Raw genomic sequence first — 55,030 nt, forward strand, 5'->3', positions numbered from 1 at the left:
GCATGGCTGGATCAGGCTTGCGCCCATTGTCCAAAATTCCCCACTGCTGCCTCCCGTAGGAGTCTGGGCCGTGTCTCAGTCCCAGTGTGGCTGGTCGTCCTCTCAGACCAGCTACGGATCGTTGCCTTGGTAAGCCTTTACCCCACCAACTAGCTAATCCGACATCGGCCGCTCCATCAGCGCGAGGCCTTGCGGTCCCCCGCTTTCACCCTCAGGTCGTATGCGGTATTAATCCGGCTTTCGCCGGGCTATCCCCCACTGATGGGCACGTTCCGATGCATTACTCACCCGTTCGCCACTCGTCGCCAGGTTGCCCCGCGTTACCGTTCGACTTGCATGTGTAAGGCATGCCGCCAGCGTTCAATCTGAGCCAGGATCAAACTCTTCAGTTCGATCTTGAATCACTCACTCGGAATTGAAGTGAACTTCTCTTCCGTGGAGCGTTTGTGAGTCTTGCGACTCGTTTCGGCATTACACCTTCAAACGCCCACGCTTATCGGCTGTTGTTTGTTAAAGAGCGGTTGCCTTGCGGCGCCTGCTTTTCAGCAGAAGAGTCGAATTATTGTTCGCTTTGATGACCGTGTCAAGCACTTGGTCTTCGCTACTTTCTTCGCCCCTCGCTTGGTCGGTGCGACTTGCGCCGCCGCCGTCATCAGCGAAGCCCGCTACTCTAGCAGACTTTTCGCACCTAGCAATAGCAGGTAGCGCTTTCTTGCTGAGGTCGGGCGTGATGCGCCTCCCGCCCTCAGTCGCGACCGCTACGCTGGGGCCGCTTGATGACACAGCGGCGCGTGTCGCTGCGCAGGACCTTCTGCTTGAGGGCAGGGATCTGACTTGGGTGCATGGAGAAGCTGCGCAGCCCCATGGCAAGCAACACCTCGGTGAAGTCACTGTCGCCTGCGATCTCTCCGCAGACACAGACCGACTTGCCACGTGCCCGTGCTGCCTGAATGGTGTGCTGCAGGAGGTGCAGCACCGCAGGGTGCCAGGGATCGTAGAGGTGGGCCACCGCCTCGTCCGCACGGTCGATGGCCAGGGTGTACTGGACGAGGTCGTTGGTCCCGATGGCGAGGAAGTCGAAGCGGTCGAGGAAGGCGTCGACCATCAGTGCAGCAGCCGGCACTTCGATCATGGCCCCGACCTGCACCGGGCCGAAGGCTTGGCCCGAGTCGCCAAGCTGCTGCCTGGCGCGATCGATCATCTCGAAGGTCAGGCGGATCTCCGACGCGTGGGCCAGCATCGGGATGAGCAGCCGCACCGGGCCGTGCGCAGCCGCCCGAAGAATCGCCCGGAGCTGCTGGCGAAACATGCTCGGCTCCGACAGGCTCCAGCGGATGGCCCGTAGGCCCAGTGCCGGGTTGAGGCCCTGCTCGTGCCGCAGCTCATGGATGGAGAGCCGGTCCAGCGGCTTGTCGGCACCGACGTCGACGGTGCGAATGGTCACTGGAAGGCCGCGCATTGCGGCGACCACGCCGCGGTAGGCCTCGAACTGCTCCTCTTCGCCCGGCAGTTCGCCGTTGCGGTTCATGAACAGGAACTCGGTTCGGAACAAGCCCACGCCCTGGGCGCCGGCGGCGATCGCAGCCGCCGCGTCCGACTGCAACTCGATGTTGGCCAGCAACTCGACCGGCTCGCCATCCAGGGTGACGGCCGGCGTGTGGCGCAGGCGCCCGAGCCGTTCGCGCTCAAGCTCGCCGCTGCGTTGGCGGAAGCGGTACTCCTCCAGCACGATGGGCGAGGGATCGACGATGACCAGGCCGGCATCGCCATCGACCACGATCCAGTCGTCCTGGCGGATCAGCCGGCTGGCCTCGCGCGCGCCGACGACGGCCGGGATGTTCAAGCTGCGCGCGACGATCGCCGTGTGCGAGGTCGGCCCGCCGACATCGGTGACAAAACCGGTGAACACGCTGCGGCGAAAGCCCAGCATGTCGGCCGGCGAGATGTCGTTGGCCACGAGGATCAAGGGATCCTCACCCCCCCCGGGGGCGCTGGCAGCCTGGGCCAGCCCGCCGCCGCGCACCCCGCCGGCGGCACCCTGGGACAGCACGAGCAGCAGCCGCTCGACGACCTGCTCCAGATCGGCCTTGCGCTCGCGCAGGTAGTCGTCCTCCATTTCGTCGAACTGCCGGGCGAGCACTTCGAGCTGGGCCGAAAGCGCCCACTCGGCGTTGTAGTGGCGCTCGGCGATCCATTGCTTGGTGGCCGCGCTCAGCAACTCGTCCTGCAGCAGCATCACATGCACATCGAGCAGGGCCGAGAGCTCGGCCGGCGCATCGCCGGGCAGTTCGCGCTGAAGCGTCTCCAGCTCCATGACCACCGCATCGCGGGCCTCGCGCAGGCGCTGGGTCTCGGCCTCGATCTGCGCAGGCTCGATGTAGTAGTGGGCCACGTCCACGCGGCTGGAAGACACCATCAGGGCGCGGCCGATCGCCACGCCCCGCGCCACGGGCAATCCGAAGAGCTGAAAACTCATGCACTCGATGCTAGCCCCTGAATGCGGGGCTTTCGATCCGGCTTCACCCCTTGTCGCACTGCCCTTTCCGCGCGCCGGCCCGCGGCGCCACGCAGCCCCGCGCCTGTCACAAAGCGATCACCGAGCCGACACGGGCACGTCACCGGCAAGGCCGAAGCTCCGGCCCCACACGATGACTTCATGAGCAAGGGACCGACGATGCGGGATCTGCCACTGCCGACCCAGCCGCTGCACGACCTCACGGGCCGCGAGACGCGCGCCTCACGGAGGTCGCTTCCAGGCCGGGAAGCCGCTCCATCATCCGGGCGTGCGCGTCTGGTTGTGGCTTGGGCGCGCGATGAAGCGGAAGTCCGCGAGGCCCAGCGTCTGAGGTACCAGGTCTTTGCCGAGGAGATGGGTGCCCGCCTCAGCCCGCCGGTGGGCACGCCGGCCGGCCTGGACGTGGACGTCTTCGATGCCTATTGCGAGCACCTCCTGGTGCGCGCCGTGCTCGACGACGAGTCGGCTCCGGTCATCGGCACCTACCGCGTGCTGACGCCCGATGCGGCGCGTCGGGTCGGCGGCCTCTACAGCGAGACCGAGTTCGACCTGGTCCGCCTGCGCAGCCTGCGCCCGACCATGGTCGAGCTGGGCCGCTCCTGCGTGCATCCGGACCACCGCCACGGCGGCGCCATCCTGGCCCTGTGGGGTGCGCTGGCCGAGTTCATGCACCGCAACCAGCTCGACACCATGGTCGGCTGCGCCAGCATCAGCATGCGCGACGGCGGCCACCTGGCGGCCAGCCTGTGGGAGCAGTTGCGCCACACGCACCTTGCGCCTATCGAATGGCAGGTGCGTCCGCGCCTGCCGCTGCCGGTGGCCGAGCTGCGCAGCGACCTGACGGTCGACGCGCCGCCGCTGATCAAGGGCTATCTGCGCTGCGGCGCCCGCGTGCTGGGTGCGCCGGCCTGGGATCCGGACTTCAACACGGCCGACCTGCCGCTGCTGATGCGCATCGAGGACCTGCCGGCCAAGTACCGGCGGCACTTCCTGGGTCAGGAACCGGTCGCCTCGCTCTGAGCTGGGCTCGGAGGCATCACCCCCCGGCACTCACTCGCCTTCGCCGAACTTCGCTTCAAAGAGGGCGACGATGGCTTCGGCCGCTTCATCCTCGCGCGGCCCCTCGGTCTCCAGCTCCACCTCGCTGCCGAGGCCGGCGGCCAGCATCATCACGCCCATGATGCTCTTGGCATTGATGCGGCGCCCGTTGCGGCTGAGGAAGACCTCGCAGGGAAAGCTTGCGGCCAGCTTGGTCAGCTTGGCCGAGGCGCGGGCATGCAACCCGAGCTTATTGCTGATGGTGATGCGCCTGGAGATCATCGCGTGAACGGGGTCCGACAGATTGGGCCTGATTCTGCGGCCGGGCATTGGCGACCTGCATGACGCCCTGGCTTGCCCCCGCAACGGCGCGGGCGACCAGGCGGTCCAGCGGCTCGCCCGCATAGTTCATCGCCCGCCACAGCATGGGCAGGTTGAGGCCGGTGACGATCTTCACCTGCCCCAGGTCGCCCAGGCGCTGGGCGATGTTCGAGGGCGTGGCCCCGAAGGCATCGGTCAGGATGAGCAGCTCCAGCCCCTCGGGCTCGGGCGGCAGGGCCTCGATGAGGCCGCGTGCGCGCTGCTCGGTGGCCTCGGGCGCGGCATCGGGCAGCACATCGAGCGCCAGCAGGGCCTCGCCTTGCTCCGGAAAGGCATGGGTGCCGACGGCCTTGAAGGCGCTCGCCAGCGGCGCATGGGCCAGGATCAGCAGCCGGGCCATGCACGCTCCTTCCGGGCAGCCACGGGCGGTGGGGCGGGCCGGCGGCTCATGGGCGACCCGCCTCCATGCCGTCGAAGAACATCTCCAGCGCCTCGGGGCCGGGCTGGCCGTCGAGCGCCAGCAACTGGTAGATCTGCCGGTCGACGGCAAAGGCTGCCGAAAGCTCGCGCACCGGCCGGCCGTCGGGGCGCTGGCCCTCAACAACGATGCGCCGAGCCTCCACCCGCGACGCCGCACCGACAGGCGCATAGGCGCGGGCCTCGCGCTCGGTGCCGCTCAACTGGACCGGGCGCGCGGCGCGCAGGGCGGCCAGGGCCGGGTCGATCGCCGCGTCCTCGGCCACCTCGAAGGTGCTCACCGCCCAGGTGGTGCCGCCGGCATCGCAGACCTGCATCTCCATCGTGGCCTTCAGTTCCGGCCCCAGGCGAACCGGTCGCTCGTAGCGCTCGGGCTTGCAGGGCATCCAGACGGCGACCGCGCCCTCGGCCGGCCGCACGCTGCGCCAGTCCAGCGCCGGGCTGCAAGCCTGCGCCAGGACGAACAGCCCCCCGGCCCAGCCCAACCACGTGCGCCGCATGGCCCGCGGCGCCCGGCCGGACGACTGCACGGGCGGGGAAGAAGCCATCGGAAGGGACGGGAGATCGGACATCGCGGGCCATGTTCGCATGCCCGGCCCGGCCCGCGCGAGTGGCCCTTGCACCCGGTGCGGCGGCCACGCCACGGCCCGCAGACGGGGGGTTCTGCCTGCCTTAGCCCAGGGCCTGCCAGCGCTCGGCGGTGCCCACGTCGACCCAGGGCCCATCCAGCCGCAGCCCCCCCAGGCGACCGGCGTCGATCGCGCGGTCCAGCCAGGGCTTGAGCGGCGAGCGCTGCCCCGGTGCCAGGCCCTCGACCAGGGCCGGCCGAACCAGGGCCAGCGTCGAATAGGTGCGCGCCTCGGCGCCCGGTGGCAGTTCGCCCCCGGCCGGCAGATGCTGGAGGCGGCCGGCAGCGTCGAGCATGAGGTCGCCGCGCGGCCGGTGCCCGGGGTTGGGCACCATCCACAGCCAGGCCAGATCCCCGCTGGTAAGAAAGGTCTCGGCCCGCGCCGGGTCGAAGCGAAAGCCCGGCACCCAGGCGTCGCCGGCCAGCAGCCAGCAGGCCGGCGCGTCGATCAGCGGCCAGGCCGTGGCCAGGCCGCCGGCCGTCTCCAGCGCGCCGCCGTGGGCGGCTTGCTCGTCGCTGTAGCGCAGGTCCAGGCCCCAGCGGCGGCCGTCGCCCAGCATGGCCGGGAACTGCGGGGCCAGCCAGGCAGTGTTGATCACGACGCGGCGCACGCCGTCGCGGGCCAGCGCGGCCAGATGCCATTCGACCAAGGGCCGGCCCTGCACCGGCAGCAGGGGCTTGGGCACGGTGTCGGTCCAGGGGCGCAGGCGCTCGCCGCGCCCGGCGGCCAGGATGAAGGCGGGCAGGGGATTCGATGCAGTCATCGCAAGCCACTTTACGGCGTGCGGCGTCGTCTCCAGCGCCACGCCGGCGGGGCCGGCGGGCGTCGCGGCGGCCGGCACCTAAAATGTGGGTTTGCCCTCGATTCCAACGGAGCGTCCCCCTTTCATGGCTTCGACCCGACCCCAGGCCACCCCGGCGGCCAGCCCCTCCCTCATGGCCGCAGCGATCCGGGCCCTGGCCATGGACGCGGTCCAGGCTGCGAACTCCGGCCATCCCGGCGCCCCGATGGGCATGGCCGACATCGCGGTGGCCCTCTGGAGCCGCCACCTGCGCCACAACCCGGCCGATCCGGCCTGGGTCGACCGGGACCGCTTCGTGCTCAGCAACGGCCACGGCTCGATGCTGATCTATGCGCTGCTGCACCTCAGCGGCTATGCGCTGCCGATGGACGAGCTGCGCGCCTTCCGCCAGTTGCACAGCAAGACCCCGGGCCATCCCGAGGTCGGCATCACCCCCGGTATCGAGACCACCACCGGCCCGCTCGGCCAGGGCATCAGCAATGCGGTGGGCATGGCCCTGGCCGAGAAGCTGCTGGCCGCCGAGTTCAACCGCCCCGGCCATGCCCTCGTCGACCACCGCACCTACGCCTTCCTGGGCGACGGCTGCCTGATGGAAGGCATCAGCCACGAGGCCTGCGCCCTGGCCGGCGCCTGGAAGCTCAACAAGCTGATCGCGATCTACGACGACAACGGCATCTCCATCGACGGCCAGGTCCAGCCGTGGTTCGTCGACGACACGCCGGCCCGCTTCAAGGCCTACGGCTGGCAGGTCATCGGCCCCGTCGACGGCCATGATGTGGATGCGGTGGATGCCGCGATCGCCCAGGCCAAGACCAGCGTCGACCAGCCGGTGCTGATCGTCGCCAAGACCCACATCGGCAAGGGCTCGCCCAACCGCGCCAACACCGCCAAGGCCCACGGCGAGCCGCTCGGTGCCGAGGAGATCGCCAAGACCCGCGAGGCCATCGGCTGGCCGCATGCGCCCTTCGAGGTGCCGGCCGAGGTTTATGCCGCCTGGGATGCCAAGGCCCGCGGCGGCGCGCTGCAGGCAAGCTGGCAGCAGGGCTTCGAGGCCTATGCCGCCGCCCATCCCGAGCTGGCCGAGGCCTTCCTGCGCCGCATGGCCGGTGATCTGCCGGCCGACTTTGCCGAGATCGCCGTCGAAGCCGTCGGCGCCGCGCACGACAAGGCCGAGACCGTTGCCACCCGCAAGGCCAGCCAGATCGCGCTGGAACACTTCACCGCCCGGCTGCCCGAGCTGCTGGGCGGCAGCGCCGACCTGACCGGCTCCAACCTGACGAACACCAACAGCACGCCGGCCTTCCGGGTCGATGCGGCGGGTGCGGTGGTGCGGACCGAGTCCGGCGCGATCGGCCGCCACATCAACTACGGCGTGCGCGAGTTCGGCATGGCCGCCATCATGAACGGCGTCGCCCTGCACGGCGGCTACATCCCTTACGGCGGCACCTTCCTGACCTTCAGCGACTACAGCCGCAATGCCATCCGCATGGCCGCGCTGATGAAGCTGCGGGTCATCCATGTCTTCACCCACGATTCCATCGGCCTGGGCGAAGACGGCCCGACCCACCAGTCGGTCGAGCATGCGGCCAGCCTGCGCCTGATCCCCGGCCTGGATGTGTGGCGCCCGGCCGACACCTGCGAGACCGCGGTGGCCTGGACCCTGGCCCTGGCCAACAAGCACCGGCCCAGCGCCCTGCTGCTGTCGCGCCAGAACCTGCCCTATGCCCCGCGCACCGATGCCGACGTCATCACCCGCGGCGCCTATGTGCTGGCCGAGCCCTCCGAGGTCGGCCTGGACAAGCCGGCCAAGGCAGTGATCCTGGCCACCGGCTCGGAGGTGCAGATCGCGCTGCATGCCCAGGCCGCGCTGGCCCAGGCCAAGATCCCCGTGCGCGTCGTCAGCCTGCCGAGCACCACCGTCTTCGACCGGCAGGACGCGGCCTACAAGAGCGAGGTGCTGCCGCCCAAGCTGCCGCGCATCGCGATCGAGGCCGGCGTGAGCGACTTCTGGTGGAAGTACGGCTGCGCCGCCGTCGTCGGCCTCGACAGCTTCGGCGAATCGGCCCCGGCCGGCGCGCTGTTCAAGCACTTCGGCTTCACCTCCGAGAACCTGGTCGCCACCGTGCGCAAGGTGCTCGGCAAGTAAGCCCCTGCTCTCAGGCATGCGCCCGGCGCCCGAGGGCGCCGCGATGCCGATCCCGGTTTCCCATCATCCTCAACTGAACTGGAGACTTTCCATGACCCTCAAGATCGGCATCAATGGCTTCGGCCGCATCGGCCGCATGGTCTTCCGTGCCGCCATCGCCAACCACCAGGACATCGAAGTCGTCGCGATCAACGACCTGCTGGAGCCCGACTACCTGGCCTACATGCTGAAGTACGACAGCGTGCACGGCCGCTTCAAGGGCGAGGTCTCGGTGGACGGCAACACCCTGGTCGTCAACGGCAAGAAGATCCGCCTGACGGCGATCAAGAACCCGGCCGAACTGGCCTGGGGCGAGGTCGGCGCCGACATCGTCGTCGAGTCGACCGGCCTCTTCCTCACCCAGGAAAGCTGCGACGCCCACCTCAAGGCCGGCGCGAAGAAGGTCATCCAGTCGGCCCCCTCGAAGGACGACACGCCGATGTTCGTCTACGGCGTGAACCACCAGACCTACGCCGGCCAGGCCATCGTCTCCAACGCCTCCTGCACGACCAACTGCCTGGCCCCGATCGCCAAGGTGCTCAACGACAAGTGGGGCATCAAGCGCGGCCTGATGACCACCGTGCACGCCGCCACCGCGACGCAGAAGACTGTCGACGGCCCGAGCAACAAGGACTGGCGCGGCGGCCGCGGCATCCTGGAGAACATCATCCCGTCGAGCACCGGCGCGGCCAAGGCCGTGGGCGTGGTGCTGCCCGAACTGAAGGGCAAGCTGACCGGCATGGCTTTCCGCGTGCCGACCAGCGACGTGTCGGTCGTCGACCTGACCGTCGAGCTCAACGCCGAAGCCAGCTATGCCGAGATCGTGGCCGAGATGAAGGCCCAGAGCGAAGGCGCGCTCAAGGGCGTGCTCGGCTTCACCGACGAGAAGGTCGTGGCCACCGATTTCCGCGGCGAAGTCTGCACCTCGGTCTTCGATGCCGAAGCCGGCATCGCGCTGGACAAGACCTTCGTCAAGGTCGTCGCCTGGTACGACAACGAGTGGGGCTACTCGAACAAGGTCCTGGAAATGGTCCGCGTCATCGCCGGCTGAGGCCGGCCGCTTGCGGCGGCCCGTCCGCCCGCCAGACCCGCAGCCCGCTTCGGCGGGCTTTTTTGCGCCTGCATGGCGGGGCAAGGCCCCGCGCCGCGCCGGCCCATCGGCCTGCCACACAGCCTGCCTACACTGCGGCGCATCCTGGAGGAAGCCCATGCCCCGAACCGTCCTGCGCCGCATCGGGACCGCCTTGCTGCTCGGCGCCCTGGCCGGCCCCGGCCTGGCGGCCGAAGGCCCGCGATTGATCGTGAGCCTCAAGCCCGGTGCCAGCGCCCAGGCGGCCTCGGCCGCCCTGCCCGCCGACTTGCCCCCGCGCCTGGGCCTGCGCCTGCTGGGGCCGGCCGGCGCCGGCCAGATGGCGGTGCAGGGCGCGCCGGGCCAGGACGCCGCCGCGCTCATGCAGGCCCTGGCGGCCGACCCCGCCGTTGCATCCGTGCAACTCGATCGCCCGGCCAAGCGCCATGCCCTGCCCAATGACCCGCGCCTGCTCAGCGGCGGCAGCCTGGGGCCGGCCATCGGCCAGTGGTATTTGCGCGCCCCCAATGCCACCCAGGTCAGCGCCATCGACGCCGTGCGCGGCTGGGACCTGAGCCAGGGCGGTAGCCTGTCGAGCAGCGTGATCGTCGCCGTGCTCGACAGCGGCATCCGCTTCGAGCATCCCGACCTGGCCGGCAAGCTGCTGCCGGGCTACGACTTCATCGGCGACACCGGCATCGCCGTCGACGGCGACGGCCGCGATGCCGATGCCAGCGACCCGGGCGACTTCACCGTCGACGGGGATCCGAACGGCTGCGGCGCCGCCCCCAGCTCCTGGCACGGCACCCAGGTCGCCGGCCTGATCGGTGCGGCCACCGACAACGGCGCGGGCATGGCCGGCGCCGGCTGGAACCTGCGCGTGCTGCCCCTGCGGGTGCTGGGCCGCTGCGTGGGCTTTCAGTCCGACATCGTCGCCGCCATGCGCTGGGCCGCGGGCCTGCCGGTGGACGGGCTGCCGGCCAATCTCCATCCGGCCAAGGTGCTCAACCTCAGCCTGGGCAGCGAGGGCGCTTGCGACGCGGTCTACCAGCAGGCCATCGACGCGGTCCGCGCGCGCGGCGTGGTCGTCGTCGCCTCGGTGGGCAATTCCAACGGCCGGGCGGTGACCTCGCCCGCCAATTGCCGCGGCGTGATCGCCGTGGGCGGCCTGCGCCACAACGGCCGCAAGGTCGGCTTCTCGGACGTGGGGCCGGAGGTCACGCTGTCGGCCCCGGCCGGCAATTGCGAGAACCTCAGCGGCGCCTGCCTCTACCCGCTGAGCACGACCACCGACACCGGCTTGCAAGGCCCCATGGCCTCCAGCTACACCGGCGACGGCGCCGATGCCACCCTGGGCACCAGCTTCGGCACGCCGCTGGTCGCGGCCACGGCCGGCCTGGTGCTGACGCTTCAGCCCGGGCTATCGCCCGACGAGGTGCGCAGCGTGCTGCAAGGCAGCGCCCGGCCCTTCCCGGCGGGCGGCACGGCCTGCGTCGCGCCGGGCAACTTCGATCAGCTCGAATGCCGCTGCACCCCCAGCACCTGCGGGGCCGGCATGCTGGACCTGGGGGCCGCCCTCAGCCTGGCGAGCCGCACCGTGCCGGGCGGGGCCGACAGCGGGGGGGGCGGTGGCGGCGGAGCCGGCAGTCTGCCCTGGCTGCTGGCCCTGGCAGCTGCCGTGCTGGCCGCGGGGCGCGCGCGCCGCGCGGGCTGAAGGCGGAGCCGGGGCAGCGGAGGCGGCGCCTCAGGCGCCCGCTGCGCAGGCGCGGAAGCCGGGGCCGGGCAGCCGGGCGTCGAGCAGGGCCTGGCGTTGCGCCGGCGTGGCTTGCGGCAGTTGCAGCATCCAGCCTGCACCCTGACCCGCTTCCATGCTGCGCGCGGTGCGGATGCCGCGCGGACGCAGGGCCTGAAGCTGGGCCTCGGCGCCCGCGGCATCCGCGCTGCGGGCCAGCACCAGCCAGCGGCCGGCGGCATTGGTCTGCATCTCGGCATTCACGCCCAGCCGGCGCAGCTCGGCCTGCTTGGCGCGCTGGGCTGCCTCGGTGAAGGGACCCATGGCGACCCACCAGCCCGCGGACTCGCGGCGCGTCCAGCGCAGGCTCTCCAGGCCGCTCAGGCCCAGGGCCGCGACGCGGCCATCGACCGTGGCCCGGGCGGTTTCGGCATAGGGCCCGGCCTCCAGGCAAGCGATCGCGGTCGGCGCAGCAGCAAGCGGCGCCGCGGGCTCGACCGGCGCCGGCGCGGGCCGGTTGCTCGCCGGGGCCGGCGTCGGGGTCGCATCGGGCAGCGGCACGAGCACGATGCGCTCGGACCACTGCGGCTCGCTGCCGGTGGGCGCGAGGGTGCCGTCGCCCCCCAGGCGCAGTTGCGGTGTACGGGCGCTCGCGACATAGCCCCAGAGGGCCACGCCCGCGTTGGCGGCGAGCAGCACGAAAAGCAGGGGCTTCAGCATGGACGGACGCTCAGGATTTCGGCCGAGGGGAAGGCTTGCAAACCGGCGGCAGTATGCACAAGGAAGACGCCTTGCTCGTCGAGGCCCGCCGCCTGCCCCCGGGCTTGCTCGCGGCCCAGGCCGTCGAGCACCCGCACCGTCTGGCCGCGCAGCGCATCGCGTGCGGCCCAGGCGGCGGCGAAGCCCGGCCAGCCCTCGGCCCGGAAGCGGCGCAGCGCCGCCAGCAGGCCCGGCACCAGCGCGGCCCAGACGGCCGGCGCGGTGGCTTGGCCGCCGGCCCAGCGGCCCTCGGGCAGGGCGTCCAGGCCGATCGCGGGCCAGGCGCCCTCGGGCAGCCCGGCCGGGGTGCGCAGGTTCAGGCCGATGCCGATCACCGCATAGCGCCAGCCCGCACCGGCCGGCAGGGTTTCGACGAGCACGCCGCCGAGCTTGGCGCCGTTGAGCCAGAGATCGTTCGGCCACTTCAGCCGCAGGGCCGGATGCAAGGCCTCGGCCACCGCCAGGCCGACCAGCGGCGCCAGCGCGCCGAGGCCGTCCACGGGCAGGCGCAGGCCGAGCGAGAAGCTCAGGGCCTGGCGGCGCGCCGCCTCGGCGTCCAGGCCGGCGGCGGCCTGCCAGGGCCGGCCCTGGCGGCCGCGGCCGGCAGTCTGGCGCTCGACGACGAGGAGCTGCGGCCCGGCCAGGGCCTCGGCCGGATCGGCCCCTGCGGCCAGTTGCGCGCGGGCGGCTTCAAGCAGGCGGGTGTTGCTGGAATCGGCCTCCGGCAGGATCTCGACGGCCAGACCCGGCCAGTCGGCCGCCAGCGCCTGCCACAGCGCCTCGGCCGCCCCGGCGAAGCTGGGGGCCTCGCTCAGCGCCCGCCCCCGGCGCGGCGCCGCTTGGGCGCCAGCATGGTGCCGCGGCAGGCCGGCGAGCCGCAGTGGCAGGCGTACTCGGCCTTCACCGCCGGGGTGTGGCGGCCTTCGAGCATCAGGCCGTAGTCGAAGAACAGTTCCTCGCCCGGGGCGATGTCGCGCAGGGCATGGATGTAGATGCGGCCCTCGCCGTCCTGCGCTTCGCAGTTGGGCTCGCAAGCATGGTTGATCCAGCGCGAGGCGTTGCCACCGACCTTGCCGTCGATCACCCGCCGGTCGTCGATGTGGAAGTAAAAGGTGTGATTCGGTTGTTCCGGATCGTGCGGATGGCGGCGCAACGCCTCGGGCCAGTCGATCACCTCGCCCTTGTATTCGACGATGCAGTCGCCCGCAGCGATGGGCCGCAGCGCAAACACGCCTTTGCCATGCACGCCGGAGCGCCGCACCTGGATACGCCGTCCCGCGTCGGGGGCCTCGGGCTTCGGCGGGGGGGTGCGCGGCATGTCGGGGCTTTTGGCTACAGTGAATCGAGGGCGTGCGCGCAGAGGCGCGTGCGTGCGTGCGCGAGAGGCGCGCGGATTGTAGGGAGGCCGTACCCACCCCGGCCGTGCGGCCGCAACACATCAAGAAGCCCATGAGCAAAGCACTGGTCATCGCCGAGAAGCCGAGCGTCGCGCAGGACATCGTCCGCGCGCTGACGCCTTCATCCGGCAAGTTCGAGAAGCACGAGGACCATTTCGAGAACGCGCACTACGTCGTGTCCTCGGCGGTCGGCCACCTGGTGGAGATCAAGGCGCCGGAGGAATTCGACGTCAAGCGCGGCAAGTGGAGCTTCGCCAACCTGCCGGTCATCCCGCCGCACTTCGAGCTGGCGCCGATCGACAAGGCCAAGAGCCGGCTGAACGCCCTGGTCAAGCTGATCAAGCGCAAGGACGTGACGAGGCTGATCAATGCCTGCGACGCCGGCCGCGAGGGCGAGCTGATCTTCCGCCTGATCGAGCAGTACGCCGCCGACAGCACCGCCGCCACCCGGGCCAAGGGCCTGGGCAAGCCGATCAGCCGCCTGTGGTTGCAGAGCATGACGCCGCAGGCCATCCGCGATGGCTTCGAGCAGTTGCGCGGCGAGGCGCAGATGCAGGGCCTGGCCGACGCCGCCCGCAGCCGCAGCGAGGCCGACTGGCTGGTCGGCATCAACGGCACGCGGGCGATGACGGCCTTCAACAGCCGCGACGGCGGCTTCTTCCTGACCACGGTGGGCCGGGTGCAGACGCCGACGCTGTCCATCGTGGTCGAGCGCGAGGAGAAGATCCGCAAGCACGTCTCGCGGCCCTACTGGGAGGTGAAGGCCGAGTTCGGCGCCGCCGCCGGCAGCTACGAGGGCAAGTGGTTCGACCCGGCCTTCAAGAAGAACGAGGACCTGGAGCGCCGCGCCGACCGCATCTGGGACGAGGCATCCGCCCGCGCGGTGGTGGATGCCTGCCGCGGCCAGCCCGCCACCGTCAACGAGGAGGCCAAGCCCAGCACCCAGGCCAGCCCCCTGCTCTACGACCTGACCACGTTGCAGCGCGAGGCCAACTCGCGCTTCGGCTTCTCGGCCAAGACCACGCTGTCGATCGCCCAGGCCCTGTACGAGAAGCACAAGGTGCTGACCTACCCGCGAACCGACTCGCGCGCCCTGCCGGAGGACTACTTGGCCACGGTGAAGAACACGGTCGAGATGCTGGCCAACGAGGACCAGCCCGGCCCGCTCAAGGCCCTGGCCGGTCATGCCCGCTTCGCGCTGAACCAGGGCTACATCAAGCCGAGCAAGCGGGTGTTCGACAACGCCAAGGTCTCGGACCACTTCGCCATCATCCCGACCCTGCAAGCGCCCAAGGCCCTGACCGAGGTCGAGGCCAAACTCTACGACATGGTGGTCAAGCGCTTCCTGGCCGTCTTCTACCCGAGCGCCGAGTTCATGGTGACGACGCGCACGACGATCGTCGAGGCCGGCGCGGCGCGGCACCACTTCCAGACGAACGGCAAGGTGCTGGTCAAGCCGGGCTGGCTGGCCGTCTACGGCAAGGAGGCGCAGGAGGACGACGCCACCCTGGTCGCCGTGCAGCCCGGCGAGGCCGTGACGACCGAGGCCGTGAACCTGAACGCGCTGAAGACCAAGCCGCCGGCCCGCTACAGCGAAGCCACGCTGCTGAGCGCCATGGAAGGCGCCGGCAAGCTGATCGACGACGAGGAGCTGAAGGCCGCCATGCAGGAGAAGGGCCTGGGCACGCCAGCCACCCGCGCGGCCATCATCGAAGGCCTGATCCTGGAGAAGTACATGCTGCGCGAGGGCCGCGAGCTGATCGCCACGGCCAAGGCCTTCCAGCTCATGACCCTGCTGCGCGGCCTGGGCGTGGAGGACCTGACCAAGCCCGAGCTGACCGGCAACTGGGAGCACCGCCTGGCCGAGATGGAGAAGGGCCGTCTCTCGCGCGCAGCCTTCATGGGCGAGATCGCGGCGATGACCGAGCGCATCGTCAAGAAGGCCAAGGAATACGACCGCGACACCGTGCCCGGCGACTACGCCACCCTGGCCACGCCCTGCCCGAACTGCGGCGGCGTGGTCAAGGAGAACTACCGCCGCTTCGCCTGCGTCGGCAGCCAGGCTGCGGCGACGGGCGCGTCGGACGGCGAGGGCTGCGGCTTCTCGATCGGCAAGATCCCGGGCGGCCGCGCCTTCGAGACGGCCGAGGCCGATGCCTTCCTGCGCGACCGCAAGATCGGCCCGCTGGAGGGCTTTCGCTCCAAGGCCGGCTGGCCCTTCACCGCCGAGCTGAAGCTGGTCTTCGACGAGGAGATCAAGAACTGGAAGCTGGAATTCGACTTCGGCGAAGACGCCAAGCAGGCCGAGGCCGACGGCGAGCCGGTCGACTTCAGCGGCCAGGACAGCCTGGGCGCCTGCCCGAAGTGCAAGGGCCATGTCTACGAACACGGCACGAACTACCTCTGCGAGCATGCCGTCGGCGCGCGCGTGACCTGCGACTTCAAGACCGGCAAGATCATCCTGCAGCAGCCCATCGCCCACGAGCAGGTGCAGAAGCTGCTGGCCACCGGGCAGACCGAACTGCTGGAGGGCTTTGTCTCCAACAAGACCCGCCGCGCCTTCAAGGCCCGGCTGGCCTGGGATGCGAAGGAGGGCAAGGTGGGCTTCGCCTTCGAGCCGCGGCCCGCCGCCAAGAAGGCGCCGGCCAAGAAGGCGGCGCGCAAGGCGGCGGACGAGGGCTGAGGCGGCGTGAGCCCGAGACCCCCCGGCGCGCGGCGCCGCCCATCCCGCCGCGGCCCGGCCCGGGCTTGCACGCGGCGCTGAAGGGCAGGCGCCGCGCATGGGCAGCGTGCTCTTCCTCAAGCTCGGCGCGATCTTCACGACGATCGCGCTGGGCTGGATCGCCGGCCGCTTCGAAGCCTTCCGGGGCGGGGAGGCGGCGCGCATCCTGTCCAACGCGGCCTTCTACCTGTTCGCACCGGCGCTGCTCTTCCGCGCCACCGCGCGCATCGACCTGGCCACCCTGCCCTGGCGGGCGCTGGCGGTCTTCTTCGTGCCGGTGGTGCTGGGCATGGCGGGCGTCTACCTGTGGCAGAAGCGGGCGCTGCGCCGCGCCGCGCGGGCGCAGGGGGCGATGCCCGAGGCGGCCGCGCCGGCGGTGCGCGCCATCACCGCGGCCTTCGGCAACAACGCGCAGCTCGGCATCCCGATGGCCGCGGCGCTGTTCGGCGAGGCCGGCTTGCAGATCCACCTGGCGGTGGTCAGCCTGCATGCCCTGGTGCTGCTGAGCCTGCTGACGGTGCTGGTCGAGCGCGACCTGGCCCGGGCCGCCGTGCGCCGTGGCGAGGCGCCGGCCAGCCTGGCCGGCACGCTGGCACGGGTGGTGCGCAACACGGTCATCCATCCCATCGTGCTGCCGGTGCTGGCCGGCCTGGCCTGGAACCTGGGCGGCCTGCCGCTGCCCGGGCCGCTGGACGAGGTGCTGGTGATGCTGGGCACCGCCGTCGTGCCCCTCTGCCTGGTGGCCATCGGCTTGTCGCTGGGCCATTACGGCGTGCGCGGCGCGGCGCGGGTGGCCGGCCAGCTCAGCGCCTTCAAGCTGCTGGTGCAGCCGGCCCTGGTGCTGGCCGCCGGCTGGGCGGTGGACCGCGGACTGGGTGGCGGCCTGCTGGGCCTGCCGCTGGCGGTGATCGTGCTGGCCGCCGCCAACCCGACTGGCAGCAATGCGCTGATGTTCGCCCAGCGCTACCGCAGCCAGGAGGCCGAGGCCACGGCCGCCATCGTCGTCTCGACCAGCGCCTTCGTGCTGACGGCGCCGCTGTGGCTGCTGCTGCTCGGCGCGCTGGGCGGGCCGCTGACGCGCTGAGCGGTGGGCCGGCCCGGCGGCCGGCCGGGCCCGCGGCGACAATCGCGGTATGAATGCTTCGACCCCCTCCGCCACCCTCGCCCCCGAGGATGTGAACGCGCTGATGGAGCGCCTGGGCCAGGCCGCGCGACGCGCCGCCACCACGATGGCCGCCGCCTCGACCGCGACCAAGAACGCCACCCTGCTGGCCCTGGCCGCCGCGATTCGCGCGCAGGCCGGCCCGCTGCAAGAGGCCAATGCCCGCGACATCGCCGCCGCCGAGGCCGCTGGCCTGGCCGCGCCGATGGTGGACCGCCTGCGCCTGACGCCCAAGGTCATCGCGCAGATGGCCGAGGGCTGCGAGCAGGTCGCCGCCCTGCCCGACCCGATCGGCGAGATGACGAACCTGCGCCGCCGCCCGACCGGCATCACCGTCGGCCAGATGCGGGTGCCGCTGGGCGTCTTCGGCATGATCTACGAGAGCCGGCCGAACGTGACCATCGACGCCGCCTCGCTGGCCATCAAGAGCGGCAATGCCGCCATCCTGCGCGGCGGCTCGGAGGCGGCGCACTCCAACGCCGCGCTGGCCGCCCTGGTCGGCCAGGCCCTGGCCCAGGCCGGCCTGCCGGCCGAGGCCGTGCAGCAGGTGCCGACCACCGATCGGGCGGCGGTGGGCCGCCTGATCGCCATGCCGGCCTATGTTGACGTGATCATCCCGCGCGGCGGCAAGGGCCTGATCGAGCGCATCAGCCGCGAGGCCACGGTGCCCGTCATCAAGCACCTGGACGGCAACTGCCACACCTATGTGGACGCCGAGGTCGACCTGGCCCTGGCCGTGGCGGTGACCGACAACGCCAAGACGCAGAAGTACAGCCCCTGCAATTCGACCGAGTCGCTGCTGGTGCACACCGCCGTGGCGCCGGCCTTCCTGCCCCGCATCGGCGCGGTCTTCGCGGCCAAGGGCGTGGAGATGCGCTGCGGACCGCGTGCGCTGGCCCTCCTGCGCGCGGCGGCCCTGCCCGGCGCGAAGCTGGTGGACGCCACCGAAGCCGACTGGGCCGAGGAATACCTGGCGCCCATCATCAGCATCAAGCTGGTCGACAGCCTGGACGAGGCCATCGCCCACATCAACCGCTACGGCAGCCACCACACCGACGCCATCCTGACGACGAACCACCCGAACGCGATGCGCTTCCTGCGCGAGGTCGATTCGGCCAGCGTCATGGTCAATGCCAGCACCCGCTTCGCGGATGGCTTCGAGTACGGCCTGGGCGCGGAAATCGGCATCTCGACCGACAAGTTCCACGCCCGCGGGCCGGTGGGGCTGGAGGGGCTCACTTCGATGAAGTGGATCGTCTTCGGCCAGGGCGAAGGCCGCGCCTGAGCCCGGCCACGATGAGCCTGCCCCTCGATCCCCGCGGCGCGCTGGTGCTGTTCTCCGGCGGCCAGGATTCCGCCACCTGCCTGGCCTGGGCGCTGGCGCGCTTCGCGCACGTCGAGACAATCGGCTTCGACTACGGCCAGCGCCACCGTGTCGAGCTGGACTGCCGCTCGCTGCTGCTGCGCGAGCTGCGCTGGCAGTTTGCGCACTGGGCGCCGCGCCTGGGCGTGGACCATCTGCTCGACCTGCGCCAACTGGCCCAGATCGGCGCGACGGCCATGACCGAGGAGCGCGCCATCGAATGGCAGGCCAACGGCCTGCCCAACACCTTCGTGCCGGGCCGCAACCTGCTGTTCTTCACCTATGCCGCGGCCCTGGCCTACCGGCGCGGGCTGACGGTGCTGGTCGGCGGCATGTGCGAGACCGACTACTCCGGCTACCCCGACTGCCGCGACAACACGCTCAAGGCCCTGCAGGTCGCGCTCAGCCTGGGCCTGGCCGGGCCGATGACGGTCGAGACGCCGCTGATGTTCCTCGACAAGGCCCAGACCTGGACCCTGAGCGAGCAGCTCGGCGGCCCGGCCCTGGTCGACCTCATCACCGAGCACAGCCACAGCTGCTACCTGGGCGACCGCAGCCAGCGCCACCCCTGGGGCCACGGCTGCGGCCACTGCCCGGCCTGCGAGCTGCGTGCGCGCGGCTGGACGAGCTACATCACGCAAGCCGCCCGGACGGCCGGCCCCGCGGCATGAGCCGGTCCGCCAAGGGAGGCCGCCATGGGTGAGCGGCTGGCCTGGATCGTCGGCCTGGCCGTCCTGGTCTTCTGGGTGATCGGCGCCTACAACCGCCTGGTGCGGCTGCGCGGCGCGGTGGCCGCGCTGTGGACGGCGGTCGATGCCGCCCTGCGGCGCCGCCACACCCTGGCGCAGGATGGCGCGAGCCTGGCCACCTCCGGCCTGCCCGGGGGGGCCGGCAGCGAATGGCCGGCCGAGGAATCGGCCCTGCTGGCCACGCTGGCCGCTGCCGCTCGCCAGGCCGGGACCGCCGCCCAGGCCGTGGCCCAGCGCCCCCTGGAAGCCGGCCCCATGCAGAGCCTGGGCCTGGCCGAGCAGGTGCTGGACCGCGCACTCGGCGGCCTGCGCCAGCGGGTCGAGGCCCAGGCCCGGCCGGAAGCCCCGCCCCCCGGCTCGGCCAGCGACACCGCCTGGCGCGTGCTGCTGCAAGCCCTGCACCAGAGCCTGCAACAGGCGGGGCAGCAGATCGCCTTCCAGCGCGGGCCGCACGATGCGGCGGTCTCGGCCTACAACCTGGCCCGCGCGGAATGGCCGACCCGGCTGGTCGCCGACCTCTTCAACTTCCGCCCTGCCGCGCGGCTGCCGGCCCCGGCCGCCGAGCCGGCCGAGGCCAGCCTCGGCCTGACGGCCCTGCCCGATCGGGCCCCGGACGATGCCCGCTGAGACCCCCCGCGCGAGCCCGGCCGCGCTGCCCCTGGCCCGCCTGCTGGAGCACAGCGCCGAGGCGGTCGCCGCCGTTCGCGCCGGCCGCTCGCTGACCGAGGCGCTGACACGCTGCCCGCCGGCCGCCCGCGCCGGCAGCCAGGCCCTGGCCTTCGAGGTGATGCGCGGCCTCGGCCGCGCCCAGGCCCTGGCCACCCTGCTGGTCGCGCGCCAGCCACCACCCTGGGTCGAGGCCCTGCTGCTCTGCGCGCTGGCGCTGGGCGCGCGCGACAGCCGGGCCGGCTATGCGCCGCACACCCTGGTCAGCCAGGCGGTCGAGGCGGCCAAGCACCGCGCGCCGGCCCAGGCCGGCCTGGTCAATGCCGTGCTGCGCCGTGCCTTGCGCGAGGCCGAAGGCCTGGAAGCCCATCTGGCCGGGCAGGACACGGCGCGCTGGAACCATCCCGCCTGGTGGATCGCCCAACTGCGCCTGGACTGGCCCGCGCACTGGCCGGCCCTGCTCGACGCCGCCCAGGCCCCGCCGCCGATGACGCTGCGCGTGAACCCCCGCCACGGCAGCCTGGCCGACTATGCGCAGCGCCTGGCCGGGGCCGGCCTGCCGGCCCGCCCGCTGGGGCCGGACACGCCGCAGGCCCTGCAGCTCGACACGCCGCAGCCGGTCGAGCGCCTGCCGGGCTGGGCGGAAGGCGCCGTCTCGGTGCAGGACGCCTCGGCGCAGCGCGCCGCCCACTTGCTGCTCGATGGCGCCGGCCTGCCGCCCGGCGCGCGGGTGCTGGACGCCTGCGCCGCCCCCGGCGGCAAGACCGCCCACCTGCTGGAGCGGGCCGAGCTGGATCTGCTCGCCCTGGACAGCGACGCCGGCCGCCTGCGCAAGGTCGACCAGGGCCTGCAGCGCCTGGGACTGCGCGCCCGGACGGTGGCCGGCGACGCCGGCCGGCCGGCCGACTGGTGGGACGGCCGGCCCTTCGACGCCATCCTGCTCGACGCGCCCTGCTCGGCCTCGGGCATCGTCCGCCGCCACCCCGATGTGCGCTGGCTGCGCCGCCCGGCCGACCTGCCCGCGCTCGCGCAGGCGCAAGCCCGGCTGCTTGACGCCCTGTGGCCGCTGCTGGCGCCGGGCGGGCGGCTGCTGTTTGCGACCTGCTCGGTCTTCCGGGCCGAGGGCCAGGACCAGGTCGACGCGTTTTTGCAACGCACGCCCGGGGCGCGGCTGCGGCCATCGCCCGGCCACCTGCTGCCCCTCACCCACAATGGTGCGACGGTGGCCGGATCGCAGGCTGCCGAAGGCGGCGCCCCCGGCGACGGCTTCTTCTACGCGCTGTTCACGCGCGGGGACGCGGCCCCCGGCACGGCCTGATGCCGCGCCCCACCACGCCGTCCGAGCTGCCCGTCCGTGCCCTGCGTCCCCGTACTGCTGCTGCGCCGCCTGGTCCTGCTGCTGAGCCTGCTGCTGGCCCTGGCCCCGCTGCGTGCCGAGCCGGAGCTGAGCAGCTTCGAGCTGCGCCGCCAGGACGATGAAGGCCTGCTGCTGAGCTACAGCCTGCGGATGCCGCTGCCGACGGCGGTGGAGGAGGCCCTGCTCAAGGGCGTGCCGCTGCACTTCCTGACCGAGGTCGAGGTCTACCGCGAGCGCTGGTACTGGCGCGACGAGCGGGTCGCCCGCCAGAGCCGCGCCTGGCGCCTGGCCTGGCAGCCGCTCAGCCGCCGCTACCGCCTGAGCCTGGGCGGCTTCAGCCAGCAGCATGACCGCCTCGACGAGGCCCTGGCCGCGGTGCTCGCCGCCTCGCGCTGGCAGATCGTCGAGCCCGGCGTGATCGACGACGGCTCGGCCTACCGGGTCGAGTTCAGCTTCCAGCTCGACACCTCGCGCCTGCCGCGCCCGCTGCAGTTCAGCGTGGACCGCGCGGACGCCTGGGAGCTGGAGCTGCGGCACCGCGCCCGCCTGCTGCCGCGCGAATCCCGCTGAGGCCGGCATGAACCAGCGCGACGCGCGGGGCCTGCGGATCGTCGCCCTGGTGGCCCTGGCCGGCGCCGGCCTGGTGCTGGCCTCGCTGCTGGTGGTGGCGACCGACAACCGCACGGTGCATGAGCGCCACTTCCCCTGGCTGCTGGGCGTGAACCTGGCGATCGCGGGCGTGCTGGCGGCCGTCGTCGTGCTGGCCGGGCTGCGCCTGGTCTCGCGCTTCTGGCACGGCCGCTTCGGCAGCCGGCTGCTGCTGCGGCTGGCGGCGATCTTCGCGCTGGTCGGCGTGGTGCCGGGGGCGCTGGTCTATGCGGTGAGCTACCAGTTCGTCGCGCGCAGCATCGAGAGCTGGTTCGATGTCTCGGTCGAACGCGCGCTGGAAGCCGGCCTGGACCTGGGCCGGGTCACGCTGGATGCCGCGCTCAAGGACCTGTCCGACAAGACCCGCCAAGCCGCCGACCGCCTGGCTGATGCGCCCGAGCGCCGCCAGCCGCTGGCGCTGGAGCGGCTGCGCGAGCAACTGGCGGCGCAGGAGATCGCGCTGCTCGGCCCCGGCGGGCAGGTGCTGGCCAGCGCCGGCGGCAGCGCCTATGCCCTGGGCCCGGAGCGGCCGGGCACGGCGCTGTTCCGCAAGGCCCGCGAGATGCGGATCGCCGCCCAGCTCGAAGGCCTGGACGACGAAGGCCTGGGCGAGCCCGGCAGCCGCCGCGAGGACGGCAGCCCGCGCAGCCCGCCGCGCATCCGCGCCCTGGCCCAGTTGCCGGCCGGCGGCTTTGCGCTGGCGGGGGAGGAGCGCTGGCTGCTCGTCACGCAGTGGCTGCCGCCGCAGCTTGCGGCCAATGCCCTGGCGGTGCAGGCGGCCTACCGTGAGTACCAGGAACGCGCCCTGGCGCGCGAGGGCCTGCGCAGCATGTACATCGGCACGCTCACCCTGACCCTGGTGCTGGCGGTGTTCGCCGCGGTGCTGCTGGCCGTGACCTTCGGCAACCGCCTGGCCAAGCCGCTGCTGCTGCTGGCCGAGGGCGTGCAGCAGGTCGCCCGGGGCGACCTGGGGCCCAAGCCGGTGTTCAGCTCACGCGATGAGCTGGGCGGCCTGACCCGCTCGTTTGCCGAGATGACGCGCCAGCTTGCCGACGCCCGCGGCCAGGCCGAGGCCAGCACGGCGGCGCTGGACGGCGAGCGCGGCAAGCTCCAGACCATCCTCGACACCATGAGCGCGGGCGTGGTGGTGTTCGACGCCGAAGGCCGCATCGACACCGTCAACCCCGGCGCCATCCGCATCCTGCGGGCGCCGCTGGGGGCCTATCAGCATCGCCGGCTCGACGAGCTGCCGACCCTGGCTGCGCTGGCCGCCGCCGTCGAGGACCGCTTCCGCGGCGCGCAGCAGACCGGCGAGCCGGGCGAACGCTTGCAGTGGCAGGACGCCTTCGAGCTGAGCCCTGCCGCGGGCGCCGGGGCCCATCCCGACGACAGCACCCAGCCCACCGTGCTGGTGCGCGGCGCCACCCTGCCCGACGGCGCACGGCTGATCGTCTTCGACGACATCACCGAGCTGGTCTCGGCCCAGCGCGCGCAGGCCTGGACCGAGGTCGCGCGCCGCCTGGCCCATGAAATCAAGAACCCGCTGACGCCGATCCAGCTCTCGGCCGAGCGGCTGGAGCACAAGCTCGGCCCCAAGCTGGCCGAGGCCGATGCGGCCATGCTCGCGCGTGGCGTCGCCACCATCGTGACCCAGGTGCAGGCGATGAAGCAACTGGTCAATGAATTCCGCGACTACGCCCGCCTGCCGGCCGCGCGGCTGGCGCCGCTGGACCTCAATGCCCTGGTGCAGGACGTGCTGCAGCTCTATGCCGAGGCCCAGGAGCAGGGCCGGCTGCGCGCCCGGCTGCAAGCGGACCTGCCGCCGATCGAGGGCGATCCGAGCCAGTTGCGCCAGGTCGTGCACAACCTGGTGCAGAACGCGCTGGATGCGGTCAGCGAGCAGGCCGACGGCAGCGTCGAGATCCGCAGCGAAGGCCGGCGCGATGCCGAGGGCCGCTGGCAGGGCCTGCGGCTGGTGGTCGAGGACAATGGACCCGGATTTGCCGAGGGCGTGCTTCAGCGCGCCTTCGAACCCTATGTGACGACCAAGGCCAAGGGCACCGGCCTCGGGCTGGCGGTCGTCAAGAAGATCTGCGACGAGCACGGGGCCCGCATCCGACTTGGCCCGCGCGATCCGGACGGGGCCACCCCCCGACCGGGCGCACGGGTTTCGATATCATTTTCCAAGTGGGTGGCCTGAGCAGGCCGCCCGGCGACCGCGCCCCTTGCGCGGTCGTGCGCTGACCGATTCCATGGCCACCATTCTTGTAGTCGACGACGAACTGGGCATCCGTGCCCTGCTCTCGGAAATCCTCACCGACGAGGGCCACACGGTCGAACTCGCGGAGAACGCCCAACAGGCCCGAGCCGGACGGGAGCGGGTTCGGCCCGACCTCGTGCTGCTCGACATCTGGATGCCCGATGTCGACGGCATCACCCTGCTCAAGGAGTGGGGCGCGAACGGCCAGCTCACCATGCCCGTGATCATGATGAGCGGCCACGGCACCATCGACACCGCGGTCGAGGCCGTCAAGCTCGGCGCCATGGCCTTCCTCGAAAAGCCCATCACCCTGCAGAAGCTGCTGCGTGCGGTGGAGCAGGGCCTGGCCCGGCCACAGGCCCGCGGCGCCGAGGACCCGTCCGGCACCGAGGCGCCGCGCACGAGCAGCGAGCCGCCCAGCGCCGCGCAAGCGATGCCGGCAACGAGCACGCCGGTCGAGGCCGCGCCGCCCGCTGGCCCGAACAGCCGTCCTGCGACGCAGAGCTTCGAACTCGACCGCCCGCTGCGCGAAGCCCGCGACGCCTTCGAGAAGGCCTACTTCGAGTTCCACCTCGCCCGCGAGAACGGCAGCATGACCCGCGTGGCCGAGAAGACCGGGCTGGAGCGCACCCACCTCTACCGCAAGCTCAAGCAGCTCGGTGTCGACCTGAACCGCAGCCGCAAGAACCTCGTCGGCTGAGCGCGACAGTCGGGCTCGCGGCGCCTGCTACACTCCCGTCTTTCTTGGCTCGGTAGCTCAGTTGGTAGAGCAGCGGATTGAAAATCCGCGTGTCGGTGGTTCGATTCCGCCCCGAGCCACCAAGACATGACGCCCCAGCATCGCAAGATGCTGGGGCGTTTCGCATGGGGCACCCGCCCGGCCCGCCGCTCAGCCCTTCACGACGATGGCCAGGCCCTTGAGGTACTCGCCTTCGGGGAATGCCACCGTCGTCGGGTGATCCGGCGCGGCTTCGAGGCGGGCGAGCAGGTGGCCGTCGACCTGGGCGTCGATGCCGGCGCCGGCGACGATCTTGTGGAAGAGGTCGGCATTGACGCCGCCCGAGCAACTGAAGCTCAGCAGCAGGCCGCCGGGGCTGAGCAGCTTGAAGGCCAGGCGGTTGATGTCCTTGTAGGCGCGCGCGGCACGCTCGGCATGGGCGGCGCTGGGGGCGAACTTGGGCGGATCGAGCACGATGGCGTCGAAGCGGCGGCCGTCCTTGAGGAGCTGGCGCAGCGTGGCGTTCACATCGGCGTCAAGCGTGCGGTGCGCGGCCGGGTCGTAGCCGAAGGCGGCGGCATTGCGCTCGACATGGGCCTGCGCCCGCGCCAGGGCCGGGCCGGAGGAATCGACGCTGCTCACCTCGCTGGCCCCGCCCGCGAGCGCGGCCACGCTGAAGCCGCCGGTGTAGCTGTAGCAGTTCAGCACGCGCTTCGCGCCGAACTGGCGGACCCAGGCGGCAAAGCGGCCGCGGTTGTCGCGCTGGTCTAGGTAGTAGCCGGTCTTGTGGCCGTGGGCGATGTCGACCTGCAACTGCCAGCCGTGTTCGTCGATCGTGCGTTCGGCCGGGGCCTCGCCCTCGGCGCCCTGCAGCCAGCCGGTCTTGACGGCCAGGCCTTCGAGCTGGCGCACGCTGGAATCGGAGCGTTCGTAGACCCGCGTGCAGCCGGTTTCGGCGACGAGTGCGGCGACGATGACGGGCTTCCAGCGTTCGATGCCGGCCGCCAAGCACTGCACACTGAGGGTGTCGTCGTAGCGGTCGACGATCAGGCCGGGCAGTCCGTCGGCCTCGCCGTGGATCAGGCGCTGGCCCTTGCTGGCGATCGCCAGGCGCTGGCGGTAGCGCAGCGCGGCGGCGATGCGGCGCTGGAACAGGGCCTCGTCGACACGCTCATGCTCGTCGAAGCTCCAGATCCGCACGCGGATCTGCGAGCGCGGGCTGAAGGCACCCCAGCCGAGGAAGCTGCCGTCGGCGGCCTCCACGCGCACCGTCTCGCCGGTGTCGCCGCCGCCTTTGTCGATGGAGCCCTGGAACACCCAGGGGTGGCGGCGCTGCAGCGAGCGCTCCTTGCCTTCACGGAGTCGGACAGTCTTCATCCGGCGATTGTCCCCGGGCTGGGATGCGGCAGGCCGCAGTCCGGCGCAAGCGCGCCACGCCGCTCAGGCGGGATCGTCCGGCTTGCGCCGGGCGCGCGGGTGGGCCGCGTCGTAGGCCTTGGCCAGATGCTGCCAGTCGAGCCGGGTGTAGACCTGGGTGGTGGCGATGCTGGCATGGCCGAGCAGCTCCTGCACGCCGCGCAGTTCGCCGCTGGACTGCAGCAGGTGCGAGGCATAGCTGTGCCGCAGCATGTGCGGATGCACCGGCTGCGGCAGGCCGGCGCGGGCCGCGCGCTCGCGCAGGCGGCTGCGGACCTGCGAGGGGCTCAGCCGCCGGCCGCTGCGGTTGAGCAGCAGGGCCGGCTGATCGGGTGAGGCCAGGGCCGGGCGCTGCGCGAGCCAGTCGACCAGCGCGTCCAGCGCGGCCCGGCCGACCGGCAGGCTGCGGCGCTTGCGGCCCTTGCCGAGCACATGGGCCTCGGCGGCACTGCGGTCGATCCAGCCCTGGGCCTGCGGACCGGCGTGCACGTCCAGGCTGCAAAGCTCGGCCACGCGCAGGCCGCAGCCGTAGAGCAGCTCGACGATGCAGCGGTCGCGCGCTTCCAGCCGCGGGTCGGCGGGCTCGGCCACGCGATGCTCGGCCAGGGCCACGGCTTCCTCCACCGACAAGGCCTTGGGCAGCAGCCGCGGGGCCTTGGGCGCCCGCAGGCCGTCGGCCGGATTGGCGCGCAGGCCGTGGCGCTGGCCCAGCCAGCGGTAGTAGCCGCGCCAGGCCGACAGCATCTGCGCCAGGCTGCGCGGGGCCAGGCCCTCGCCATGCAGGCGCGCGGCCCAGCGGCGCAGGGCGCTGGTCTGGACTTCGGGCAGGGCCAGGCCCTCGGCCGCGGCGCAGTCGGCCAGGCGCTGCAGCGCGGCGGTGTAGGCGCGCAGGCTGGCGGGGGCGAGGCGGCGCTCGACGCGCAGGTGCTCCAGGTGGGCGGCCGGGCTGCCGGCTTCGGGCCGGGCGGGGTCCGTGTCGGGGCCGGCCATGCCCGCCGGCCTCACTGCGGCAGCAGGCGGACGAGGCCGGCGCTGGCCAGCTCGCCGATGCGCATCAGGAACTCGGTGCCCATGTCGGCGCGGAAGCGCGTCGGGTCGGGCGAGCCCAGCACCAGCAGGCCGAAGGCGGCCGAGGCGGTGCCATGGCGCAGCGGCACCAGGGCCAGCGAGGCCGGCGCATCGCTCAGCCAGGCGGCGGCGTCGAAACCGGCATTCGGCCCGCAGTAGGGCAGGCTGAGGCCGGTGGTGAAGCTGCGCAGTTCCTCGGTGACCGGCTGGGCGCCGTCGGCCTCGGCCGGCAGTTCGGCCGGGCCCCAGACGCGGATGGCCGCCTGCGGGATCAGGAACTCGCGTTGCAGGCCCTGCACCAGCACGCCCGGCAGGGCCTGCGGATCGCGCGTCAGCATCAGCTCGCGGGTCCAGCGATGCAGGCGGTCGGCGATGGCGACGTTCTCCTGGCCGTGGCGGATCATCTCGATCAGCCGCAGCTCCAGGCCGCGAATCTTCTCGCGCAGCATCTCCATCTGCCGCTCCTGCAGCGAGACGGCGCGCGTACCGTGCGGGCTGCGCAACTGCACCTGGCCGAGCAGCTCGGCATGGCGCTCGAAGAAGCCTGGCGTCTGAAGCAGGTAGTTCGCGATGTCGTCTTCGGTGATGCCCTGAATGCTGCTCACAGCGTGATCTCTCCTTCGAAGACGGTTTCGGCCGGGCCGGTCATGGCGACCGAGGCCTCGCCCCCGGGCCAGGCGATGGTCAGCAGGCCGCCGCGGGTTTCCACATCGACCTGGGGATCGAGCCGGCCGGCCAGGATGCCGGCGACCACGGCCGCGCAGGCGCCGGTGCCGCAGGCCAGGGTCTCGCCGGCATCGCGCTCGAAAACGCGCAGCCTCACATGACCCCGGTCGACGATCTGCAGGAAGCCGGCATTGACCTTGCGCGGAAAGCGCGCATGGGCCTCGATGGCCGGGCCGAGGGTCTCGACCGGGGCGCGGTCGACGTCGTCGCAGCCGATCGCGGCGAGGTCCAGCACCGCATGCGGATTGCCCATCGACAGCACCGCCAGCGGCAGCGTGCGGCCGAGCACCTCGACCGGCCACTGCTGCGCGAAGGCCAGCGGCCGCAGGCCGCTGGCATCGAAGGGCACGCGGGCGGCTTCAAGCACCGGCCGGTTCATGTCGACGGTGACGCGGCCGTCGGCTTGCAGCTTCAGCACGAGCTGGTTGTTGACGGTCTCGACGACGATGGTGTCGCGCTCGATCAGGCCGCGGTCGCGCACATAGCGGGCGAAGCAGCGGGCGCCGTTGCCGCAGTGCTCGACCTCCTCGCCGGAGGCGCCGTTGAAGATGCGGTAGCGGAAGTCGACCCCGGGCGTCGCGCTGCGCTCGACGATCAGCAACTGGTCGGCGCCGACGCCGAAGCGGCGATCGCCAAGCCGGCGCATCTGGCCGGCATCGAGGGCCAGCGGGGCGGCGGTGGCATCGAGCACGACGAAGTCGTTGCCGGCCCCCTGCATCTTGGTGAAGCGGAGTCGCATCGCCCGATTATCCGGGCCCGGCCCCGTAGAGCTTGGGCTCGCCCGGCGGCCGGGTCTTGAAGCGCTTGTGCACCCACAGGTACTGCGCGGGGTTCTCGCGGATGCGGTCCTCGATCCAGCGGTTCATGCGCGCGGCATCGGCCTCGGCATCCTCGCTGCCGAAGCCTTCGAGCGGCGGGTGGTAGCGCACCCGCCAGCCCTGGCCGCGCGGCAGCATCTCGGCCACCACCGGCTGCACCGCCATGTCCATCAGCCGCGCCATGCGCGAAGGCGCCAGCAGCGTGGCCGCCGGCACGCCGAAGAAGGGCAGGAAGGCGGCATCCTTGGCGCCGAAGTCCATGTCGGGCAAGTTGAAGAAGACCGCGCCGCGCTTGACCTCGCGCAGCAGCGGCTTGGCCGTCTCCTGCCGGGCGAAGAGCTTGAGCGGGCCGAAGCGCAGGCGGCCGCGGCGCATCGCGGCATCGAAGACCGGATCGCTCTGGCGCTGGTAGATCGAAGCCCCGGGCCGCTTGACGTGCATCAGCGAGGCCGCGCCGGCCACATCGAGCGCAAGGAAGTGCGGCGCCAGCAGCATCCAGGCGCGCTCGGGATGGGCATCGGCCGCGCCGACCGCGCCCTCGATGCGGATCAGCCGCCGCAGCCGCGCCGGCGAGGCATGCCACAGCACGCCGCGCTCCAGCAGGCTCTGGCCCAGCCAGGCAAAGTGCTCGCGGGCCAGGGCGCGGCGCCGGTCGGCCGCCATCTCGGGAAAGCAGAGTTGCAGATTGCGCAGCGCGATGCGCCGCCGCGAGCCCGCCAGACGCCACAGCAGCGCGCCCAGGCCACGCCCCAGCGCCGCCAGCAGCGGCAGCGGCAGCCCGTGCAGCAGCCACAGCAGGCCCAGCAGCGCGCGGCTGCCCAGCTTCGCCAAGCCGGCGCTCATGCCGCGGGGCCGCTGCGCGGCGCCTTGTAGCGGGCGTAGGCCCAGAGGTATTGCTCGGGGCACAAGCGGATCAGGCCTTCCATCGCGCGGTTGATCGCGGTGGCGGCCTCGACCGGCTCGTCGGGCAGGGCTTCGGGCATCGGGCTCACCCGCACACGGTAACCGGCGCCGCGTGGCAGGCGCTCGCCCCAGACCAGCAGCAGCGCGCAGCCGGTCTGCTGCACCAGGCGTGCGGCCAGGGTCATCGTGTAGGCCGGCCGGCCGAAGAAGGGCGCCCAGACGCCCAGGCCCTCGGGCGGCACCTGGTCGGGCAGCAGGCCGACGACCTCGCCGCGGCGCAGCGCACGGATCATCTGCCGCACGCCGGCCAGGGTGGCGGGCGCCGCATCCAGGCCGGGCCGGCGGCGCGAGGATTCGACGATCTCGCGCAGCCAGGGCTTGCGCGCGGGGCGATAGAGCACGGTCATCAGGCCCCGGCCGGCGCCATAGCGCGCGGCGTAGGACTGGCCGATGGCCTCGAAGCAGCCCAGGTGCGGGGTCAGCATGAGCAGGCCGCGGCCCGCGGCCTGGGCCTGCTCGATCAGCTCGCCGCCCTGCCATTGCACGGGCATGGGCAGCGGCGCATCCAGCGGCCGGGCCCACAAGGGGGGCAGCTCGGCCAGCATGCGCCCGGCTGAGGGGATGGCGGCCCGGGCCTGGGACTTGCTCAGCCCTGCCTGGGCCGCATGCCTGTCAAAGCGGCGCCGATAGGACGGCGACAGGAGGTAGACCGCCCAGCCCAGACCGCCCCCGAGAAAATGCAGAAGCCCGAGCGGCCAGCCCGCCAGGCCACGCATGCAAACGGAGAGGAAACGGCTGAACACGGGCTGCTAAGATCAAAAAGTCGCCGAGTTATTGAACTACTTGCGGGGCGACAGAAAACGGTGCAAGCCGCTTTCCCGGGCTGAAAAGCCCACCTTCCGCTAAAGCGTTCGCCGCACCTCCCACCGGGCCGGCAACGCGCCAAGCAACCGGAATCCAGGAGTGTAAGAGTGGCGAACGATTTCCTTTTCACCTCGGAGTCGGTCTCCGAAGGCCATCCCGACAAGGTCGCGGACCAGATCTCCGACGCGATCCTCGACGCGATCTTTGCGCAGGACCCGCTCTCGCGCGTGGCCGCCGAAACGCTGTGCAACACCGGTCTGGTGGTGCTGGCCGGCGAGATCACCACGCAGGCCAATGTCGACTACATCGAGGTTGCGCGCGACACCATCAAGCGCATCGGTTACGACAACACCGAGTACGGCATCGACTACAAGGGCTGTGCGGTCCTGGTGGCCTATGACAAGCAGTCCAACGACATCGCCCAGGGCGTGGACCGCGCAAGCGACGACTACCTGAACATCGGTGCCGGCGACCAGGGCCTAATGTTCGGCTACGCGACCGACGAGACGCCGGCGCTGATGCCCGCGGCCATCCACTACGCGCACCGACTGGTCGAGCGCCAGGCCCAGCTGCGCAAGGACGGCCGCCTGCCCTTCCTGCGTCCGGACGCCAAGAGCCAGGTCACGCTGCGCTATGTCGATGGCAAGCCGGTGTCGATCGACACGGTCGTGCTGTCCAGCCAGCATGCCCCCGAGTGGAGCCTGGGCGACAAGATGAAGCCCGAGTTCTACGAGGCCGTCCGCGAAGAGATCATCAAGCCGGTGCTACCGGCCGAGTGGCTGACCGCCGACACCAAGTACCTGATCAACCCGACCGGCCGCTTCGTCGTCGGCGGCCCGCAGGGCGACTGCGGCCTGACCGGCCGCAAGATCATCGTCGACACCTACGGCGGTGCCTGCCCGCACGGCGGGGGTGCGTTCAGCGGCAAGGATCCGACCAAGGTCGACCGCTCCGCCGCCTACGCCGCCCGCTATGTGGCCAAGAACATCGTCGCCGCCGGCCTGGCCAGGCAGGCCCAAGTGCAGGTGGCCTACGCCATCGGCGTGGCCCGCCCGATGAACGTGACGATCAACACCTTCGGCACTGGCAAGCTGCCGGACGACAAGATCGCCGCGCTCGTCAACGAGCACTTCGACCTGCGTCCCAAGGGCATCATCCAGATGCTCGACCTGCTGCGTCCGATCTACGGCAAGACCGCCGCCTACGGCCACTTCGGCCGCGAGGAGCCGGAGTTCTCTTGGGAGAAGACCGACAAGGCCGCCGCGCTGAAGGCTGCCGCCGGCGTCTGATGCCCGGCCCGGGGCGGCGGCTGCCGCCCCGCGATGCAGGACACGCCCCCGGGGCGGGTCGGTCCCCGGGCCGGCCCGCCCAGCTTCCGTTTGGGCAGGCTGACTGAACAGAGGGCGGTCTGAGAGGCCCCGTCCGGGCCGGCCCGGACGGTCTCAACCCGTCTGCAAGGCCAGGCCGGCGTGCTCGCGCAGCGGGTGGAAGACGACCTTGGGATGCCGTTCCTGCGTCAGCCGCAGGTCGTAGGGCGAGGTCATCAGGTAGGCCAGGGTGTCGGCCGCATCGAGTGCCAGCTTGCTGGCAGCCTCGTCGGTGAACTTGCGCATCGCCGCCGCATCATCGCAAGTGACCCAGCGCGCGCCGTGGAAGCGGCAGGCGCCGAGCCGCGCCTCGACGCCGTACTCGGCCTTCAGCCGATGCTGCACCACCTCGAACTGGAGCTGGCCGATGGCGCCCAGCAGCATCGCGCCGCCAACTGTGGGCCGGAAGACCTGGATCGCGCCCTCCTCGCCAAGCTGCAACAGGCCCTGCATGAGCTGCTTGCTCTTCATGGGGTTGGCCAGCTCGACCGTCTGGAACAGCTCGGGCGCGAAGAAGGGCAGACCGGTGTAGGTGCCGAAGCTGGCCGGCGCCTCGCCGTGGGTGATGGTGTCGCCGAGCTGCACGCCGCCGTGGGTGGTGAAGCCGATGATGTCGCCGGCATAGGCCTCCTCCACCGCCTCGCGGCGCTGCGAGAGGAAGGTCACCACGCTGGTCGGCCTCAGCTCCTTGCCGCTGCGCTGCACGCGCAGCTTCATGCCGCTGGCATAGCGGCCGGAGTTGACGCGCACGAAGGCGATGCGGTCGCGGTGCGAGGGGTCCATATTGGCCTGCACCTTGAAGACCACGCCGCTGAAGCCCTCGGCGGCGGGCGGCACCTCCACGTCGCGGCCGTCGGCCTGGGTGACGTGGCGGGCCGCGGGCGGCGGGGCCAGGTCGACCAGGGCATCGAGCACCTCCTGGACACCGAAGTTGTTGACGCCGGAGCCGAAGAAGACCGGCGTCTGCTTGGCGGCTTCGAAGGCATCCTGGGCATAGGCCGGCGCGGCGCCGGCCAGCAGCTCGATCGAGCCTTCGGCAGTCTCGAAATCCTGGCCGAAGCGCGCGCGCAGCGTGTCGGCCTGGGCCAGGGGGACGATCTCGTCGGCATCGGCCCCGTCCTGGTCGCTGCGCTTGTCGGCGCCGGCCTTGAAGAGCCGCATCTGCTGCTTGCGCAGGTCGACGATGCCGCCGAAGGCCTTGCCCTGCCCCACCGGCCAGGTCATGGGCACGCAGGGCATGCCGAGCTCCTGCTCGATCTCGTCGAGCAGCTCCAGCGGGTCGCGCCCCTCGCGGTCCATCTTGTTGACGAAGGTCAGGATGGGCGTGTCGCGCTGGCGGCAGACCTCGATCAATCGCCGCGTCTGCGGCTCCACACCATTGGCCGCGTCGATCACCATCAGCGCGGCGTCCACTGCGGTCAGCACGCGGTAGGTGTCTTCCGAGAAGTCCTTGTGGCCGGGCGTGTCGAGCAGGTTGATCACGCAGTCGCGGTAGAGCATCTGCATGACCGAGCTGGCCACCGAGATGCCGCGCTGCTTCTCGATCTCCATCCAGTCGCTGGTCGCATGGCGGCTGGCCTTGCGCGCCTTGACCGAGCCGGCGATGTGGATCGCGCCGGAGAACAGCAGCAGCTTCTCGGTCAGCGTGGTCTTGCCGGCGTCGGGGTGCGAAATGATCGCGAAGGTGCGGCGGCGGCGCACCTCGGGGGCATGCGGCAGGGGGGTGAGGTCGGACATGGCGGGCAGCTCGCGCGGCGCGGCCCCGGGAGGGGCCGCCGCCGGAAAACCCGCGATTGTCGGCGAGGCGCCGTGCCGACGCCGCCCGGCCGCAGCGGTCTAGTCGAACGCCGGCAGCACCGGGTCGCGCAGCGCGGCGCGGGCCTGGTCGAAGTCGGGCAGCACATCGCGCACGACGTCCCAGAAGCGCGGGCTGTGGTCCATGTGGCGCAGGTGGGCGAGTTCGTGGACGACGACATAGTCCAGCGTCGCCAGGCTGAAGTGGATCAGCCGCCAGTTCAGGCGGATGGAGCCATCGGCGCTGGCGCTGCCCCAGCGGGTCTGGGCGGAGCTAAGAGCCAGCCGCCGCACCTGCACGCCCAGGGTCGGCGCGTAATGGGCCAGGCGCTCCAGGAAGACCCGGCGGGCCTCCTTCATCAACCAGGACTGCACGGCATCGCGCACCTGCACGGCATCGGCCTGCGGCGGCAGGCCCAGCAGCAGGCGGCGGCCGGGCGGGGTGTCGCCGGCGGCGGCCTCGCGCAGGGCCAGGCCGCGCTGCTGCGGGTCGAGCCGCAGCACCAGGGTCTCGCCGAGGTAGGGCAGGCAGGCGCCGTCGACCCAGTCGATGCGGCCGGCAGCCAGGCGGCGCTGGCGCTCACCCTGTTCGCCGAGCTTGCCCAGCAGCCAGCGGGCCTTGGCCTGGAGCGCGGCCTCGATGTCCCCGAGGCCGACCCAGCGCGGCGCGCGCACCGACAGGCCCTCGGCCGTGACGACCATGCCGATCGAGCGGCGCCGCACGCGGACCAGCTCGTAGCCGATGTTCAGGCCACCGAGCACGATGGCCTGGCGTGCCCGCGGATGCACCAGCAGGGCATGGGCCGCCGGCACCGCCGCATCCACTGGCCCGGGGGCCTGGCCCAGACCGGGCAGTTGCCGCTGAAGCTCGGCATGGTCGGCGGGGCCCGGGGCGACGGTCATGCAGACCAGTGTACGGGGGCGTCCCGGCCCGGCCGCCGCGGGTCCTCAGAGTTGGTTGAGCGGGATCTTCAGGTAGGCCACGCCATTGGACTCGGCCAGCGGCAGGTGGCCGGCACGCACATTGACCTGCACCGAAGGCAGCATCAGCGCCGGCATGGCCAGGGTGCGGTCGCGGGCGCTGCGCATGGCGACGAAGCTGTCCTCGTCGATGCCCTCGCGGACATGGATGTTGCCGGCGCGCTGCTCGGCCACAGTGGTGATCCAGCAGGGCTCGCGGCCGTCGGCCGGCGGATAGTCGTGACAGAGGTGCAGGCGGGTGGTCGGCGGCAGGCTCAGCACCTTCTGGATCGAGCGGTAGAGCGTGCGCGCATCGCCGCCCGGGAAGTCGCAGCGGGCGGTGCCGTAGTCGGGCATGAAGAGGGTGTCGCCGACGAAGGCGTCCTCGCCGATCAGGTAGCTCATGCAGGCCGGCGTGTGGCCGGGGGTGTGCATGGCGCGGGCCTGAAGCTCGCCGATGGCGAAGGCCTCGCCGTCGTCGAAGAGTTTGTCGAAGACTTGGCCGTCGGTGCTCATGTCCTCGGCATGGAAGATGCCCTTGAAGACCCGCTGCACCTCCCGGATGTGGCTGCCGATTGCGATGCGGCCGCCAAGCCGGGCCTTGAGCCAGGGCGCGGCCGAAAGGTGGTCGGCATGGGCATGGGTTTCGAGCAGCCAGTCCACCGTCAGGCCCTCGGCCTGCACATGGGCGAGCACGCGTTCGGCGCTGGCCGTCGAGGTGCGGCCGGACTTGGGGTCGTAGTCCAGCACGCTGTCGATGATGGCGGCGTGCCGTGTGGCCGGGTCGCTGACGATGTGGGTGACGGTGTTCGTCGCCGGGTCGAAGAAGGCGTGGATCGTGGCGTTCATGCAGGCCTCGGTGAGCGGATGCGGATCGACGCGGGCGGGTGTCGCCGCGGCGCCTGGGGGCAATATTAGCGACAAACGATATATAAAGTCTTGAACTATCATCGTGTCATGGTCTCCTCCCCTGCCACCCTGCCCCGGTCCGAGTCGCCTCCGCACTCGGCCGAGCGCCTGGGCAGCCAGTCCGAGGCCGCGGCCGCCCTGCTGCGGGCCCTGGCCCATCCGGGCCGCCTGCAACTGCTGTGCGCCCTGGTCGACCGCGAGTGCTGCGTCAGCGAGCTGGCCGAGACCACCGGCCTGACCCAGCCCTCGCTGTCGCAACAGCTTGGCGTGCTGCGCGGCGAAGGCCTGGTCGAGACCCGCCGCGACGGCCGCCACATCCACTACGCCATCGCCTCGGACGCCGCCCGCGCGGTGATCGCGGCGCTGCATGCCCATTTCTGCCCCACGAACCGGCCCGCCCGGCCGCACGCACCATGACCCTTGACTGGCAAGCTTTCACCCCCTGGACCGCCCTGGCCGGCGGCCTCTTGATCGGCCTTTCGGCCGTGCTGCTCGTGCTCGGCGCCGGCCGCATCGCCGGCATCGCGGGCATCGTGGGCGGCGCCTTGCAGGCCCTGCTCTCGCCCGGCGCCGGCCTGGCCTCGACGATCAAGGCCCAGGCCATGCGCCTGGTCTTCATCGCCGGCCTGCTGGTCTCGCCCTGGCTCTGGCAACTGGTGGCGCCGCTGCCGGCGGCCGAGCAGGTCAGCGGCAGCCTGGGCCTGATCGTCGCCGGCCTGCTGGTCGGCGTGGGCGTGCGCATGGGCAATGGCTGCACCAGCGGCCACGGGGTCTGCGGCCTGTCGCGCGGATCCTTCCGCTCGCTGGTGAACGTAGTGTCCTTCATGGGCGCCGGCTTCGTCACCGTGTTCGTGCTGCGCCACGTCCTCTGAGCCTTCCAGGAGCTTGCGATGTCCCTGTTCATCTCGGCCCTGTCGGGCCTCGTCTTCGGCCTGGGCCTGATCCTTTCGGGCATGGCCAATCCCGCCAAGGTCAGCGGCTTCCTCGATCTGGCCGGCGCCTGGGATCCAAGCCTGGCGCTGGTGATGGGTGGCGCCGTCGGCGTCGGCCTGATCGGCTTTGCGCTGGCCAAGCGGCGCCGCTCGGCCTGGAACGGCGATGCGATCGACCTGCCCACGAGCACCGTCATCGACCGCCGCCTGCTGATCGGCGGCCTGCTGTTCGGCGCGGGCTGGGGCATCGGTGGCTACTGCCCGGGTCCGGCCCTGGTCTCGGCGGGCAGCGGCAGCAGCGCGGGGCTGCTCTTCGTCGGCGCGATGCTGGCCGGCATGGCCCTGCACGACCGGCTGTTCGCGCGGCGCTGAGGCTGCGGCCGCGTCCCGGCTGGCGCTAGATCGCCAGCGGGTCGACGTCGATCGCCCAGCGCAGCACGCGCGGCTCGCGCAGGCCGTGGAGCTGCGGCAGCCAGGCGGCCAGCATCTGCTGCAAGGGCGCGCGGCGCGGGGCCTCGATCAGCATCTGGGCCCGCTCGACCTGGGCGACCCGCTGCACCGGGGACGGCACCGGCGGGAAGCAGCTCACGCCGGTCTCGGCCGCTGCCGCGGCGCCCAGCGCTGCCGCGGCAGCCAGCCAGGCTTGGGCGGCCTCCTGCGTGCGCGCCTCGGCGCGCAAGAGGGCCAGGTGGGTGGCCGGCGGCAGGCCGGCCTCGAAACGCTCGCGCCACTGCGCCTCGGCAAAGGCCGCGGCATCGTGGCGGACCAGGGCCTGGTAGAGCGGATGCGTCGGATGCCAGGTCTGCACCCACATCTCGCTCTGGCCGGACTGGCTGGCCTCGCGCCCGGCCCGGCCGGCGGCCTGCATCAGCAGCGAGAACAGTCGCTCGGGTGCCCGGAAATCGCTGCTGAACAAGGCGGCATCGGGCTGCACGGCGGCCACCAGGGTGATGCGGCGGAAGTCGTGGCCCTTGGCGACCATCTGGGTGCCGACCAGCACATCGATGTCGCCCGCATGCACCTGGGCGAGCTGGGCCTCCAGCGAACCGGCCGCGCGCGTGCTGTCGGCATCGATGCGGCCGATGCGGGCGCCGGGCAGGCGCTCGGCCAGCTCGTCGGCCAGGCGCTCGGTGCCGCGGCCCAGGGCATCCAGGTCGGCATTACCGCATTCGGGGCAGTGGCGCGGCACGCGCTCGGCGGCGCCGCAGTGGTGGCAGCGCAGGCTGCGGTCGCTCTTGTGGAAGACGCGCCAGGCACTGCAATGCGGGCAGCCGCTCTTCCAGCCGCAGGCGGCGCAATGCAGCACCGGCGCATAGCCGCGGCGGTTGAGCAGCACCAGGCTCTGCTCGCCCCGCGCCAGGCGCTGCTGCAGGGCCTCGACCAGGGCCGGCGCGATCAGGCCGGCGGCATGGTCCTCGCGCCGCAGTTGGCCCAGATCAAGCAGGCGCACGCGCGGCAGCACGCCGCCGCCGATGCGGCTGGGCATGGCCAGGCGCTGGTAGCGGCCGGCGCCGCCCTCGGCCTGCGGCCGGGCGTTGTGCCAGCTTTCCAGCGAGGGCGTGGCCGAGGCCAGCAGCACCGCCGCCCGCTCCAGCCGGCCGCGCAGCACGGCCAGGTCGCGGGCCGAGTAGCGCGCGCCGTCCTGCTGCTTGTAGGAGGGGTCGTGCTCTTCGTCGACCACCAGCAGGCCCAGGCGGTCCAGCGGCGCGAAGATGGCCATGCGGGTGCCGAGCAGCAGGTCGACCTCGCCGCGCAGCACCTGCAGCCAGTGCCGCAGCCGCAGCGCCGGGCTCAGGCCGCTGTGCAGGCTGAGGATGCGGCGCGCCGGAAAACGGGCTGCGACGCGCGCCTCCAGTTGCGGCGTCAGGTTGATCTCGGGCACCAGCATCAGCACCTGGCGGCCGCCGGCCAGCACGGTCTCGGCGGCGCGCAGGTAGACCTCGGTCTTGCCGCTGCCGGTCACGCCGTCGAGCAGGCTGACCGGCGGCTCGGCACCGGCCTGGCCGATGCGCTCCAGGCCCAGGGCGTCCAGCACGGCGGCCTGCTCGGGCGTCAGCGCGGGCCGCTCCGGAGCGGGGTGGGCGGCGGGCGGCGCGGCGGACGCGGCGCGGTCCAGGCGGCGCAGGCGGCGGTCGAGCTGGGTGGCGTCGAGCTTGCGCAACTCGGCCGGCAGCACGGCCAGGGCCAGTTCGCCCGCGCCGCGCTGGTAGTAGCGGGCCGCGAAGTCGATCAGGGCACACCAAGTGGCCGGCAGCGGCGGCAGGCGGTCGAAGACGGCGGCGACCGGGCGCAGGGCCCAGCCCTCGGCGGCCGGGGCCTCGGCCGGGCGAGGGGCCGTCCAGGCGATGCCCAGCACCTCGCGCCGGCCCAGCGGCACCCGCAGCAGGGTGCCGGGGGCGATGGGCCGGTCGCAGCCGTAGTCCAGCGGGCCGCTCAGGCCGCTGTGCTGCGGCGTCTCGACCAGCACCCCGAGCGTCTGGGCCGGCGCCTGCGGGACGGGGCTCAAGCGCTCCGACAAGGTCGATACCCCCTCAGCATGCCGGGCCAAGTGCTTGATTCACCGTGGATTTCCAGACTATCCACGGAGTCTGTGGATAACTTTGTGGGGAAACTGCGCGGAGCCGCGCTAAGTGCTTGAAGCACAAGGGCTGGGCTTACCCTGGCGCAAAGAAAGGCACCCGGATGAAAGCCTTACGAATCAACAACTTGCGTGGGGCTCCGGACAGGCCCTTGCTGCGATGCATCAGTGATGCTAGGGGGTGCGGGCGTCCAGAAAATTGGGGATAAGTCAAGCCCCACCGAAGCGTTGCTGGCACCCGTCGCCCGCCGCAGCAAGCCCTTGACGCTCAGGCACGAGCCTGGATCGAGGCCTGGCGCACCGCATCGAGCAGCACCGCCACCGACTCCGGCGGCGTGAACTGGTTGATGCCGTGGCCCAGGTTGAAGATGTGCCCGCCGTGGCGGCCGTCCGCCCGCTGCGGCCGGCCGAAGCTGGCCACCACGGCCTGGGCCTCGGCGCGGATGGCGGCCTCGTCGCCGAAGAGCACCATGGGATCGACATTACCCTGCAGGGCCACCCTGTCGTCGGTGCGGCGGCGCGCATCGGCCAGCGAGACCGTCCAGTCCAGGCCGACCACGTCGGCGCCGGTGCCGGCGATGGCCTCCAGCCACAGGCCGCCGCCCTTGGTGAAGACCAGGTGCGGGATGCGGTGGCCGGCATGTTCCTTCTTGAGCCCGTCCAGCACGCGCTGGGTGTAGGCCAGGCTGAAGCTGCGGAAGGCCGCATCGGACAGCACGCCGCCCCAACTGTCGAAGACCATCACCGCTTGCGCGCCGGCCTCGATCTGCGCATTCAGGTAGGCCGCCACCGCGTCGGCATTGACGGCCAGGATGCGGTGCATCAGGTCGGGCCGGCGGTACATCAGGGTCTTGACCGCGCGGTAGTCCTCGCTGCCACCACCTTCGACCATGTAGCAGGCCAGGGTCCAGGGGCTGCCGGAGAAGCCGATCAGCGGCACGCGGCCGACACCCTGGGCATCGGCGAGCGCGCGGCGGATGCTGGACACCGCGTCGAACACGTAGCGCAGCTTGTCGAGGTCCGGCACCTCCAGCTTGGCGACGGCGGCCTCGTCGCGCACCGGATGGGCAAAGCGCGGGCCTTCGCCCTGCGCAAAGCTCAGGCCCAGGCCCATGGCGTCGGGCACGGTCAGGATGTCGCTGAACAGGATGGCCGCGTCGAGCGGGTAGCGGTCGAGCGGCTGGAGCGTGACCTCGGTCGCATAGGCCGGGTTCGTCGCCAGGCCCATGAAGCTGCCGGCCTTGGCGCGCGTGGCGTTGTATTCCGGCAGGTAGCGACCGGCCTGGCGCATCAGCCAGACGGGGGTGCGATCGGTGGGCAGGCGCAGGCAGGCGCGCAGGAAGCGGTCGTTGGCCAGGGGCGGCAGGGCGGGATCGTGCATCGCGCGATTGTCGCCGCCGAGCGTCAGGCAGCCTAGCGTCCCGCGCTCGGGGCCTGCCCGGGTCCGCTCACTGGTCGATGTCGAGGACCAGGGCGCGGGCCGCCTCGGGGCTGAGCAGCAGCAGTTCGCCCAGGGCCGTCCAGTCGTCGGGCAGGGCCGGGTTGAACCAATCCACCGCGCTGTGGCGCGCGATGCGAACGGCCAGGCTGACGCAGCGCACCTGCGGGTCCCAGGCCTGGGCATCGTCGGTCATGCGGCGCAGCAGCTCGGGCAGGCCCCAGGCGCGCATCAGGGCTTGTTCAAGCGCCGTCAGCTCGATGCCGAGCAGCGCCTGCTGGGCCGGGGCCGAGCGCAGCGTCGGGTCGGCGGCCTGGCGTTGGGCCAGGGTGTCGGCCAGCTCGGGGCGGTGGCACCAGAGCAGCAACTCGGCGAAATCGTGCAGCAGGGCGGCTGTCTGCAAGGCCGCGGCATCGCCGTCCATGCGGTGCACGGCAAAGCCCAGCGCGAAATTGGCGCTGCGGCGGGCGCGGCGCAGCACGGCGGCCAGGCCGTCCGGGGCGCTGGCGATGCCGCAGCGCGCCGGATCGACCGCCGCCTCGGCCAGCGGCAGCTCGCCCAGGCTGCGGAAGAAGGGGGCGATGCCCAGCAGCAGCAGGGCGGCGGTGACCGTCTCGGGCATGCCGCGGCGGTCCTCGCGCTCGGCCGGCGTGCTCAGGCGCGCGGCGCTGGCGAAGATGCGCAGGGTCATCAGCGGATCCTGGGCCACGGCCTCGGCGATGCGGTGGGCGTCGACGTCGCCGCGCTCGTCCTCGGCCCGGGCCAGTCCGTCCAGCGCCCGCTGGGTGTCGGCCAGCACCGGCACCGGCAGGCTGCAGAAGGCCTCGGTCCAGGCCGGCAGGGAGGCAGGGATGGGCAGGAGGAGCATGCCTCGCAGCCTGCCCGAGGCCGGCCGCGAGCAGCCGCGAAGCAAAGCCACAAATGGATACGAATTCCGGCTTTAGGCGCTGCGGCCCGGGCCGAAGAAGGCGAGGTGCATCCCCTTCGCCCCCCCTTCCCGCTGCATCGCCAAGCCGGCTTCACCCTGCTGGAGCTGATGATCGCGATGGTCGTCGTCAGCGTGCTCAGCCTGGTCGCCTACCCCAGCTATGCCGACCATGTGCGGCGCAGCCAGGTGCAGACGGCCTTCGCCCAGCTCGCCGATTTCCGCGTGAAGCTGGAGCAGTACTACCAGGACCACCGCAACTACGGCAGCGAGGCCTGCGTCGATGCCGACGATGCGCCCGCCTGGGCCGACTTCGCGCCGCCCGGCGAAGCACTGTTCGACTTCAGTTGCAGCCTGCTCGCGAGCGGCCAGGCCTACCGCCTGCAAGCCAGCGGCCGCAGCGGCACAGCCGCCGCGGGCCACCAGTACCGGGTCGACCAGGACGACCGCCGCGGCACCCTGCGCTTCCGCGGGGCCGAAGTCGACAAGTCCTGCTGGCTGTGGAAGGGCGGCGAATGCTGAGCCGCAGCCGCCTGCGTGGCCTGACGCTGATCGAGCTGGCCATCACCCTGGCCATCTTCGGCATGACCATGCTGACCGTGCTGCCGAGCGCGGCCGACTGGCTGCGCAGCACCCAGGTCCGCCATGCCGGCCACACCCTGCAACGGGCGCTGGAGCGTGCCCGCAGCGAGGCCCTGCGGCTGAATGCGCCGGTGCGCTTCACCCTGGTGAGCAGCGAGGACGCGCGGGCGCTGGACGCCGGCTGCGTGGCCGATGCGGGCGGCGGCGGCTGGGTGATCTCGCGCGACGCACCCGACGGCGCCTGCCATGCCGCGCCCTCGGCCACGGTGGCGCCGCGGCTGATCGCGGCCGAGGCAGCCGGCGCCGGCCATGCCCGCGTGACGGTGGCCGGCCTGGACGCCGCGGGCGCGCCCGCCAGCGGCCTGCGCTTCAATGGCTTCGGCCGGGTCGAGGACGAGGACGGCCTGCGCCGCATCACCCTGAACCTGGCGGGCAGCCGCAGCTTGCAGCTCGACATCTCGCGCCACGGCGCGGTGCGCCTGTGCGAGCCGGCAGTGCGCGATGCCGACGATCCGCGCGTCTGCCGCTGAGGCCCGCCATGCCGCTCGCCCCCGCCCGCCCCCGCCAGCGCGGCGCCAGCCTGGTCGAGGTGCTGGTCGCGCTGCTGATCTTCTCGGTCGGCCTGCTCGGCCTGGTCGGCCTGCAGGGCCAGATGCTGCGGGCGCAGAGCGCCATCGGTCTGCGCGGCGAGGCGGTGCACCTGGGCGGCCAGCTCATCGGCCGGCTCTGGACCGAGTCGCCCGAGCAGCTTGCCCGCTACAACACCGAGGGCGGCGCCTGTGCGGCCCATCCGCCCTGCGCCGCCTGGCTGGCCCAGGTGGCCGAGCGCCTGCCGCAGGGCGAGGCCGAAGTCCAGGTGCTGCGCGATGCCGGCACCCTGGCCGACGGGCTGTCGCTGCGCATCCACTGGCAGCCGCCCGGCGAGGGCCGGCACACCGAGGCCCAGCAGGCCGCGATCCGCCGCAACTGAAGGCCCTGCGATGACGACGCCCCGCCCCGCCCTGCCCCGCCGCCGGCCGCTGTCCGCCCGGCGCTCCGGCGGCTTCACCCTGGTCGAACTGCTGGTGGCTCTGGCGGTCGGCCTGATCACCACCCTGGCGATCGCGCAGAGCCTGATCGCCGCCCAGGGCCAGCAGATGCGCACGACGCGCGGCAGCGATGCCCAGGTCAATGGCGCGCTGGCCCTGCACGAGCTGCAACGCGCGGTGCAATCGGCCGGCTACGGCCTGATCAGCCAGACCGAGGGCCTGGGCTGCCCGATCCGCGCCCGCCATGCCGACGCCGCCGAGGCCAGCGACTGGCTGCTGACCCCGGTGCTGATCACCCCCGGCGCCGACGGCGCGCCCGACCGGCTGCGGGTGATGAGCAGCGACAACGGCCGCTATGCGGTGCCGATCAAGGTCGCCATCGACCATCCGCGCACGGCGGCCAATTTCTTCGTCGACACCACCCTGGGCGTGGCGCCCGGCGACCTGATGGTCGCCCTGCCCCTGCCCTGGGACGAGACGCACTGGTGCAGCGTCTTCAACGTCACCCAGACCGGCGGCGCCGGGACCAGCCAGCTCATCCACAACCCCGGCAACGACGGCCCCTGGAACCAGGCCGGCGGCCAGACCATCTTTCCGGACGATGGCTACCCGGCCTTCGTCGCCGGCAGCCCGCCGCGCGGCACCCTGCTGCTGAACCTGGGCCGGCTGCTGCTGCGCGACTACGCGATCGACAGCGGCCAGGCCCTGGTGCTGAGCGAGCTGGACAGCGCCCGTGGCCCGGTCGCCCAGACAGGCGAGCTCTACCCGCACATCGTCCAGCTCCAGGCCCTTTATGCCAAGGACAGCGACGGCGACGGCGCGGTCGACCGCTACGACGATGTGCAGCCCGCCGACGCCGCCGGCTGGGCCCAGGTGCTGGGCCTGCGCCTGGCCGTGGTCGCCCGCAGCGCCCAGGCCGAGCGCGAGGACGTGACCGCCAGCTCCCCAAGCTGGCGCCTGGGCCGCGGCGTGACCGTGCCCGGCTCGAGCGCCTGCGGCGAAGACCGCTGCCTGCCGCTGCGCCTGGACGGCCTGCCCGCGGGCTGGCAGCGCTACCGCTACAGCGTCTTCGAGACCCTGGTGCCGCTGCGCAACCGGATCTGGCACGCATGAAGCCCGCCGTCCGCCCGAACAGCCGCCCTCGCCACGCGGCGCGCGGCATGGTGCTGATCCTGGCGCTGCTGGCCCTGGTCGGCCTGGCGCTGTCGGCGGTCGTGCTGGTGCGGTCGGTGGATGCGGGCGGGCAGATCGTCGGCAACCTCGGCTTCAAGCAGCAGGCCACCGCCGCCGCCGACCCGATGGCCGAGGAAGCCCTGGCCTGGCTGCTGGCCGCCCAGGCGGCCGACCTCGCCGCCCTGCATGCCAGCCAGCCCGAGGCCGGCTACTACGCCAGCAGCCTGGACGACCTGGACCCGACCGGCAGCCAGCCCGGCGCTCTGGCCCGGGTCGACTGGGACGGCGACGACTGCGGCGGCGCCGACATCACCTGCCTGCCCGCCCGCGCCGCCACGCCGGTGGGGCCGCACACCGGCCAGTGGGTCATCACCCGCCTGTGTCGCATCGAAGGCGAGCCGCAGCCCAGCAGCACCCAGACCTGCGCCAGCGCGGCCGGCAACCTGGAAGCCGAGGTCTGCAAGGGCCGGCTCGACTACGAGACCCTGGGCTCGGCCGGCCTGGGCCAGGGCAGCATGGTGCGCGGCTGCGGGCTAGCGCCGCTCTCGCCCTACTACCGGATCATCGTGCGCAGCGTCGGCGGGCGCGGCACGGTGAGCTACACCGAGACCCTGGTCTCGCTGTCCTGAAGCCGCGCTCGATGCCGAGGCCGACCATGCGCCCCCTGCCCTGCTCCCCCTGGCCCGGCCGCGCATGCCGTGTGACGGCCGCCCTGCTGCTGGCCGTGCCGCTGGGGCTGCGGGCCGCGCCGGCCGATCTGGCCGATGTGCCGCTGGCCACCTCGCCGAGCGCGGCGATCCGGCCCAACCTGCTCTTCATCCTGGACGACTCGGGCAGCATGAGCTGGGACTTCACGCCCGATGCCACCTATGTCTACAAGTACGGCGACAAGAACACCGCGATCTCGGGCCTGGAGCTGCTGGACCGCACGCAGACCTCGCTCTGCCACGGCGTGGCCAGCATCAACCGCAGCGCCTACAACCCCGCCCTGCGCTACCTGCCGCCGCTGCGCGCCGATGGCAGCAGCTACCCCGACGCCAGCTTCAGCGATGCCTGGGAAGACGGCTATGCGGGCGGCAGCAGCGCGCGCCGCAACCTGAACAACCTGTCGACGATCGGCGGCACGACGGCCGGACGACGGCTGATCCCGCCCGAGACCTGGGTGGCCGGCAGCCGCACCACGGTCAACAGCACGAACTACCGCTTCTTCTACTACGCCCTGCCCAGCGCCAGCCCGGTGCGATGCAACCGCAGCGTGACGAGCGGCAGCAGCGCCTACTCGCCCGGCCGCTTCACCATCGTGCTGGACGCCTCGGCGATTGCCGCGCCGGCCGGGGTCGATGCCCGGACCAACTACGCCAACTGGTTCAGCTACTACCGCAGCCGCACGCTGACGATGCGCGGCGGCGCCGGCCGGGCCTTTGCGCAGCTCGACGGGGCGCGCTTCCGCGTCGGCTTCAGCTCGATCAACACCAGCCTGACGAACGACGGCGACCGCTTCCTGAGCGTGCGCGACTTCGACGACAGCGCCCAGCGCGAGGCCTTCTTCGCCCGCCTCTACGGGCTGGAGCCGAGCGGCAGCACGCCGCTGCGCAGCGCGCTCTCGCGCGCCGGCCGCTACTTCGCCAACAAGCTGCCGGGCCAGAACGATCCGGTGCAGTACGCCTGCCAGCGCAACCTGGCCATCCTGACCTCGGACGGCGTGTGGAACGAGACGGCGACCCCGGTCGACGTGAACGGCAATGCGATCGGCAACAGCGACGGACCGGGCAGCGGCGAGGTCCGTCCGCAGCTCGACGATGCGCGCAGCAGCGGCACCGCCATCGGCGGCAGCGGCGCCTCGGGCACCCTGGCCGATGTGGCGCAGTGGTACTGGAAGAACGACCTGCGCAGCAGCAGCCTGGGCAATTGCAGCGGCGCGATCAGCGGACAGGATGTCTGCCCCGACCAGGTGGCACCGACCGCGCGCGACCCGCAGACCGCCCAGCACATGAACACCGTCACCCTGGGCCTGGGCCTGGCCGGCAACCTGGCCTATGTGCCGGACTACGAGACCCAGACCAGCGGCGACTTCTTCAGCCTCGTCAACGGCAGCCGGGCCTGGCCGCATCCCCTGGCGGGCACGACCGCCGCGCAGGAGCTGGCGCGGGTCGACGACCTCTGGCATGCCGCCGTCAACGGCCGCGGCAAGTTCTACAGCGCCAGCGATCCGGACGAGCTGAGCAGCGGCCTGCGCGAGGCGCTGGATGCCATCGGTGCCACCCTGGGCGCGGGCTCGGCCGCGGCCACCAGCAATCTGCAACCGGTGGCCGGCGACAACCATGCCTATGTGGCGAGCTACGAGACCGTCTACTGGAACGGCGAGCTGAGCAAGCGCACGGTGAACCCGACCAGCGGCGCGGTCAGCAGCAGCGTGCTGTGGTCGGCCAAGGCTCAACTGCTGAGCCAGGTGGGGGTGAACAGCGACAGCCGGCAGATCCACTACTTCGCGCCGGGCGAGGCGAGCAAGCTCAAGGCCTTCACCCATGCCAACCTGCTGGCCGACGGCCTGCTGCTGGCCAACAAGCTCGGCCCGCTCTGCCCCGATGCCAGCGGCGCCCTGCTGCTGAGCCAGTGCGCCAGACTGGACAGCGCGGGCAAGGCGGCGGCCGGCGGGGCCAACCTGATCGGCTTCCTGCGCGGGCAGAGCGGTTTCGAGATGAATGCCGCCAATGCGCTGCGCGTCTTCCGCGAACGCCACAACAGCCGCGAGCGCAATGTGCTGGGGGACATCGTCAACGGCAAGCCGGTCTTCGTGCGCAAGCCTTCGGCGCCCTATCCGGAGGCGAGCTACCGCGCCTTCGCCACGGCCCAGGCCAGCCGCGCGGCCAGCGTCTATGTGGCGGCCAACGACGGCATGCTGCATGCCTTCGATGCCGAGACCGGCCTGGAGCGCTGGGCCTATGTGCCGCGCGCCGTGATGCCGCGCCTGCACCAGCTTGCCGATGCCGACTATGCCAACCGGCACCAGTTCTTCGTCGACGGCTCGCCGGTGGTGGCCGATGTGCAGGACGGCAGCACCTGGCGCACCGTGCTGGTCGGCGGCCTGAACCTGGGCGGCGGCAGCTACTACGCGATCGACGTGAGCGACCCCGCCAACCCGCGCGGCCTGTGGGAGTTCAGCCATGCCAACCTGGGCCGCAGCGCGGGCAATCCGCTGCTGGGCAAACTGCGCGACGGGCGCTGGGTGGTGGTGTTCTCCTCGGGCTACAACAACCATGTCACGGGGGACGGCGGCGGCCACGTCTTCGTCGTCGATGCGATCAGCGGCGCGCTGATCCGCAGCGTGCCCACCGGCGTCGGCGACACCGTCACGCCCAGCAACCTCGGCAAGCTCAATGCCTGGGTGGACAACGCGGCCGACAACACGCTGCAGCGGGTCTATGGCGGCGACATGCTCGGCAACCTGTGGCGCTTCGACCTGGACGACCGCCTGGCCCCGGCCGGCCACGAAGCCCTGCGCCTGGGCACGGCCCGCGCGCCCGATGGCAGCGTGCAGCCCATCACCACGCGGCCCGAGCTGCTGGAGCTGAACCAGGCCGGCAGCCGCCATGCGGTCGTCGTCTTCGGCACCGGCCGCTACCTGGGCAGCAGCGACATCGGCGATGCGACGCTGCAAAGCGTCTATGCCCTCAAGGATCCGCTGGACAGCAGCGGCTGGGGCAATCTGCGCCTGCGCAGCGATCTGGTCGGCCAGACCTTGGGCAGCACGGTGGTCGGCGGCCGCAGCCTGCGCACGGTGCCCGCACCGCAGGCCGTGAACTGGAGCAGCCAGATCGGCTGGCGGGTGGACCTGACGATCTCGCCGGGCGAGCGGGTCGATGTCGACATGCAGCTCGTCGCCAACCTGCTGACCTTCGCGAGCAATGTGCCCGAGGCCAATGCCTGCGTGACCGGCGGCACCTCCTGGCTCTACTACCTGGACGTGCGCAGCGGCAGCGTGCTGCCGGGCTCGCCCCAGCGCATGGTCGGGCAGTTCCTCGGCAATGCGCTGACGGCCGGCATCACGACCATCGTCAGCACCAGCGGCGCAACCAAGACCATCGTGGTCTCGCGCAAGGGCGACATCACCACCACCGACGACCCGGGCCAGGGCGGCAGCGGCGTGGCCCGCCGCATCGCCTGGCGCGAGCTGGCGCGCTGAGCGCGCCGGCCGCGGCTACTGGAAGGCGACCTCGTCGAAGCTGCGCAGCTTGCGGCTGTGCAGGCTGGCGCTGCCGGCGGCGCGCAGGCGCTCGACCGCGCGCAGGCCGATCTGCAGGTGCTGCTGCACGCGCTGGCGGTAGAAGGCGTCGGCCATGCCGGGCAGCTTCAGCTCGCCGTGCAGCGGCTTGTCGCTGACGCACAGCAAGGTGCCGTAGGGCACGCGGAAGCGGAAGCCGTTGGCGGCAATGGTCGCGCTCTCCATGTCCAGCGCGATCGCGCGGCTCTGGCTGAAGCGCCGCTCGGGGCCGGGATGCGGCAGCAGCTCCCAGTTGCGGTTGTCGGTGCTGGCCACGGTGCCGGTGCGCATGATCTGCTTGAGCGCGGGGCCGTGCAGGCGGGTGACATCGGCCACCGCGCCTTCGAGGGCTTGCTGCACCTCGGCCAGCGGCGGGATGGGCACCCACAGCGGCAGGTCCTCGTCGAGCACATGGTCCTCGCGCACATAGCCGTGGGCCAGCACATAGTCACCAAGCTGCTGGGTGGTGCGCAGGCCAGCGCAGTGGCCCAGCATCAGCCAGGCATGCGGGCGCAGCACGGCAATGTGGTCGGTGATGGTCTTGGCATTCGAGGGGCCGACACCGATGTTGACCAGGGTGATGCCGCTGCGGTCGGGCCGCATCAGATGGTAGGCCGGCATCTGCGGCAGCCGGGGCGGGGCCTGGCCGAGGAAGTCGTCGGGCTGCAGGGTCAGGCCGCGGCGGCGGTGCAGCACATTGCCGGGCTCGACGAAGGCGACGAAGTCGTCGGCCTGGCCCGGCGCCAGGCCCAGGCGCTCGGCGAGCTCGGGCTCGGCCTCGCCGACCGGGCTGTCCATCAGCGCATGCCCGAGGCGGATGAACTCGTCGACGTAGAAGGGGTAGTTGGTGAACAGCACGAAGTTCTGGAAGTGCTCGGGCAGCGTGCCGGTGTAGTGCCGCAGGCGGTGCAGCGAATAGTCGATGCGCGGCGCGGTGAACAGGGCCAGCGGGCGCGGCGCACCGGGTGCCGGCTCGTGGCTGCCGTTGGCGATGCCATCGTCCATGGCCGCGAGGTCGGGCAGGTCGAAGACATCGCGCAGGCGGGCGCGGCGCAGCGGATCGAGCGTGCCTTCCAGATGCGCCTGCTCGGGCAGCGCGAAGTGGATCGGTATCGGCTCGCGCCCGGGGCCGATCTGCAGGCCGCCGCGGCGCAGCTCGCCGTGGTGGCGCAGCAGCAGTTCGAACTGCCGCCGCAGGTAGGGGCCGAAAAGCTCCGGCCGGGTCAGGCTGGTTTCGTAGACGCCGGGGCCTGCCAGCACGCCGTAACTCAGCGGGGCTTCGGCCTCGTTGAGTGCCGACTGCACCTGGACCCGCAGGGCGGGATAGCAGGCGCGCACGCGGCCGGGCGGATCGCGCCCGTCCAGGTAGTCCTTGAGGGCGCTGCGCAAGCGGTCGAGCGCCTGCCGGTAGAGCGCCTGCACGGCGGCCAGCGCGGCATCAGGCTCGGTGAAGTGCAGCCAGGCGGGCGCGTCGGCGAGCGGCTCGGCGGCGGGCTGAACATGCGGCGGAGGGCCGCTGGCGGGGGCGCTGGGTCGGGCGGTGTCGTCCATGGCCGCAGCCTAGCGCGCCCGGGTGACGGCAAGCCCTCCGCCTAGACTGTGTCGATGCCTTTTGCGCCGACTTCCCCTCCCCCCCGGCGGGTCCTGCCGCTGATCGTGCTGGCCCAGTTCGGCGGCACCTCGCTGTGGTTTGCGCCGAATGCGGTGATGCCGGCCTGGCAGCGCGACTTCGGCCTGCCGCCCGAAGCCCTGGGCTGGCTGAGCGCAGCGGTGCAGGCGGGCTTCGTGCTGGGCACCCTGGTGTTCTCGCTGCTGGCCCTGGCCGACCGGCTGCCCGCGCGCCGGGTCTTCGTGACCTGCGCGTTGGCCGGCGCGGCTTGCCAGGTGGCCACCCTGTTCGTGCCGGCAGGGCCGCACGCCCTGCTGCACCTGCTGCTGCTTCGGGTGCTGACCGGCTTCCTGCTGGCGGGCATCTACCCGGTGGGCATGAAGATCGTCGCGCAGTGGCATCCGCAGGGCATCGGTCCGGCGCTGGGCTGGCTGGTGGGGGCGCTGGTGCTGGGCACGGCGGCCCCGCATTTGCTGCGCGGCCTGGGCGCCTCGGGCGACTGGCCGCCGGTGCTGGTCGGCGTGGCCCTGCTCGCAACATGCAGCGCTGCGCTGATGGCCTGGGCGGTGGGCGATCCGCCGCTCAGCCTTGCCTTGCGGGCCGCGCCCCCGCGGGCGAAGCTGGGCTGGCGACAACTGGCGGCCAACCCCGCCCTGCGGGCCTCGGCCGGCGGCTACTTCGGCCACATGCTGGAGAACTACAGCTTCTGGGTGCTGGTGCCGCTGATCGTGGCGCCCCGGCTGGACGGCGCCGCGGCCGCTTATGCGGCCTTTGGTGCGATCGCGGCTGGCGGCCTGGGCTGCGTGCTGGGGGGCCGCTGGGTGGCGCGCGGCGGCCGACCCTCGACCGGGCGCAGCGCCCGGGTGGCGGCCGCCATGCTGGCATGCAGCGGCTGCTGCGCGATCGTCTCGCCCTGGGCGCTGGCGGCGCCCGATGCGATCTTTGCGTTGTGGCTGGGGCTCTGGGGCTTCAGCGTGGCGGGCGATTCACCGCAGTTCTCGGCACTCAATGCCCACCATGCCCCGCCGGCCCAGGTCGGTCAGGTGCTGACGGCGATCAACGGCATCGGCTTCAGCCTGTCGATCCTGAGCATCGAGATCTCGACCCGCCTGGCCACCCAGATGCCTCTGGCCTGGGTGCTGCCCGGCCTGGCCCTGGGGCCGATGCTGGGCCTGCTGGGCATGCGGACGCTGCTCAGTCGAAGCGGATGAAGCAGCCTTCCTTGGCCTTGCGGACGGTAGCGCGGTATTTGCGCACCTCGACCTGGACGGATTCCACGTCGCGCAGGTAGGAGCCGCGCTCGCCGCCGATGGTGCTGGCATTCGAGGCAGTGCTGAGGTTGATGTAGTCCTCATGCCGGATCTCGCGCGCCAGCGCGTCAACGGCGCAGGAGCACTTGTTGATCATCTCGAAGGGCGCCCCCGGATGCTCGCGCAGGCAGGCCTGCACGAAGAGCACGCGGTCGATGGTGGGGTAGTCGTTGGGCGAGGCGGCGCCGGTCTGCGCATGCAGCGCGGGGCTTGCGACCAGGGCAAGCGCGAGGGTCAGGGCGGAGGGGATCAGGCGGGGCATCGTCAGGCCTCTTGTGGGGGCTCAGGGAGCGGTCGGGGCCTGGAGCGTCAGGCGCTCCACGGTCTCGGGGGCGGCGCCCGCCGTGGCGGCGGGCAGGGTGCTGCGGATCTCGAAAAGCTCGCCCGGCACCTCGGGGGAGAGCAGGAAGACGTATTCGGTCTGTGCCAGTTTTTCGTAGCGAGGGCGGTTGGGATCGAGCAGGAAGGGCTGCACGCGCACCTCGCTGCCCTTCACCGTCCGGCCGGCGTAGTTGAACTCGCGCGGGCTGACCTTGGCCTGGTCGACGAGCGCCAGGCGGATGCGCTTGCGGAAGTGGTTGGCCGAGCCCTTGGTCAACTCATTGAGCCGGCGCACTTCACGCTCCAGGAAGAACAGCACCACCGGATTGCCGCGGGCCTGTTCGATCAGCGGAAGGTTGACCCTGCGCGGGCCGGCGAGAAAGTCGGCCTTCACATTGCAGCACTTGCCGCCGCTGTCGGGCAGCAGCTCCAGGATGGCCCGGTCGTCGACCGGCGTGGCCACGGTGCTGCCTTCATAGCGGTAGGCATAGACCAGCTTCGTCGGCGGCTTCATGGTCGCCAGCGGCGTGCGCATGAAGACGAGTTGCTCGGCTTCGGAGGGTTCAGGCGCGGCCGCCGGCGGGGACTCCGGCTGGACCTGACCCTGAGCCTGGGCCGAAACGCCCGCCGCCGAAAGGGCCAGCAGCAGGGCCGCAAGGCCGTTCATGAATGGGGCGTGAAGCTTCAACGGGACTCCAGGGATTCGGAAAGCTGACGTGCAGCCTGAGGGTCGAGCTGGCTGAGCACCATCAGGGCATCACGCGCCTTGCCCTGGCGGCCCGAGCGTTGGTAGAGCAGCCCGAGATCCAGCCACGCACGTGCGTGACGCGGGTCAAGTTGCAGGGCGCGGCTGTAGGCCTGCTCGGCGGCATCAAGACGCCCGAGGGCCGTCAAAGCGAGGCCGCGGGCATGCGGGGCTTCGCTGTCCATCGGGTCCTCGGCTTCCCAACGCTCCGCAAGCTGGGCGAGTTCGTCCCAGGCCTGGCCCTGGACCAAGGCGGCGGCGCGCAGGAAATGCGGCTGCTCCGGCGGGCCCAGTTCCCAGAAACAGAGCCCGGGCACGGGCTGGATCGGCCCGTCCGCGCCTTCGGCTGCGAGGAGTTCGCGAACCCATTCCACAGGCGTGGCGTAGTAGTGCCGCTCGCCACCGCGCAGGCGGAAGGTGAGGATGCCGATCAACTGGCCTTGCTCGTCGAACATGCCGCCACCGCTGGCCCCGGAACTGAACCAGTTCGTCGACTGGACCACCCGGCTGCCGGCCAGGCGGTGCAGGCCAGCGACCTCGCCTTCGCTGTACTGGATGCCCAGGCCGCCGGTGTAGCCGATGGCGACCACCGTCTGCTTGCGGGCCAGCCCCTCGGTGCGGCCGAGCTTCACGGGCTCGTCCTCCAGGGTGGGCACGCTGAGCAGGCAGAGATCCCGGTAGATGTCGCTGCGCTGGGCCTTGGCCGTGCTGCGCAAGCCGTTCTTCAGGATGACGATGTGCGACGCCTTGCGGGTCACATGGCAATTGGTCACGACACGACCTGGCGCGACGATCACACCGGAGCCCAAGCCGAAGCCGCCGTTGGCCGAGATCGCCTCGATCTTGACCACCGAGTTGCCGACTTCGAGCTTGAGTTCCTGGCTGAAGCCGGCATGCGCCGACCCCAGCATCGTCATGCCTGCCACGAGACCGAGGAACAGCCTGCGCAAGCCACCGGGAACAGACTGGACCTGCGTCGCGCAGGTGCTTGGGAACAACATGGACGCCTCTCCCGACAGATGGCTCTGTGGCTCAGCGACCCGATCCTTCCGCGGTCGTTTCGATGGGCAGCAGAGGAACGTTGTATTCACGCAGGATAGCCTCGATGTCTTGCCGGCTGTCCGCGATCAACTTCTCAACCTGCTGCTTCCAGGCACGCTCGCCATGGCGCACGCCCATCGCGATCTCGAAGTCGAACTTGATGTTTCGCTCCGAGCGCATGGCCACGACATTCAGCTCAGGCGACTTGACCCGCTTGGCAAAGAATCCGGCGATCGGGCCCCAGACGATGGCCACATCGATCTTCCCGGCGGCGAGGTCCTGCTCGATGATCTCGCCAGGGTACTGGTCGGGCCGCGGGCTCATGATCGCGTAAGGCACACCCTGCTCAAGCAGTTGATGGCGGGCAAGCCAGTCCGAGGCCGGTGAGCGGTCGTAGATGCCGATGCGCAGCTTCTTCAGCACGGCGGGGTCGAGCTTGAGGAAATCCTCTTGCGACGCCACGCCGTCGAGGCCGCGCCCCTTGGGGAAGACCATGGCGTAGGTCGACCGGTAGTAGGGCTTGGTGGCTGAGACCTGGTCGAAGCCGGCCGGGACACCCATCACCAGGTCGCAACGGAAGTCTTCGCCCGGAAGCTTGTAGCGCAGGGTGTTGCGGATGAAGGCCTGCCGCTGCGGGAAAGAGTAATAGGTGACCGGCAGGCCCAGGGCCTTGCCGAACACCTCCGCAATGCGGTTCTCGATGCCTGCGCCCGCTTCGTTGGAGAAGGGCAGGTTGTTCGGGTCCTGGCAGACCCTGAGGGCCCGACGCTCCGGCTCATCCTGAGCGGAGGCCGGCAGGGCGGACATGCCGCAGATCGCGGCCAGGCCCGCAGCCGCAATGAACGACGCACCCCGCTTGCCGCGGCGCTGCGCCGCGTCCTTCACGGGGCGGGTGCTCATTCGATGCCCGTCACGCGAGCGGTCTTGATCGCGCCATCCGAACGCCCCTTGAGGTAGGCGTAGATGTCATCGATGTTCTTGGTCACGACCGGAGCATCCTTGTGCGGGGGCATGCCACGCTCGATGCGGCCGTCGATCACGACCTTGACGAAATCATCCTTGCTCAGCACCTTCATGCGCTCGACGAGCGAGGGGCCGGCAAGGCCTTCCTGGTTCGCGCCATGGCAGGCTGCGCAGTTGGCTTGACGCCAGGAGCGGAAGCCATTGAGGGTCTTGGCATCGACCTTGTTGCCGTCGACCACCGTGTACAGCGGGGTCTTGACCTCTTGGGCCAGGACCGCGGGGGCGGCAGCGACGAGGGCGAGGGCGGCAGAGAGAGTGCGGAGGATCATGATCAGGGGTTTTCAGAAACAAGGGGATGACACTCGTGAGAGTGCCATCCCCGGGGCCGGTTCCCGGGCCGCCTGGGCGACCCGGGTAATCACTGACCCTACAGTCGGCTTGCGGCCGATCAGTTGGGCAGCGCGAAGACGGTCAGCGAGCCACCGAGGTCGGTGTACTGACCCAGTTCCTTGTAGCCACCCACGGCGCCCAGGCCATCGGTGTCCTTCTCAAGACCAGCCGCCATGCCGATACCGGCCCAGCCGCCAATGCCCGAGAAGACGCCCATGTACTGCTTGCCCTTGTGCTCGTAGGTGAACACGTTGCCGATGATGCCCGACGGCGTACGGAACTTGTACAGCTCCTTGGTGATGTCCTTGGCATCGACGCACTTGAAGAAGCCTTCCAGCGT

The 55,030-nt window shown here is 71.7% G+C and carries 51 protein-coding genes, 1 tRNA gene and 1 rRNA gene (1 of these 53 cut by a window edge); 25 read left to right on the forward strand and 28 right to left on the reverse strand.

The window, feature by feature from the left end; genetic code table 11:
• Both JI742_RS00005 and ptsP read right to left on the reverse strand, forming a co-directional pair.
• Positions 1-392: ribosomal RNA gene (locus tag JI742_RS00005) — 16S ribosomal RNA — on the reverse strand; the annotation flags it as partial.
• A gap of 353 nt (positions 393-745) precedes the next feature.
• Positions 746-2,476 carry a phosphoenolpyruvate--protein phosphotransferase gene (ptsP, locus tag JI742_RS00010; RefSeq protein ID WP_201822744.1) on the reverse strand — a complete coding sequence of 577 codons (1,731 nt, stop codon included), beginning with the start codon at positions 2,474-2,476 and terminating at the stop codon, positions 746-748.
• Positions 2,477-2,674: 198 nt separating this feature from the next.
• On the opposite strand from ptsP, the gene JI742_RS00015 reads away from it, so the two are divergent.
• A complete protein-coding gene (locus JI742_RS00015) occupies positions 2,675-3,535 on the forward strand; it encodes a GNAT family N-acetyltransferase (RefSeq protein WP_201822748.1) in 861 nt (286 codons plus the stop codon).
• A 30-nt stretch (positions 3,536-3,565) separates the two neighbouring features.
• Here JI742_RS00015 and JI742_RS00020 read toward each other — a convergent pair whose 3' ends face one another.
• From JI742_RS00020 to JI742_RS00035, 4 genes are all read right to left on the reverse strand, one after another.
• Positions 3,566-3,835 (reverse strand): HPr family phosphocarrier protein, encoded by a 270-nt coding sequence (locus JI742_RS00020; protein WP_201822751.1) that lies wholly within the window; start codon positions 3,833-3,835, stop codon positions 3,566-3,568.
• The gene (locus JI742_RS00025) at positions 3,804-4,274 is read right to left on the reverse strand and encodes a PTS sugar transporter subunit IIA (RefSeq protein ID WP_201822754.1); all 471 of its coding nucleotides are present in this window, start codon (positions 4,272-4,274) and stop codon (positions 3,804-3,806) included. Before JI742_RS00025 ends, JI742_RS00020 begins: the two co-directional genes overlap by 32 nt.
• Before the next feature lie 46 nt (positions 4,275-4,320).
• A complete protein-coding gene (locus tag JI742_RS00030) occupies positions 4,321-4,899 on the reverse strand; it encodes a hypothetical protein (RefSeq protein WP_201822757.1) in 579 nt (192 codons plus the stop codon).
• A 124-nt stretch (positions 4,900-5,023) separates the two neighbouring features.
• Positions 5,024-5,743, reverse strand: a complete 720-nt coding sequence (locus JI742_RS00035; RefSeq protein WP_201822760.1) for a nucleotidyltransferase family protein — start codon at positions 5,741-5,743, stop codon at positions 5,024-5,026.
• Positions 5,744-5,867: 124 nt separating this feature from the next.
• Between JI742_RS00035 and tkt the strand changes: the two genes are divergently transcribed.
• From tkt to JI742_RS00050, 3 genes are all read left to right on the forward strand, one after another.
• Complete coding sequence (gene tkt / locus JI742_RS00040; protein WP_236676712.1) at positions 5,868-7,928, forward strand: transketolase; 2,061 nt, start codon at positions 5,868-5,870, stop codon at positions 7,926-7,928.
• 91 nt (positions 7,929-8,019) lie between these two features.
• Complete coding sequence (gene gap / locus JI742_RS00045) at positions 8,020-9,018, forward strand: type I glyceraldehyde-3-phosphate dehydrogenase (RefSeq protein WP_201822763.1); 999 nt, start codon at positions 8,020-8,022, stop codon at positions 9,016-9,018.
• A 157-nt stretch (positions 9,019-9,175) separates the two neighbouring features.
• The gene (locus JI742_RS00050) at positions 9,176-10,750 is read left to right on the forward strand and encodes a S8 family peptidase (RefSeq protein WP_201822768.1); all 1,575 of its coding nucleotides are present in this window, start codon (positions 9,176-9,178) and stop codon (positions 10,748-10,750) included.
• Between the two features lie 30 nt (positions 10,751-10,780).
• On the opposite strand, the gene JI742_RS00055 is transcribed toward JI742_RS00050, so the two are convergent.
• The 3 genes from JI742_RS00055 to JI742_RS00065 are packed head-to-tail and all read right to left on the reverse strand — an operon-like array spanning position 10,781 to position 12,845.
• Positions 10,781-11,488 (reverse strand): hypothetical protein, encoded by a 708-nt coding sequence (locus tag JI742_RS00055; RefSeq protein ID WP_201822771.1) that lies wholly within the window; start codon positions 11,486-11,488, stop codon positions 10,781-10,783.
• On the reverse strand, positions 11,482-12,414 hold the full coding sequence (locus JI742_RS00060) for a biotin--[acetyl-CoA-carboxylase] ligase (protein WP_236676858.1): 933 nt from the start codon (positions 12,412-12,414) through the stop codon (positions 11,482-11,484). Before JI742_RS00060 ends, JI742_RS00055 begins: the two co-directional genes overlap by 7 nt.
• The gene (locus JI742_RS00065) at positions 12,339-12,845 is read right to left on the reverse strand and encodes an SET domain-containing protein (RefSeq protein WP_201822774.1); all 507 of its coding nucleotides are present in this window, start codon (positions 12,843-12,845) and stop codon (positions 12,339-12,341) included. The genes JI742_RS00060 and JI742_RS00065 overlap by 76 nt, the downstream gene beginning before the upstream one ends.
• Positions 12,846-12,976: 131 nt before the next feature.
• On the opposite strand from JI742_RS00065, the gene JI742_RS00070 reads away from it, so the two are divergent.
• The 10 genes from JI742_RS00070 (at position 12,977) to JI742_RS00115 (ending at position 24,673) form a co-directional block, all read left to right on the forward strand.
• Entirely contained in the window at positions 12,977-15,607 is a 2,631-nt protein-coding gene (locus JI742_RS00070) for a DNA topoisomerase III (RefSeq protein WP_201822776.1), read from the forward strand.
• Between the two features lie 97 nt (positions 15,608-15,704).
• Positions 15,705-16,730 carry an AEC family transporter gene (locus JI742_RS00075; protein WP_201822778.1) on the forward strand — a complete coding sequence of 342 codons (1,026 nt, stop codon included), beginning with the start codon at positions 15,705-15,707 and terminating at the stop codon, positions 16,728-16,730.
• Between the two features lie 49 nt (positions 16,731-16,779).
• Entirely contained in the window at positions 16,780-18,093 is a 1,314-nt protein-coding gene (locus tag JI742_RS00080; RefSeq protein ID WP_201822780.1) for a glutamate-5-semialdehyde dehydrogenase, read from the forward strand.
• An 11-nt stretch (positions 18,094-18,104) separates the two neighbouring features.
• Positions 18,105-18,842, forward strand: a complete 738-nt coding sequence (gene queC, locus JI742_RS00085) for a 7-cyano-7-deazaguanine synthase QueC (protein WP_201822782.1) — start codon at positions 18,105-18,107, stop codon at positions 18,840-18,842.
• 24 nt (positions 18,843-18,866) lie between these two features.
• Complete coding sequence (locus JI742_RS00090; RefSeq protein ID WP_201822784.1) at positions 18,867-19,547, forward strand: LemA family protein; 681 nt, start codon at positions 18,867-18,869, stop codon at positions 19,545-19,547.
• A complete protein-coding gene (gene rsmB, locus JI742_RS00095; protein WP_201822785.1) occupies positions 19,537-20,904 on the forward strand; it encodes a 16S rRNA (cytosine(967)-C(5))-methyltransferase RsmB in 1,368 nt (455 codons plus the stop codon). Before JI742_RS00090 ends, rsmB begins: the two co-directional genes overlap by 11 nt.
• A 36-nt stretch (positions 20,905-20,940) precedes the next feature.
• Positions 20,941-21,513 (forward strand): DUF4390 domain-containing protein, encoded by a 573-nt coding sequence (locus tag JI742_RS00100; protein WP_201822786.1) that lies wholly within the window; start codon positions 20,941-20,943, stop codon positions 21,511-21,513.
• Between the two features lie 7 nt (positions 21,514-21,520).
• A complete protein-coding gene (locus tag JI742_RS00105; protein ID WP_201822787.1) occupies positions 21,521-23,791 on the forward strand; it encodes a sensor histidine kinase in 2,271 nt (756 codons plus the stop codon).
• Positions 23,792-23,843: 52 nt separating this feature from the next.
• Complete coding sequence (locus JI742_RS00110) at positions 23,844-24,551, forward strand: response regulator (protein WP_201822788.1); 708 nt, start codon at positions 23,844-23,846, stop codon at positions 24,549-24,551.
• A gap of 46 nt (positions 24,552-24,597) precedes the next feature.
• Positions 24,598-24,673, forward strand: a tRNA-Phe gene (locus JI742_RS00115).
• A gap of 67 nt (positions 24,674-24,740) precedes the next feature.
• On the opposite strand, the gene JI742_RS00120 is transcribed toward JI742_RS00115, so the two are convergent.
• The 6 genes from JI742_RS00120 to JI742_RS00145 form a co-directional block, all read right to left on the reverse strand.
• Complete coding sequence (locus JI742_RS00120) at positions 24,741-25,946, reverse strand: class I SAM-dependent rRNA methyltransferase (protein WP_201822789.1); 1,206 nt, start codon at positions 25,944-25,946, stop codon at positions 24,741-24,743.
• Positions 25,947-26,009: 63 nt separating this feature from the next.
• Positions 26,010-26,975, reverse strand: coding sequence for a tyrosine recombinase XerC (locus JI742_RS00125; protein WP_201822790.1), 966 nt, complete (start codon positions 26,973-26,975; stop codon positions 26,010-26,012).
• Between the two features lie 11 nt (positions 26,976-26,986).
• On the reverse strand, positions 26,987-27,658 hold the full coding sequence (locus JI742_RS00130; RefSeq protein ID WP_201822792.1) for a DUF484 family protein: 672 nt from the start codon (positions 27,656-27,658) through the stop codon (positions 26,987-26,989).
• Positions 27,655-28,518, reverse strand: a complete 864-nt coding sequence (gene dapF, locus JI742_RS00135; protein ID WP_201822794.1) for a diaminopimelate epimerase — start codon at positions 28,516-28,518, stop codon at positions 27,655-27,657. The genes JI742_RS00130 and dapF overlap by 4 nt, the downstream gene beginning before the upstream one ends.
• A gap of 7 nt (positions 28,519-28,525) precedes the next feature.
• The gene (locus tag JI742_RS00140; protein ID WP_201822796.1) at positions 28,526-29,440 is read right to left on the reverse strand and encodes a lysophospholipid acyltransferase family protein; all 915 of its coding nucleotides are present in this window, start codon (positions 29,438-29,440) and stop codon (positions 28,526-28,528) included.
• Positions 29,437-30,276: a lysophospholipid acyltransferase family protein gene (locus tag JI742_RS00145; protein ID WP_201822798.1), complete on the reverse strand. Its 840-nt coding sequence runs from the start codon at positions 30,274-30,276 to the stop codon at positions 29,437-29,439. Before JI742_RS00145 ends, JI742_RS00140 begins: the two co-directional genes overlap by 4 nt.
• 195 nt (positions 30,277-30,471) lie before the next feature.
• Between JI742_RS00145 and metK the strand changes: the two genes are divergently transcribed.
• A complete protein-coding gene (metK, locus tag JI742_RS00150) occupies positions 30,472-31,653 on the forward strand; it encodes a methionine adenosyltransferase (RefSeq protein ID WP_201822800.1) in 1,182 nt (393 codons plus the stop codon).
• Positions 31,654-31,806: 153 nt separating this feature from the next.
• Here metK and JI742_RS00155 read toward each other — a convergent pair whose 3' ends face one another.
• The 3 genes from JI742_RS00155 to JI742_RS00165 form a co-directional block, all read right to left on the reverse strand.
• On the reverse strand, positions 31,807-33,468 hold the full coding sequence (locus tag JI742_RS00155) for a peptide chain release factor 3 (RefSeq protein WP_236676713.1): 1,662 nt from the start codon (positions 33,466-33,468) through the stop codon (positions 31,807-31,809).
• 99 nt (positions 33,469-33,567) lie between these two features.
• Positions 33,568-34,428: a M48 family metallopeptidase gene (locus JI742_RS00160; RefSeq protein WP_201822802.1), complete on the reverse strand. Its 861-nt coding sequence runs from the start codon at positions 34,426-34,428 to the stop codon at positions 33,568-33,570.
• A gap of 45 nt (positions 34,429-34,473) precedes the next feature.
• Positions 34,474-35,334, reverse strand: coding sequence for an MBL fold metallo-hydrolase (locus tag JI742_RS00165; RefSeq protein WP_201826224.1), 861 nt, complete (start codon positions 35,332-35,334; stop codon positions 34,474-34,476).
• A gap of 108 nt (positions 35,335-35,442) precedes the next feature.
• On the opposite strand from JI742_RS00165, the gene JI742_RS00170 reads away from it, so the two are divergent.
• Genes JI742_RS00170 through JI742_RS00180 form a run of 3 tightly spaced genes read left to right on the forward strand, consistent with a single transcriptional unit; the run spans position 35,443 to position 36,698 of the window.
• Positions 35,443-35,811 (forward strand): ArsR/SmtB family transcription factor, encoded by a 369-nt coding sequence (locus JI742_RS00170; protein ID WP_201822805.1) that lies wholly within the window; start codon positions 35,443-35,445, stop codon positions 35,809-35,811.
• Positions 35,808-36,266 (forward strand): YeeE/YedE family protein, encoded by a 459-nt coding sequence (locus tag JI742_RS00175; protein WP_201822808.1) that lies wholly within the window; start codon positions 35,808-35,810, stop codon positions 36,264-36,266. The genes JI742_RS00170 and JI742_RS00175 overlap by 4 nt, the downstream gene beginning before the upstream one ends.
• Positions 36,267-36,284: 18 nt before the next feature.
• Positions 36,285-36,698: a DUF6691 family protein gene (locus JI742_RS00180; protein WP_201822811.1), complete on the forward strand. Its 414-nt coding sequence runs from the start codon at positions 36,285-36,287 to the stop codon at positions 36,696-36,698.
• A 25-nt stretch (positions 36,699-36,723) separates the two neighbouring features.
• Here the strand turns inward: JI742_RS00180 and priA are convergent, their stop codons facing one another.
• The 3 genes from priA to JI742_RS00195 all read right to left on the reverse strand — a co-directional run bounded on the left by priA (position 36,724) and on the right by JI742_RS00195 (position 41,210).
• The gene (gene priA / locus JI742_RS00185) at positions 36,724-38,832 is read right to left on the reverse strand and encodes a replication restart helicase PriA (RefSeq protein ID WP_201822814.1); all 2,109 of its coding nucleotides are present in this window, start codon (positions 38,830-38,832) and stop codon (positions 36,724-36,726) included.
• 340 nt (positions 38,833-39,172) lie between these two features.
• Complete coding sequence (gene hemE, locus JI742_RS00190) at positions 39,173-40,285, reverse strand: uroporphyrinogen decarboxylase (protein ID WP_201822815.1); 1,113 nt, start codon at positions 40,283-40,285, stop codon at positions 39,173-39,175.
• A 67-nt stretch (positions 40,286-40,352) separates the two neighbouring features.
• On the reverse strand, positions 40,353-41,210 hold the full coding sequence (locus JI742_RS00195; protein ID WP_201822816.1) for an HDOD domain-containing protein: 858 nt from the start codon (positions 41,208-41,210) through the stop codon (positions 40,353-40,355).
• Positions 41,211-41,315: 105 nt separating this feature from the next.
• Between JI742_RS00195 and JI742_RS00200 the strand changes: the two genes are divergently transcribed.
• The 6 genes from JI742_RS00200 to JI742_RS00225 are packed head-to-tail and all read left to right on the forward strand — an operon-like array spanning position 41,316 to position 48,233.
• A complete protein-coding gene (locus JI742_RS00200; RefSeq protein WP_201822817.1) occupies positions 41,316-41,789 on the forward strand; it encodes a type IV pilin protein in 474 nt (157 codons plus the stop codon).
• Positions 41,783-42,379: a pilus assembly FimT family protein gene (locus JI742_RS00205; RefSeq protein ID WP_201822818.1), complete on the forward strand. Its 597-nt coding sequence runs from the start codon at positions 41,783-41,785 to the stop codon at positions 42,377-42,379. Before JI742_RS00200 ends, JI742_RS00205 begins: the two co-directional genes overlap by 7 nt.
• Before the next feature lie 8 nt (positions 42,380-42,387).
• Positions 42,388-42,819, forward strand: a complete 432-nt coding sequence (locus tag JI742_RS00210; RefSeq protein ID WP_201822821.1) for a type IV pilus modification PilV family protein — start codon at positions 42,388-42,390, stop codon at positions 42,817-42,819.
• Between the two features lie 10 nt (positions 42,820-42,829).
• Positions 42,830-43,990 carry a PilW family protein gene (locus tag JI742_RS00215; protein ID WP_201822824.1) on the forward strand — a complete coding sequence of 387 codons (1,161 nt, stop codon included), beginning with the start codon at positions 42,830-42,832 and terminating at the stop codon, positions 43,988-43,990.
• Positions 43,987-44,679, forward strand: a complete 693-nt coding sequence (locus tag JI742_RS00220; protein WP_201822827.1) for a hypothetical protein — start codon at positions 43,987-43,989, stop codon at positions 44,677-44,679. Before JI742_RS00215 ends, JI742_RS00220 begins: the two co-directional genes overlap by 4 nt.
• A 26-nt stretch (positions 44,680-44,705) precedes the next feature.
• Complete coding sequence (locus JI742_RS00225; RefSeq protein WP_201822830.1) at positions 44,706-48,233, forward strand: pilus assembly protein; 3,528 nt, start codon at positions 44,706-44,708, stop codon at positions 48,231-48,233.
• A 15-nt stretch (positions 48,234-48,248) separates the two neighbouring features.
• Here JI742_RS00225 and JI742_RS00230 read toward each other — a convergent pair whose 3' ends face one another.
• The gene (locus JI742_RS00230) at positions 48,249-49,862 is read right to left on the reverse strand and encodes an AMP nucleosidase (protein WP_201822833.1); all 1,614 of its coding nucleotides are present in this window, start codon (positions 49,860-49,862) and stop codon (positions 48,249-48,251) included.
• A gap of 54 nt (positions 49,863-49,916) precedes the next feature.
• On the opposite strand from JI742_RS00230, the gene JI742_RS00235 reads away from it, so the two are divergent.
• On the forward strand, positions 49,917-51,131 hold the full coding sequence (locus tag JI742_RS00235; protein WP_201822836.1) for an MFS transporter: 1,215 nt from the start codon (positions 49,917-49,919) through the stop codon (positions 51,129-51,131).
• Here the strand turns inward: JI742_RS00235 and JI742_RS00240 are convergent.
• From JI742_RS00240 to JI742_RS00265, 6 genes are all read right to left on the reverse strand, one after another.
• Positions 51,115-51,492: a hypothetical protein gene (locus JI742_RS00240; protein WP_236676714.1), complete on the reverse strand. Its 378-nt coding sequence runs from the start codon at positions 51,490-51,492 to the stop codon at positions 51,115-51,117. The two genes, JI742_RS00235 and JI742_RS00240, sit on opposite strands and share 17 nt — an antisense overlap.
• 21 nt (positions 51,493-51,513) lie before the next feature.
• Entirely contained in the window at positions 51,514-52,218 is a 705-nt protein-coding gene (locus tag JI742_RS00245) for a hypothetical protein (protein WP_201822838.1), read from the reverse strand.
• Positions 52,219-52,235: 17 nt separating this feature from the next.
• Positions 52,236-53,213, reverse strand: a complete 978-nt coding sequence (locus tag JI742_RS00250; RefSeq protein ID WP_201822840.1) for a trypsin-like peptidase domain-containing protein — start codon at positions 53,211-53,213, stop codon at positions 52,236-52,238.
• A gap of 115 nt (positions 53,214-53,328) precedes the next feature.
• Positions 53,329-54,237, reverse strand: coding sequence for a substrate-binding domain-containing protein (locus JI742_RS00255; RefSeq protein WP_434057621.1), 909 nt, complete (start codon positions 54,235-54,237; stop codon positions 53,329-53,331).
• Positions 54,234-54,629 carry a c-type cytochrome gene (locus JI742_RS00260; protein ID WP_201822842.1) on the reverse strand — a complete coding sequence of 132 codons (396 nt, stop codon included), beginning with the start codon at positions 54,627-54,629 and terminating at the stop codon, positions 54,234-54,236. The genes JI742_RS00255 and JI742_RS00260 overlap by 4 nt, the downstream gene beginning before the upstream one ends.
• A 119-nt stretch (positions 54,630-54,748) precedes the next feature.
• Positions 54,749-55,030, reverse strand: the final stretch of a protein-coding gene (locus tag JI742_RS00265) for a methanol/ethanol family PQQ-dependent dehydrogenase (RefSeq protein WP_434057641.1). The gene runs 1,470 nt beyond the window's last position; only the last 282 of its 1,752 coding nucleotides appear in the window; its start codon lies off the right edge, out of view — the gene reads right to left on this strand; it ends in the stop codon at positions 54,749-54,751.

Source organism: Piscinibacter lacus (assembly GCF_016735685.1).
Lineage (GTDB): Bacteria > Pseudomonadota > Gammaproteobacteria > Burkholderiales > Burkholderiaceae_C > Aquariibacter > Aquariibacter lacus.

Excerpts from the sequence above, each read along its gene's own strand:
- JI742_RS00205 (WP_201822818.1), top strand. The coding sequence starts at position 41,783 with ATGCTGAGCCGCAGCCGCCTGCGTGGCCTGACGCTGATCGAGCTGGCC.
- JI742_RS00015 (WP_201822748.1), top strand. The coding sequence starts at position 2,675 with ATGCGGGATCTGCCACTGCCGACCCAGCCGCTGCACGACCTCACGGGC.
- JI742_RS00065 (WP_201822774.1), bottom strand. The coding sequence starts at position 12,845 with ATGCCGCGCACCCCCCCGCCGAAGCCCGAGGCCCCCGACGCGGGACGG.
- hemE (WP_201822815.1), bottom strand. The coding sequence starts at position 40,285 with ATGCACGATCCCGCCCTGCCGCCCCTGGCCAACGACCGCTTCCTGCGC.
- JI742_RS00215 (WP_201822824.1), top strand. The coding sequence starts at position 42,830 with ATGACGACGCCCCGCCCCGCCCTGCCCCGCCGCCGGCCGCTGTCCGCC.
- JI742_RS00145 (WP_201822798.1), bottom strand. The coding sequence starts at position 30,276 with ATGCGTGGCCTGGCGGGCTGGCCGCTCGGGCTTCTGCATTTTCTCGGG.
- ptsP (WP_201822744.1), bottom strand. The coding sequence starts at position 2,476 with ATGAGTTTTCAGCTCTTCGGATTGCCCGTGGCGCGGGGCGTGGCGATC.
- JI742_RS00020 (WP_201822751.1), bottom strand. The coding sequence starts at position 3,835 with ATGATCTCCAGGCGCATCACCATCAGCAATAAGCTCGGGTTGCATGCC.
- JI742_RS00035 (WP_201822760.1), bottom strand. The coding sequence starts at position 5,743 with ATGACTGCATCGAATCCCCTGCCCGCCTTCATCCTGGCCGCCGGGCGC.
- JI742_RS00140 (WP_201822796.1), bottom strand. The coding sequence starts at position 29,440 with ATGAGCGCCGGCTTGGCGAAGCTGGGCAGCCGCGCGCTGCTGGGCCTG.
- JI742_RS00055 (WP_201822771.1), bottom strand. The coding sequence starts at position 11,488 with ATGCTGAAGCCCCTGCTTTTCGTGCTGCTCGCCGCCAACGCGGGCGTG.
- JI742_RS00175 (WP_201822808.1), top strand. The coding sequence starts at position 35,808 with ATGACCCTTGACTGGCAAGCTTTCACCCCCTGGACCGCCCTGGCCGGC.
- JI742_RS00030 (WP_201822757.1), bottom strand. The coding sequence starts at position 4,899 with ATGGCTTCTTCCCCGCCCGTGCAGTCGTCCGGCCGGGCGCCGCGGGCC.
- JI742_RS00240 (WP_236676714.1), bottom strand. The coding sequence starts at position 51,492 with ATGCCCCGCCTGATCCCCTCCGCCCTGACCCTCGCGCTTGCCCTGGTC.
- JI742_RS00025 (WP_201822754.1), bottom strand. The coding sequence starts at position 4,274 with ATGGCCCGGCTGCTGATCCTGGCCCATGCGCCGCTGGCGAGCGCCTTC.
- JI742_RS00220 (WP_201822827.1), top strand. The coding sequence starts at position 43,987 with ATGAAGCCCGCCGTCCGCCCGAACAGCCGCCCTCGCCACGCGGCGCGC.
- JI742_RS00260 (WP_201822842.1), bottom strand. The coding sequence starts at position 54,629 with ATGATCCTCCGCACTCTCTCTGCCGCCCTCGCCCTCGTCGCTGCCGCC.
- JI742_RS00210 (WP_201822821.1), top strand. The coding sequence starts at position 42,388 with ATGCCGCTCGCCCCCGCCCGCCCCCGCCAGCGCGGCGCCAGCCTGGTC.
- JI742_RS00245 (WP_201822838.1), bottom strand. The coding sequence starts at position 52,218 with ATGAACGGCCTTGCGGCCCTGCTGCTGGCCCTTTCGGCGGCGGGCGTT.
- gap (WP_201822763.1), top strand. The coding sequence starts at position 8,020 with ATGACCCTCAAGATCGGCATCAATGGCTTCGGCCGCATCGGCCGCATG.
- JI742_RS00090 (WP_201822784.1), top strand. The coding sequence starts at position 18,867 with ATGGGTGAGCGGCTGGCCTGGATCGTCGGCCTGGCCGTCCTGGTCTTC.
- JI742_RS00075 (WP_201822778.1), top strand. The coding sequence starts at position 15,705 with ATGGGCAGCGTGCTCTTCCTCAAGCTCGGCGCGATCTTCACGACGATC.
- JI742_RS00165 (WP_201826224.1), bottom strand. The coding sequence starts at position 35,334 with ATGAACGCCACGATCCACGCCTTCTTCGACCCGGCGACGAACACCGTC.
- JI742_RS00160 (WP_201822802.1), bottom strand. The coding sequence starts at position 34,428 with ATGACCGTCGCCCCGGGCCCCGCCGACCATGCCGAGCTTCAGCGGCAA.
- JI742_RS00110 (WP_201822788.1), top strand. The coding sequence starts at position 23,844 with ATGGCCACCATTCTTGTAGTCGACGACGAACTGGGCATCCGTGCCCTG.
- JI742_RS00180 (WP_201822811.1), top strand. The coding sequence starts at position 36,285 with ATGTCCCTGTTCATCTCGGCCCTGTCGGGCCTCGTCTTCGGCCTGGGC.
- queC (WP_201822782.1), top strand. The coding sequence starts at position 18,105 with ATGAGCCTGCCCCTCGATCCCCGCGGCGCGCTGGTGCTGTTCTCCGGC.
- JI742_RS00225 (WP_201822830.1), top strand. The coding sequence starts at position 44,706 with ATGCGCCCCCTGCCCTGCTCCCCCTGGCCCGGCCGCGCATGCCGTGTG.
- JI742_RS00170 (WP_201822805.1), top strand. The coding sequence starts at position 35,443 with ATGGTCTCCTCCCCTGCCACCCTGCCCCGGTCCGAGTCGCCTCCGCAC.
- JI742_RS00195 (WP_201822816.1), bottom strand. The coding sequence starts at position 41,210 with ATGCTCCTCCTGCCCATCCCTGCCTCCCTGCCGGCCTGGACCGAGGCC.
- rsmB (WP_201822785.1), top strand. The coding sequence starts at position 19,537 with ATGCCCGCTGAGACCCCCCGCGCGAGCCCGGCCGCGCTGCCCCTGGCC.
- JI742_RS00125 (WP_201822790.1), bottom strand. The coding sequence starts at position 26,975 with ATGGCCGGCCCCGACACGGACCCCGCCCGGCCCGAAGCCGGCAGCCCG.
- JI742_RS00080 (WP_201822780.1), top strand. The coding sequence starts at position 16,780 with ATGAATGCTTCGACCCCCTCCGCCACCCTCGCCCCCGAGGATGTGAAC.
- tkt (WP_236676712.1), top strand. The coding sequence starts at position 5,868 with ATGGCTTCGACCCGACCCCAGGCCACCCCGGCGGCCAGCCCCTCCCTC.
- JI742_RS00255 (WP_434057621.1), bottom strand. The coding sequence starts at position 54,237 with ATGAGCACCCGCCCCGTGAAGGACGCGGCGCAGCGCCGCGGCAAGCGG.
- JI742_RS00070 (WP_201822776.1), top strand. The coding sequence starts at position 12,977 with ATGAGCAAAGCACTGGTCATCGCCGAGAAGCCGAGCGTCGCGCAGGAC.
- JI742_RS00250 (WP_201822840.1), bottom strand. The coding sequence starts at position 53,213 with ATGACGATGCTGGGGTCGGCGCATGCCGGCTTCAGCCAGGAACTCAAG.
- JI742_RS00155 (WP_236676713.1), bottom strand. The coding sequence starts at position 33,468 with ATGTCCGACCTCACCCCCCTGCCGCATGCCCCCGAGGTGCGCCGCCGC.
- JI742_RS00050 (WP_201822768.1), top strand. The coding sequence starts at position 9,176 with ATGCCCCGAACCGTCCTGCGCCGCATCGGGACCGCCTTGCTGCTCGGC.
- JI742_RS00235 (WP_201822836.1), top strand. The coding sequence starts at position 49,917 with ATGCCTTTTGCGCCGACTTCCCCTCCCCCCCGGCGGGTCCTGCCGCTG.
- JI742_RS00230 (WP_201822833.1), bottom strand. The coding sequence starts at position 49,862 with ATGGACGACACCGCCCGACCCAGCGCCCCCGCCAGCGGCCCTCCGCCG.
- dapF (WP_201822794.1), bottom strand. The coding sequence starts at position 28,518 with ATGCGACTCCGCTTCACCAAGATGCAGGGGGCCGGCAACGACTTCGTC.
- JI742_RS00120 (WP_201822789.1), bottom strand. The coding sequence starts at position 25,946 with ATGAAGACTGTCCGACTCCGTGAAGGCAAGGAGCGCTCGCTGCAGCGC.
- JI742_RS00105 (WP_201822787.1), top strand. The coding sequence starts at position 21,521 with ATGAACCAGCGCGACGCGCGGGGCCTGCGGATCGTCGCCCTGGTGGCC.